Origin of the sequence: Dietzia massiliensis, from assembly GCF_018390595.1 — a bacterium.
GTDB lineage: Bacteria > Actinomycetota > Actinomycetes > Mycobacteriales > Mycobacteriaceae > Dietzia > Dietzia massiliensis.
Map to the genome: position 1 here is coordinate 1 of NZ_JAHBAV010000017.1, position 55850 is coordinate 55850.

At 72.0% G+C, this 55850-nt stretch carries 53 protein-coding genes, 2 pseudogenes and 1 riboswitch (1 of these 56 running past the window's edge); of the genes and pseudogenes, 30 read left to right on the top strand and 25 right to left on the bottom strand.

The annotated features are described in order from the left end of the window. From KHA85_RS06655 to KHA85_RS06675, 5 genes are all read right to left on the bottom strand, one after another. The coding region (locus KHA85_RS06655; protein ID WP_236885310.1) for an MMPL family transporter at window positions 1–2028 on the bottom strand (2028 nt) is incomplete at its 3' end. 100 nt (window positions 2029–2128) lie between these two features. Beyond that, the gene (locus tag KHA85_RS06660; protein WP_213185216.1) at window positions 2129–2938 is read right to left on the bottom strand and encodes an alpha/beta fold hydrolase; all 810 of its coding nucleotides are present in this window, start codon (window positions 2936–2938) and stop codon (window positions 2129–2131) included. A gap of 36 nt (window positions 2939–2974) precedes the next feature. Then, complete coding sequence (locus tag KHA85_RS06665) at window positions 2975–3685, bottom strand: histidine phosphatase family protein (protein WP_007628789.1); 711 nt, start codon at window positions 3683–3685, stop codon at window positions 2975–2977. Next, on the bottom strand, window positions 3685–5016 hold the full coding sequence (locus KHA85_RS06670) for a phosphotransferase family protein (protein ID WP_438802046.1): 1332 nt from the start codon (window positions 5014–5016) through the stop codon (window positions 3685–3687). Before KHA85_RS06670 ends, KHA85_RS06665 begins: the two co-directional genes overlap by 1 nt. Beyond that, entirely contained in the window at window positions 5013–6302 is a 1290-nt protein-coding gene (locus KHA85_RS06675; protein WP_213185217.1) for an acyl-CoA dehydrogenase family protein, read from the bottom strand. Before KHA85_RS06675 ends, KHA85_RS06670 begins: the two co-directional genes overlap by 4 nt. A gap of 81 nt (window positions 6303–6383) precedes the next feature. On the opposite strand from KHA85_RS06675, the gene KHA85_RS06680 reads away from it, so the two are divergent. Together KHA85_RS06680 and KHA85_RS06685 are read left to right on the top strand one after the other, a co-directional pair. Next, window positions 6384–7373: a glucosyl-3-phosphoglycerate synthase gene (locus tag KHA85_RS06680; protein WP_213185218.1), complete on the top strand. Its 990-nt coding sequence runs from the start codon at window positions 6384–6386 to the stop codon at window positions 7371–7373. A 95-nt stretch (window positions 7374–7468) separates the two neighbouring features. After that, window positions 7469–8077 (top strand): class I SAM-dependent methyltransferase, encoded by a 609-nt coding sequence (locus KHA85_RS06685; RefSeq protein WP_213185219.1) that lies wholly within the window; start codon window positions 7469–7471, stop codon window positions 8075–8077. A gap of 456 nt (window positions 8078–8533) precedes the next feature. Here KHA85_RS06685 and KHA85_RS06690 read toward each other — a convergent pair whose 3' ends face one another. Together KHA85_RS06690 and KHA85_RS06695 are read right to left on the bottom strand one after the other, a co-directional pair. Then, window positions 8534–9280 carry a nicotinamide mononucleotide transporter family protein gene (locus tag KHA85_RS06690; protein ID WP_213185220.1) on the bottom strand — a complete coding sequence of 249 codons (747 nt, stop codon included), beginning with the start codon at window positions 9278–9280 and terminating at the stop codon, window positions 8534–8536. A gap of 101 nt (window positions 9281–9381) precedes the next feature. Continuing rightward, a riboswitch (FMN riboswitch) is annotated at window positions 9382–9537 on the bottom strand. A gap of 54 nt (window positions 9538–9591) precedes the next feature. After that, window positions 9592–10089 carry a Rieske (2Fe-2S) protein gene (locus tag KHA85_RS06695; RefSeq protein ID WP_236885306.1) on the bottom strand — a complete coding sequence of 166 codons (498 nt, stop codon included), beginning with the start codon at window positions 10087–10089 and terminating at the stop codon, window positions 9592–9594. 61 nt (window positions 10090–10150) lie between these two features. On the opposite strand from KHA85_RS06695, the gene KHA85_RS06700 reads away from it, so the two are divergent. Beyond that, the gene (locus tag KHA85_RS06700; RefSeq protein ID WP_213185222.1) at window positions 10151–11311 is read left to right on the top strand and encodes a pyridoxal phosphate-dependent aminotransferase; all 1161 of its coding nucleotides are present in this window, start codon (window positions 10151–10153) and stop codon (window positions 11309–11311) included. A 63-nt stretch (window positions 11312–11374) separates the two neighbouring features. Here KHA85_RS06700 and KHA85_RS06705 read toward each other — a convergent pair whose 3' ends face one another. From KHA85_RS06705 to KHA85_RS06715, 3 genes are all read right to left on the bottom strand, one after another. After that, complete coding sequence (locus KHA85_RS06705; RefSeq protein ID WP_213185223.1) at window positions 11375–12340, bottom strand: NADPH:quinone oxidoreductase family protein; 966 nt, start codon at window positions 12338–12340, stop codon at window positions 11375–11377. Window positions 12341–12407: 67 nt separating this feature from the next. After that, a complete protein-coding gene (locus tag KHA85_RS06710) occupies window positions 12408–12845 on the bottom strand; it encodes a hypothetical protein (RefSeq protein WP_213185224.1) in 438 nt (145 codons plus the stop codon). A 20-nt stretch (window positions 12846–12865) separates the two neighbouring features. Beyond that, on the bottom strand, window positions 12866–13528 hold the full coding sequence (locus KHA85_RS06715) for an SDR family oxidoreductase (RefSeq protein WP_213185225.1): 663 nt from the start codon (window positions 13526–13528) through the stop codon (window positions 12866–12868). Between the two features lie 199 nt (window positions 13529–13727). Here KHA85_RS06715 and KHA85_RS06720 point away from each other — a divergent pair, with 199 nt between their 5' ends. Further along, window positions 13728–14990, top strand: coding sequence for a L,D-transpeptidase (locus tag KHA85_RS06720; RefSeq protein ID WP_213185226.1), 1263 nt, complete (start codon window positions 13728–13730; stop codon window positions 14988–14990). A 37-nt stretch (window positions 14991–15027) separates the two neighbouring features. Here the strand turns inward: KHA85_RS06720 and KHA85_RS06725 are convergent. Continuing rightward, window positions 15028–16502, bottom strand: a pseudogene (locus tag KHA85_RS06725) (peptide MFS transporter). 225 nt (window positions 16503–16727) lie between these two features. Between KHA85_RS06725 and KHA85_RS06730 the strand changes: the two are divergent. Together KHA85_RS06730 and KHA85_RS06735 are read left to right on the top strand one after the other, a co-directional pair. Further along, on the top strand, window positions 16728–18086 hold the full coding sequence (locus tag KHA85_RS06730; protein ID WP_213185227.1) for a hemolysin family protein: 1359 nt from the start codon (window positions 16728–16730) through the stop codon (window positions 18084–18086). Next, window positions 18083–19186: a hemolysin family protein gene (locus KHA85_RS06735; protein WP_236885307.1), complete on the top strand. Its 1104-nt coding sequence runs from the start codon at window positions 18083–18085 to the stop codon at window positions 19184–19186. The genes KHA85_RS06730 and KHA85_RS06735 overlap by 4 nt, the downstream gene beginning before the upstream one ends. Before the next feature lie 72 nt (window positions 19187–19258). Here the strand turns inward: KHA85_RS06735 and KHA85_RS06740 are convergent, their stop codons facing one another. Continuing rightward, on the bottom strand, window positions 19259–19795 hold the full coding sequence (locus tag KHA85_RS06740; RefSeq protein WP_236885308.1) for a DUF4112 domain-containing protein: 537 nt from the start codon (window positions 19793–19795) through the stop codon (window positions 19259–19261). An 89-nt stretch (window positions 19796–19884) separates the two neighbouring features. On the opposite strand from KHA85_RS06740, the gene KHA85_RS06745 reads away from it, so the two are divergent. Genes KHA85_RS06745 through KHA85_RS06755 form a run of 3 tightly spaced genes read left to right on the top strand, consistent with a single transcriptional unit; the run spans window position 19885 to window position 24612 of the window. Then, window positions 19885–21852 carry a penicillin-binding transpeptidase domain-containing protein gene (locus KHA85_RS06745; RefSeq protein ID WP_236885309.1) on the top strand — a complete coding sequence of 656 codons (1968 nt, stop codon included), beginning with the start codon at window positions 19885–19887 and terminating at the stop codon, window positions 21850–21852. A gap of 17 nt (window positions 21853–21869) precedes the next feature. Then, window positions 21870–22784 (top strand): SDR family NAD(P)-dependent oxidoreductase, encoded by a 915-nt coding sequence (locus KHA85_RS06750; protein ID WP_213185228.1) that lies wholly within the window; start codon window positions 21870–21872, stop codon window positions 22782–22784. 10 nt (window positions 22785–22794) lie between these two features. Further along, entirely contained in the window at window positions 22795–24612 is a 1818-nt protein-coding gene (locus KHA85_RS06755) for an acyl-CoA dehydrogenase (RefSeq protein ID WP_213185229.1), read from the top strand. A 149-nt stretch (window positions 24613–24761) separates the two neighbouring features. Here KHA85_RS06755 and KHA85_RS06760 read toward each other — a convergent pair whose 3' ends face one another. Next, window positions 24762–25439 (bottom strand): fasciclin domain-containing protein, encoded by a 678-nt coding sequence (locus KHA85_RS06760; RefSeq protein WP_131885121.1) that lies wholly within the window; start codon window positions 25437–25439, stop codon window positions 24762–24764. Between the two features lie 150 nt (window positions 25440–25589). Between KHA85_RS06760 and KHA85_RS06765 the strand changes: the two genes are divergently transcribed. The 3 genes from KHA85_RS06765 (at window position 25590) to KHA85_RS06775 (ending at window position 28773) form a co-directional block, all read left to right on the top strand. Continuing rightward, window positions 25590–27230: a molybdopterin-dependent oxidoreductase gene (locus KHA85_RS06765; RefSeq protein WP_213185230.1), complete on the top strand. Its 1641-nt coding sequence runs from the start codon at window positions 25590–25592 to the stop codon at window positions 27228–27230. Between the two features lie 98 nt (window positions 27231–27328). After that, on the top strand, window positions 27329–27910 hold the full coding sequence (gene sigK / locus KHA85_RS06770; protein WP_213185231.1) for an ECF RNA polymerase sigma factor SigK: 582 nt from the start codon (window positions 27329–27331) through the stop codon (window positions 27908–27910). After that, window positions 27907–28773, top strand: a complete 867-nt coding sequence (locus tag KHA85_RS06775; RefSeq protein WP_213185232.1) for an anti-sigma factor — start codon at window positions 27907–27909, stop codon at window positions 28771–28773. Before sigK ends, KHA85_RS06775 begins: the two co-directional genes overlap by 4 nt. Before the next feature lie 276 nt (window positions 28774–29049). Here KHA85_RS06775 and KHA85_RS06780 read toward each other — a convergent pair whose 3' ends face one another. The 3 genes from KHA85_RS06780 to KHA85_RS06790 form a co-directional block, all read right to left on the bottom strand. Further along, complete coding sequence (locus KHA85_RS06780) at window positions 29050–30324, bottom strand: class I SAM-dependent methyltransferase (RefSeq protein WP_213185262.1); 1275 nt, start codon at window positions 30322–30324, stop codon at window positions 29050–29052. A 65-nt stretch (window positions 30325–30389) separates the two neighbouring features. After that, window positions 30390–31862: an FAD-binding oxidoreductase gene (locus tag KHA85_RS06785; RefSeq protein WP_213185233.1), complete on the bottom strand. Its 1473-nt coding sequence runs from the start codon at window positions 31860–31862 to the stop codon at window positions 30390–30392. A gap of 10 nt (window positions 31863–31872) precedes the next feature. Then, window positions 31873–32802 carry a sterol desaturase family protein gene (locus KHA85_RS06790; RefSeq protein WP_213185263.1) on the bottom strand — a complete coding sequence of 310 codons (930 nt, stop codon included), beginning with the start codon at window positions 32800–32802 and terminating at the stop codon, window positions 31873–31875. 142 nt (window positions 32803–32944) lie between these two features. Between KHA85_RS06790 and KHA85_RS06795 the strand changes: the two genes are divergently transcribed. Continuing rightward, window positions 32945–33490 carry a DUF732 domain-containing protein gene (locus tag KHA85_RS06795; protein ID WP_213185234.1) on the top strand — a complete coding sequence of 182 codons (546 nt, stop codon included), beginning with the start codon at window positions 32945–32947 and terminating at the stop codon, window positions 33488–33490. An 11-nt stretch (window positions 33491–33501) separates the two neighbouring features. Here the strand turns inward: KHA85_RS06795 and KHA85_RS06800 are convergent, their stop codons facing one another. Continuing rightward, a complete protein-coding gene (locus KHA85_RS06800) occupies window positions 33502–34641 on the bottom strand; it encodes a patatin-like phospholipase family protein (protein ID WP_120285334.1) in 1140 nt (379 codons plus the stop codon). Window positions 34642–34831: 190 nt separating this feature from the next. On the opposite strand from KHA85_RS06800, the gene KHA85_RS06805 reads away from it, so the two are divergent. Both KHA85_RS06805 and aroD read left to right on the top strand, forming a co-directional pair. Then, on the top strand, window positions 34832–35314 hold the full coding sequence (locus tag KHA85_RS06805) for a DUF4262 domain-containing protein (RefSeq protein WP_213185235.1): 483 nt from the start codon (window positions 34832–34834) through the stop codon (window positions 35312–35314). 38 nt (window positions 35315–35352) lie between these two features. After that, window positions 35353–36132 (top strand): type I 3-dehydroquinate dehydratase, encoded by a 780-nt coding sequence (gene aroD / locus KHA85_RS06810; RefSeq protein WP_120285338.1) that lies wholly within the window; start codon window positions 35353–35355, stop codon window positions 36130–36132. On the opposite strand, the gene KHA85_RS06815 is transcribed toward aroD, so the two are convergent. Next, entirely contained in the window at window positions 36129–36620 is a 492-nt protein-coding gene (locus tag KHA85_RS06815; protein WP_306666425.1) for an SRPBCC family protein, read from the bottom strand. The genes aroD and KHA85_RS06815 overlap by 4 nt on opposite strands. Between KHA85_RS06815 and KHA85_RS06820 the strand changes: the two genes are divergently transcribed. The 3 genes from KHA85_RS06820 to KHA85_RS06830 all read left to right on the top strand — a co-directional run bounded on the left by KHA85_RS06820 (window position 36619) and on the right by KHA85_RS06830 (window position 38511). After that, window positions 36619–37188, top strand: coding sequence for a DUF1697 domain-containing protein (locus KHA85_RS06820; protein ID WP_213185236.1), 570 nt, complete (start codon window positions 36619–36621; stop codon window positions 37186–37188). The two genes, KHA85_RS06815 and KHA85_RS06820, sit on opposite strands and share 2 nt — an antisense overlap. Window positions 37189–37438: 250 nt before the next feature. After that, complete coding sequence (locus KHA85_RS06825; protein ID WP_213185237.1) at window positions 37439–37999, top strand: DUF2599 domain-containing protein; 561 nt, start codon at window positions 37439–37441, stop codon at window positions 37997–37999. Next, entirely contained in the window at window positions 37996–38511 is a 516-nt protein-coding gene (locus tag KHA85_RS06830) for a GNAT family N-acetyltransferase (RefSeq protein WP_163376180.1), read from the top strand. The genes KHA85_RS06825 and KHA85_RS06830 overlap by 4 nt, the downstream gene beginning before the upstream one ends. Here the strand turns inward: KHA85_RS06830 and KHA85_RS06835 are convergent. Then, window positions 38435–39934, bottom strand: coding sequence for a condensation domain-containing protein (locus KHA85_RS06835; protein WP_213185238.1), 1500 nt, complete (start codon window positions 39932–39934; stop codon window positions 38435–38437). The genes KHA85_RS06830 and KHA85_RS06835 overlap by 77 nt on opposite strands. 45 nt (window positions 39935–39979) lie before the next feature. Here KHA85_RS06835 and KHA85_RS06840 point away from each other — a divergent pair, with 45 nt between their 5' ends. Continuing rightward, window positions 39980–40807 (top strand): alpha/beta fold hydrolase, encoded by an 828-nt coding sequence (locus KHA85_RS06840; RefSeq protein ID WP_213185239.1) that lies wholly within the window; start codon window positions 39980–39982, stop codon window positions 40805–40807. On the opposite strand, the gene KHA85_RS06845 is transcribed toward KHA85_RS06840, so the two are convergent. Further along, on the bottom strand, window positions 40773–41525 hold the full coding sequence (locus tag KHA85_RS06845; RefSeq protein ID WP_007631480.1) for a helix-turn-helix transcriptional regulator: 753 nt from the start codon (window positions 41523–41525) through the stop codon (window positions 40773–40775). The genes KHA85_RS06840 and KHA85_RS06845 overlap by 35 nt on opposite strands. A 164-nt stretch (window positions 41526–41689) precedes the next feature. On the opposite strand from KHA85_RS06845, the gene KHA85_RS06850 reads away from it, so the two are divergent. The 3 genes and pseudogenes from KHA85_RS06850 to KHA85_RS18390 all read left to right on the top strand — a co-directional run bounded on the left by KHA85_RS06850 (window position 41690) and on the right by KHA85_RS18390 (window position 44808). Continuing rightward, window positions 41690–43348: an AMP-dependent synthetase/ligase gene (locus tag KHA85_RS06850; protein ID WP_213185240.1), complete on the top strand. Its 1659-nt coding sequence runs from the start codon at window positions 41690–41692 to the stop codon at window positions 43346–43348. Between the two features lie 53 nt (window positions 43349–43401). Next, window positions 43402–44220 (top strand): annotated as a pseudogene (nadE, locus tag KHA85_RS18385) (NAD(+) synthase); the annotation flags it as partial. Window positions 44221–44244: 24 nt separating this feature from the next. Continuing rightward, window positions 44245–44808, top strand: coding sequence for a cysteine hydrolase family protein (locus KHA85_RS18390; RefSeq protein ID WP_308936885.1), 564 nt, complete (start codon window positions 44245–44247; stop codon window positions 44806–44808). A gap of 11 nt (window positions 44809–44819) precedes the next feature. Here the strand turns inward: KHA85_RS18390 and KHA85_RS06860 are convergent, their stop codons facing one another. Beyond that, window positions 44820–45452, bottom strand: coding sequence for a YdcF family protein (locus KHA85_RS06860; protein ID WP_131885132.1), 633 nt, complete (start codon window positions 45450–45452; stop codon window positions 44820–44822). 112 nt (window positions 45453–45564) lie between these two features. Here KHA85_RS06860 and KHA85_RS06865 point away from each other — a divergent pair, with 112 nt between their 5' ends. Genes KHA85_RS06865 through tpx form a run of 3 tightly spaced genes read left to right on the top strand, consistent with a single transcriptional unit; the run spans window position 45565 to window position 47571 of the window. Continuing rightward, window positions 45565–46233 (top strand): DNA-3-methyladenine glycosylase family protein, encoded by a 669-nt coding sequence (locus tag KHA85_RS06865; protein WP_213185242.1) that lies wholly within the window; start codon window positions 45565–45567, stop codon window positions 46231–46233. 10 nt (window positions 46234–46243) lie between these two features. Then, window positions 46244–47032, top strand: a complete 789-nt coding sequence (locus tag KHA85_RS06870) for an adenylate/guanylate cyclase domain-containing protein (protein ID WP_213185243.1) — start codon at window positions 46244–46246, stop codon at window positions 47030–47032. Window positions 47033–47073: 41 nt separating this feature from the next. Next, window positions 47074–47571, top strand: a complete 498-nt coding sequence (gene tpx, locus KHA85_RS06875) for a thiol peroxidase (protein ID WP_007631493.1) — start codon at window positions 47074–47076, stop codon at window positions 47569–47571. Window positions 47572–47650: 79 nt separating this feature from the next. Here the strand turns inward: tpx and KHA85_RS06880 are convergent, their stop codons facing one another. Further along, window positions 47651–48214: an NADPH-dependent FMN reductase gene (locus tag KHA85_RS06880; protein ID WP_213185244.1), complete on the bottom strand. Its 564-nt coding sequence runs from the start codon at window positions 48212–48214 to the stop codon at window positions 47651–47653. Between the two features lie 66 nt (window positions 48215–48280). After that, entirely contained in the window at window positions 48281–49093 is an 813-nt protein-coding gene (locus tag KHA85_RS06885) for a PaaI family thioesterase (protein ID WP_213185245.1), read from the bottom strand. A gap of 86 nt (window positions 49094–49179) precedes the next feature. On the opposite strand from KHA85_RS06885, the gene KHA85_RS06890 reads away from it, so the two are divergent. The 5 genes from KHA85_RS06890 to KHA85_RS06910 all read left to right on the top strand — a co-directional run bounded on the left by KHA85_RS06890 (window position 49180) and on the right by KHA85_RS06910 (window position 55143). Beyond that, window positions 49180–50646, top strand: coding sequence for a sensor histidine kinase (locus KHA85_RS06890; RefSeq protein ID WP_213185246.1), 1467 nt, complete (start codon window positions 49180–49182; stop codon window positions 50644–50646). Between the two features lie 11 nt (window positions 50647–50657). Beyond that, complete coding sequence (locus KHA85_RS06895) at window positions 50658–52070, top strand: sensor histidine kinase (RefSeq protein ID WP_213185247.1); 1413 nt, start codon at window positions 50658–50660, stop codon at window positions 52068–52070. A 107-nt stretch (window positions 52071–52177) separates the two neighbouring features. Next, window positions 52178–52819: a response regulator gene (locus KHA85_RS06900; RefSeq protein WP_236885323.1), complete on the top strand. Its 642-nt coding sequence runs from the start codon at window positions 52178–52180 to the stop codon at window positions 52817–52819. Window positions 52820–52987: 168 nt separating this feature from the next. Further along, window positions 52988–53869, top strand: a complete 882-nt coding sequence (locus KHA85_RS06905) for an ABC transporter ATP-binding protein (protein ID WP_213185249.1) — start codon at window positions 52988–52990, stop codon at window positions 53867–53869. Beyond that, entirely contained in the window at window positions 53866–55143 is a 1278-nt protein-coding gene (locus KHA85_RS06910) for an ABC transporter permease (RefSeq protein ID WP_213185250.1), read from the top strand. Before KHA85_RS06905 ends, KHA85_RS06910 begins: the two co-directional genes overlap by 4 nt. Here KHA85_RS06910 and KHA85_RS06915 read toward each other — a convergent pair. Continuing rightward, window positions 55109–55816: a response regulator transcription factor gene (locus tag KHA85_RS06915; RefSeq protein WP_061914455.1), complete on the bottom strand. Its 708-nt coding sequence runs from the start codon at window positions 55814–55816 to the stop codon at window positions 55109–55111. The genes KHA85_RS06910 and KHA85_RS06915 overlap by 35 nt on opposite strands. A gap of 12 nt (window positions 55817–55828) precedes the next feature. Next, window positions 55829–55850, bottom strand: partial view of a serine O-acetyltransferase EpsC gene (epsC, locus tag KHA85_RS06920; RefSeq protein ID WP_061914453.1) — the 3' end only. The gene runs 818 nt beyond the window's last position; 22 of the gene's 840 nt are visible here — the last part of the coding sequence; its start codon lies beyond the right edge, outside the window — the gene reads right to left on this strand; it ends in the stop codon at window positions 55829–55831.

Consider the following 55850-nt stretch of genomic DNA (forward strand, 5'->3'; position numbering starts at 1 on the left):
CGGCCACCAGACCTTGTCCCCGACGAGGGTGAACAGCGCCGGGACGACCAGGGTGCGGACGATGAAGGTGTCGAGCAGCACGCCGAGGGCGACGATCACGCCGACCTGGGTGAGCACGATGAGCGGCAGGACGCCGAGCACCACGAACACCGAGGCGAGCACGATGCCGGCCGAGGTGATGACCCCGCCGGTGAGGGCGACGGCGCGGACCATCGCCTCCCGGGTCGCGTGGGTGGCGGCCTCCTCGCGGGCCCGGATGGTGAGGAAGATCGAGTAGTCCACACCGAGGGCCACGAGGAACAGGAAGCTGTACAGCGGCACCGCGACGTCGAGGCCCGGGAAGCCCAGGATCTGGGTGGTGACGAACGTGCCGAGCCCGAGCGCGGCGACGGACGACAGCGCCGTCGCGGTGAGGACGAGCAGCGGCGCGACGAGCGACCGCAGCACCAGGATGAGGACGACGAACACCACGAGCAGGATGAGCGGCGCGATGAGCGTCAGGTCCCGGATGTTGCCCTCGGAGGTGTCGACGGCCTCCGCCACGGACCCGCCGACGAGCGCCTCGGAGCCGGGCACGGTGTCGACCGCCTCGCGCAGCGCGACCACGCTGTCCTCGGACCGGTCGGTGGCGGGGGCGGCGTCGAGCACGACGGTGACGCGGCTCCACCCGGTTCCCGATTCCCCTGCGGGGCGGGCGGACACGACGCCCTCGACGCCCTGCGCGGCCTCCGCGACCCCGGCCTCGGTCCCGGTGCGGGTGAGGACGGTGACCGGGTCGGTGACGCCGGCCGGGAAGTGCTCGGCCGCGGTCTCCAGACCGGCGGCGGACTCGGACGCGGTGCGGAACTGCTCGGTCTGGCTCAGGCCGACGCGGGTGCCGATGAGTCCCAGCGCGAGGACCGCCAGCAGCAAGACGCAGGAGACCAGCACCGTCACCGGGCGCTTCACGACGCGCGCGGCGATGCGGCCCCAGACCCCGGGAGGCACCTCCTCGTCGAAACCCTCTGGCGTGGCGGGCCCCGACCCCGCCTCGTGGCGACCGTGGTGCTGGCCCGGCCGCGGGATGAACGGCCAGAACAGGCCGCGGCCGCACACGGCGAGCGCGGCGGGCAGGGCGATGAGCGCGTAGACCAGCGCGACGAGAAGGCCGACCGCAGCGGACAGGCCGAGCGAGCGGTAGTTGGGCAGGGTCGCCAGCAGCAGGGTGAGCAGCGCGAGGACGACCGTGATGTTGCTGGCGAGGACGGCCGGGACCGCGCCGCGGTAGGCGTCGCGGAGCGCGGTGCGGCGGTCCTCGGTCCTGCGCAGCTCCTCGCGGTAGCGGGAGACCAGCAGCAGGGCGTAGTTGGTGCCCGCGCCGAAGACGAGTACGGAGACGATGCCGGAGGTCGAGGCGTCGACGGTGACGCCCGCGGCCTCGCCGACCAGCGAGACGAGCAGAGCCGCGACCCGGTCGGCGACGCCGATGATGAGCAGCGGCACCAGCCACAGGACCGGCGAGCGGTAGGTGATGATGAGCAGTACCGCGACGACCAGCGCGGTGGCGGCGAGGAGCCGGAAGTCGGCGCCCTCGAACGCGGCGGCCGTGTCCGCGGCGAACGCGGGGCCGCCGGTGAGCTGCGCGCTCAGCCCGTCGTCGAGCCCCTCGGCGACGGCGCCCCGCATGTCCTCGACGAGTTCGCGGCCCTCGCCGCCGGAGATGAGCGACGAGTCGACGGGCACGAGCACCAGAGCGGCGGCGCCGTTGTCGGACGGGATCGGCCCCTGCGGCGGGGTCCCCACGATCTCGGCCATGCGTTCACCGGCGCCGACCGCGGCCGCGATGCCCTCGGGCCCGAGCTCACCGCCGTCCTCCCGGGTCACCACGAGGACCGCGGGCACCGAGCCGGAGTCGGGGAACTCCCGCTGGATCTCGGAGACGAGCGCGGCCTCGGAGTCGTCGGGCAGGGTCTGCGGCGCCTCGGACGAGCTCTCCGACGAGGCGAACGCGAACACCGCCCCGCTCACCAGCAGGACCGCCACCAGCATCACCCAGGCGGAGATCCGGCCGGTGACGACGCCGACCCACCCTCCCGCTGACCCTGACTTCTCCACGGCAGAGCGCTCCGCTCTCATCGATTCCCTGTCTTCACATGTCGTATTCGGAGAGGAACGCCTCGAGGATGGTGGTGACCTCCTCGGCGCGTTCCAGGGTGGGCGAGTGCCCGGCCCCGGGTATCTCGCGGTACCGCGAGTCCGCGATCAGTTCGACCAGCCGGCGGGACTTCTCCGGCGGCGTGGCCGCGTCCTCGGCGCCCACCATGACCAGCGTGGGGGCGATGATCCGGATCGCCTCGTCCTCGCACGGGTCCCGGTCGGCGACCGACTCGATCGCCTTGACGAGTCCGGCCCGGTCGGTGCGCTCGAGCATCGCCATCCACTCGTCGATCCAGGGGGCGTCGAGGTTGCCCTCGGCGAGCATGATCGGCGCGACCCGCGACCGGACGGGACGGATGCCGGCGACGCGGTACACCGCCGACAGGGTCCGGTATTTGCGGCGGTTGGCCGGTTCCTCGGCGGTGGCGGCGGTGTCCATGAGCGTGAGGGTGTGCACGGTCTCGGGATTGCGGGCGGCCAGCCGGATGCCCACGAACCCGCCCATGGACAGCCCCACGAAGTTGACCACCGGGATCTGCAGGTGCCGCAGCAGTTCGGCGACATCCACCGTGAGGGTGTCCATGTCGTACCCGCCGAGGGCACGCGGCGAGTTGCCCTGGCCGCGGAAGTCGATCGTCACGCAGCGGTAGCGGTCCCGCAGGCGGGCGATCTGGGGGTGGAACATCCAGCCGGAGAACAGCAGACCGTGGGCGAACAGCACCACGGGGGCGTCCTCACGACCGGCGGGCGCGCCGGTGTCGGTGTAGGCGATCGTCGTGTGACCGCGTCGGAACGTGGGCATCGGGCGTCTCTCCTGAGGTCGTGTCCCGCCGCCCGCTCACCGGAGGGTGATCAGGCGCCGCGGGTCATCCGGTCCGGCCGCCCGTTCGAGGTGCTGGTGCTCGTTGACCGCGATGCAGGTCATCCCGCCCCGACCCACCACGACACGGGCCGTGCCGGTGTTCACCGTCACACGCTGCAGGCGGGTCCACAACCCGACGACACCCTCCGGGTCCGCCAGCAGCGTCGCCACCGCCAGCGAGATGGTGCCGGCCGAGGACACGACGAGGGTCGTCCTGCCGCTGCCGGACCGGGCGGCGGCGTCGGCGAGGGCGGCCTCGGCGTCGGCGCGGTACCGGGCGAACGCCTCGAGCCCCGACCAGTGGCCCAGCGCCGCGTCGAGCTCGCGCTGGAAGGCCTGCTTGGCCTCGTCGGAGGAGCCCGCCGAGTCGAGGGTGCCGTGCTCGGCGGACAGGCCGGCCACGCGCGCGGCCTCGAGGACGGCGTCGGCGTCGTACTCCGCCCACCGCTCGTCTATCTCGACGGGGCAGTCAACGTCGCCGTGCGCGCGCAGGCCCTCGAGCAGGCCCTCGGCGGTCTCGCGCTGGCGCCGCATGCCGCCGTGGATGATGACGTCGGGCCGCAGGCCGCGGGCGGCCATGTCCTCACCGGCCAGGCGCGCCTGCAGGTGTCCGGTCTCGGACAGCCGGTCGTAGTCACCGCTGCCGAACGAGGCCTGACCGTGGCGGACGAGGTGGATGGCGCCCATCAGCGCTCACCCCCCGCGCCGCGGACCAGACCGCCGATGACGGGGAGCCCGCCGAGGACGCCGGTGACCTTGCCGCGGGCGTCGTGGACGCCGCCGGCGAGCAGCGGTAGCGCCACGCGGGGCACGCCGAGCAGTTCCGGGATCACGTCCTTCGGGGAGATCCGCGTGGGTGACAGGCGCCCGTCGCCGGTGCGGATGAGGCGCAGGCAGCGCTGCTCGAGGAACGCCACCCCGGGGCGGAACGCGCGGAAGGCCGGGTTTGTGGTCTGCCCGTGGTAGTAGCGGTGGTTGATCTGCTGGGCGATCACCGCGAGCCGGAACAGGCCGAACACCTCGTAGAAGCGCCACTGCTCGTCGGTGATGTCCAGGCCTGCGCGGCGCGCGTACCGCTCGACGACCTGCCGTCGGGTGAGCATCCCCGGCGCGTTCGTGGGCTGGCGACGGAAGGCCTTGAACAGCGGGCCGTCGTCGTCCTGGACCCAGTAGGCCAGCGCGCCGCCCAGGTCCATGAGCGGGTCGCCGACGGTGGCCATCTCCCAGTCCAGGACGCCGATCACCCGGGTGACGTCGTCGGGGTCCAGGACGAGGTTGTCGAACCGGAAGTCGTTGTGGACCAGGCAGTGGCCGACGTCCTCGGGCTGGTTCGCGTGCAGCCACTTCATCACCGGCGCGAAGTCCGGGACGTCCGGCGTGCGGGCGCGGCGGTAGCGGGCGGACCAGCCCTCGACCTGGCGGCGCACGTAGCCCTCGCCCCGGTCGAGGTCCTCCAGTCCGGCGGCGGCGACGTCCACCGCGTGCAGGTCCACCAGCGCGTCCACGGCCGACTCGCTCAGGCGCCGGGTCGTGACCCGGTCGAGGCGCAGGTCGCGGGGCAGGTTCTTGCGCAGGATGGTGCCCGCCATGCGTTCCATGACGTAGAAGTCCGAGCCGATGACCGAGTGGTCGTCGCAGAACCCGACCATGCGCGTCACCAGCGGGTAGACCGGCCGCAGCGCCGACTGGACGCGGTACTCGCGCCTCATGTCGTGCGCGCCGCGGGCCTTGGTCCCCGACGGCGGGCGCCGCAGGACCAGGTCCGCGCCAGGGTAGCGCAGCAGGTAGGTGAGGTTCGACGCGCCGCCGGTGTACTGGCGAACCTCCGGGAGGACCGGCTCGTCGTCGTCGCTCAGGTCCACGCCGGCGAGCACGTCCGGGTCGTCGGGGGTGATCGACCGCAACCACGCGGCGACGGCCTCCACGTCGAACGCGTCCTCGGCGCGCACCGCGCCGGTGCCGGGGACCCGGCGGCGCAGCGCGGCGTCGTCGTCGGCCATACCGTCGCGCGGGCTCACCGGTCGGCCCCGGCGTCGGCGGTGGTCCGGGCCGCGGCGGCGTCGCGGTAGGGGGCGAGCATGGCGCGGGCGACGACGGCGAGGTGGACCTCGTCCGGGCCGTCGGCCAGTCGCAGCGACCGCGCGGTGGCGTACGCCCCGGCCAGCGGGAAATCGTCGCTCATCCCGCCACCGCCGTGCAACTGCAGGGACATGTCGATGACCTCCTGCGCCATCTTCGGGACCGCGGCCTTGATCGCGCTGACCTCGACCGCCGCCTGTCCCTCGGTGTCGAGCCTCCACGCGGCGTGCTGGACGAGCAGGCGGGCCTGGTCGATCGCGATGCGGGCCCCGGCCAGGCGCTCGCGGTTGCCGCCGAGGTTGACGATCGGCTTGCCGAACGCCACCCGCTCGGAGGCACGACGGCACGCCAGGTCCAGCGCCATCTCGGCCAGGCCGATGAGCCGCATGCAGTGGTGGATGCGGCCCGGGCCCAGGCGGCCCTGCGCGATCTCCGCGGCCCGGCCGGGGCCGGCGATGATGTTCGACACCGGCAGCCGCACGCCGGTGAGCGTGACCTCGCCGTGGCCGAGCGGTTCGTCGTGGACGCCCTGCGCGATGAGCATCCGTTCCACCGTCACGCCGGGGGCGTCCATGGGGACCAGCACCATCGAGTGACGCAGGTAGCGGTGCGCGTCCGGGTCGGACACGCCCATGAAGATGCCCACCTTGCAGTCGGGGTGCCCGACGCCCGTGGACCACCACTTGCGGCCGTCGAGCACCACCTCGTCGCCGGAGATCCGCGCCGTGGCCGCCATGTTCGAGGCGTCCGAGGAGGCCACGGCCGGCTCGGTCATGAGGAACGCGCTGCGGATCTCCCCGGCCAGCAGCGGGTCCAGCCAGCGGTCTTTCTGCTCCTGCGAGCCGTACTTGAGCAGGACCTCCATGTTCCCCGTGTCCGGGGCGTTGCAGTTGAACACCAGCGGCGCGAGAAACGAACGGCCCATCTCCTCCGCGACCGGGGCGTAGTCGGTGTTGCTCAGGCCCGTGCCGCCCCGCGTGCCGTAGCGCTCCGCGTAGGGGCCCTCGTGGCCGGCCGGCAGGAAGAGGTTCCACAGTCCCTGCTCGCGCGCGAGCGCCTGGAGTTCCCCGACCCGCGGGTCCACCGCCCACGGGTCCTGCCCGGACAGGCGGCGGCGGGCGATGTCCGCGTGGATGTCCGATTCGACCGGGGCGATGTGGGCGTCGATGAACTCGCGGACCGCGGCGGTGAGCTCGGCGGCGCGCGGCGACGGGGAGAAGTCCATACGTGCATCGTGGCACACCGCTCCCACCCGGGCCCGGGCGCGCGAGACCCCCACGGCCCCGGCTCTGGCAGGATCGCGGGCGTGACCGAGCATTCGCGGACGACCCTCGCCGACCGGGCGGACCCGGTTCGTGCCTGGTCGGCGCGACGAACCTACCGCGCGGCCGACTTCCGCCCCGGCGACCTCGTCGCGGCCAAGGCGGGCCGCCGCATCTCGGTCGTGCTGCCCGCCCGCGACGAGCAGTCGACCGTCGGCGCGATTGTCGCCGCCCTGCACTCCGAGCTCGTGCAGGGCGTGCCGTTGATCGACGAGCTCGTCGTCGTCGACTCCCACTCCACCGACGCCACCGCACAGGTGGCGCGCTCCGCCGGCGCCCGAGTCGTGGCCCAGGGCGAGGTCCTCCCCGGCCTGGGCGACGTGCCCGGCAAGGGCGAGGCGCTGTGGAAGTCGCTCGCCGCCACCGACGGTGACATCATCGCGTTCCTCGACTCCGACCTGCGCGACTTCGACCCCGCGTTCGCGACCGGACTGCTCGGGCCGTTGCTCACCGAACCCGGCGTCGTGTTCAGCAAGGGCGCCTACGACCGGCCCCTCGACGACGGCCGTACCGTCCTGCCCGCCGGCGGCGGCCGCGTCACCGAACTCGTCGCCCGGCCCCTGATCGCCACCCACTGGCCCGACCTCGGCGGATTCGTCCAGCCGCTCGCCGGCGAGTACGCGGGGACGCGCGAGGCGCTCGAGTCCATCCCCTTCGCCGGCGCGTACGGCGTCGACCTCGGCATCCTCGTGGACCTCTACGAGGCGTACGGTCTCGACGCGCTCGCCCAGGTGGACCGGGGGCGACGCGTGCACCGCCACTCCCCCGACTCCGCCCTGGCCGTGATGGCCATGCACCAGCACCTGGCGATGCTGAGCCGGCTGCGGCGCCACGGACGCGTGACCGGCGCCGACGCCCCCGGCGACACCCTCACCCTGCACCGGCGCGACCCCGACGACGGCGGCTTTCGCGCCGAGACCGTCCGGGTCGCCCCCGGCGAGCGTCCGCCCATGCGCGAGGTGCGCGGGTCGTAGTCGCCCTCCCTCCTGTCCGCCCCACCCGACCTCTCCCATACTCGACCTCTCCCACACCCGACCTCTCCCACACTCGACCGAAAGGACCACCGCCCGTGGACGCCTCCGCATGGAACGCCCGTTACCTCGCGCAGCCCGACGCCTGGGGGACGACCCCGGCCGCCCGGATCGTCGCGGAGGTCACGGCCGCGGAGGATGCCGGCCTCGGGGTGGGCACCGCCGTCGACCTCGCGTGCGGTGACGGCCGGCACGCCCGCTGGCTCGCCGCGCACGGCTGGCGGGTGCAGGCCGTGGACTTCTCCGAGGTCGCGATCGAGCAGGCCCGGGCCAAGGACTCCGACGAGGGCCGCAGCGGCAGCGTCGACTGGGTGGTCGGCGACGCTCGGACCTGGACGCCCGCCGAGCCGGTCGACCTCGTCGTGGTGGGCTTCCTCCACCTCGACCTGCCCGAACTCAGCGCCGTGCTCCGCGATGCCGGCACCTGGCTGCGGCCCGGCGGGCACCTCGTCTACCTGGGCCACGCCGCCGAGAACCTTCGTCGCGGGGTCGGCGGGCCCCAGGACCCGACGCTCCTGCCCGGTGTCGCCGACCTCGCCCGCGGTGCAGAGGGCCTCGAGGTGATCTCTCTGCGCCACGATCTGCGGCCGGCCGGCAGGGCCACCGCGATCGACGTCCTGCTGCACGCGCGGCGCTGGGCCGACTGACAGCGCGCGCGAGCTCGACGTCCGCGGGGGTCGTTCGCGGCGGGGCCGTCCACGAGGGCCGTCCGCGGGGCCGTTCGCGCTGACAGCGGCGGTGAGCGGCGGTTTGTGACTGCCCCTGCGAACGCCACCTATCTGATCACGCGACACCTATCGGACCCCTTAGGGGGCGTGAAATCGGATAGGTGGCGCGACGTGAAAGGGCGGGCACTCCCGAACCCACGGCCGGAGCGCTGGTGTCGGGCTCGGTGTTCGCGGGGCTTGCGATCCGCCCCTCGGGCCACGATCCGCCCCCTCCGGATCACGATCGGCCCCTCGGATTACGATCGGCCCCTCGAATTACGATCCGCCCGCGGAGTTCCTAGCGCGGAGCGTACTCCGGAGGGCGAATCGTGAATCGGAGGGCAAGTCGCGAATCGGAGGGCGGATCGACGCAGCGGTGCGTACCCGGCAGCGGAACTACGCCCGCTGCGGCTCCGCCAGCGACTCCGTCCTCCCGACGGCCGTGGCCGCCGCCGCTCGCTCCGCCAGGTCGACGCGCCACCACACCACGAACCCCCAGATGACGAACGCCGCGTACACGAGGTACAACGCCGCCGACGGGTAGTAGCCGGCCTTGAGCAGCAGCGGAACGCCCACGACGTCGACCGCGATCCACAACAGCCAGAACTCCGTCCAGCCGCGGGCCATGCCGTAGGTCGCGAGGATCGAGCCGGTGAAGATCCACGCGTCCGCCCACGGGCCCCACGAGCCGAGCTGCGCGAAGATCCAGCCGAACAGCAGCGTGCCGACGAGAATCCCCACCACGAGCCCGGCCCTCTGACGGCCCGTCGCCCAGTGCGGTCGTACCGCGGGCGCGTCAGCGACGGGCCCACCGTGGGCGGCCGCCGCGGCAGCAGCGGTCGCGTTGGCCCGCCGCGTCCGCGACCACTGCCACCAGCCGTACACGCCCACCGCGAGGAACATCACCTGCCGGCCGGCCTGGCCGTAGAGGTCGACGTCCTGCGGGGTGTGGAAGACGCCGCCGAGGAAGACGGTGAGCAGGGTGAGGTTGCCGACGATCCCCACCGGCCATGCCCAAACCACGCGGCGCATGCCACCGATCGCGGCGGCCAGGCCGAAGACGTTGCCGATGATCTCGCGCCACAGGATCGGGACTCCGCCGATCACCAGTTGCGCGTCGAGGAATTCCACGAGGAGGCTCATCGTGTGCCCCTTTCACGGGCTCTACACTCCACGGCCCAGGGCTTGTGCCACGACGCCCGCCCGGCCACGACCGTCGCCGGCCGGGTCCGCATCGGGTGACGCGAGGTTCTCTTCCATCCGGACTATGACCGTCGGCCCCGGGATCACACCGGGTCTGCTGACCCCCGCGCGTGCGGGGCGCTCGCGGGCTCGCCGCCGACCATGGGGTCGATGACATCACCGCCGGTGGGGAGTTTCACCCCGCCCTGAGAACGTGTTCCCGTTGTACCCCTGTCCGGGGTCGCGCCGCAACCCGCGCGTCCGGCCGGGCGTCAGCCGAGGGTGAGCTGCCCGCCGGACTCGCTGACCGGCACGACGTCGAGCGGGCGCGGCGCGGGGGCGAGCGTGTTGCGGCCGTCGGTGGCGTCGTACTCGGCGCCGTGGAGCGGGCAGCGCAGCGTCATACCCTCGATCACCTGGACGACACCGCCCTGGTGGGTGCAGCGCGCGGAGTAGGCGACGAACTCACCCTCGGTGGGCTGGGCGACGATCACCGTCGAGTCGCCGGCCTTGAACTGCTTGGCCGTGCCGACGGGGATCTCGGCGGCCGGGACGGTGGTCGCGGGCACCGTGGTGGTCTGCTGCACGGTCGACGGCGGCTGCGCCGGCTCCGTCATCCCGCACGCGGAGGCGATGCCCGGCAGCAGGATGATCCCGGGCAGGGCGGCCAGCACGGCCCGGCGCTGGGTGCACGGGCCGACCCTGGTGGCCTGGCCGCTGGCGGCGGCACCGATCGGGGCGGGCGTGGCGGCGGAGAAGGGCTCGGACATGCCGCCCATGGTAGGCCCGGCCCGGGACCACCGCCCCCGCCGGGACACCTAGGCTTCCCCCATGACGGTCCGCAGACTCGCGCCCCACGCCACGACGATCTTCACCGAGGTCTCACGCCTGGCCACGCAGTTCGACGCGATCAACCTGGGACAGGGGTTCCCGGACACGGACGGGCCGGAGTCGATGATCGAGGCGGCGGTGCGCGCCCTGCGCGACGGCCACAACCAGTACCCGCCCGGCATGGGGATCCCCGAGCTGCGTCATGCGATCGTCGCCGACGAGACCGCGCGCACCGGTCTGGTGCACGATCCGGACACCGAGACGTTGGTGACGGTCGGCGCGACGGAGGCCATCGCCGCCGCGGTGGTGGGCCTGGTGGAGAACGACGACGAGGTGGTCGTCATCGAGCCGTATTACGACTCCTACGTAGCCGCGGTGGCGATGGCCGGCGCCACCCGTCGCGCCGCGCGGTTGGTCCGCTCGGGCGGCCATATCCGACTCGACGTGGACTCGCTGCGGGACGCGTTCTCACCGCGGACGCGGGCCGTGCTGGTCAACACGCCGCACAATCCCACGGGCGCCGTGCTGCCGCGGGAGGACCTCGAGGAGATCGCGGCCCTGTGCCACGAGTTCGACGCGATCGCGATCTCCGACGAGGTGTACTCCCACCTCACCTACGACGGGGTCGAACACGTCTCGATCGCCACGCTGCCCGGGATGGCGGAGCGGACGCTGCGGATCTCCAGCGCGGGGAAGCTGCTCAACTGCACGGGCTGGAAGATCGGGTGGCTCACCGGGCCGGCGGACCTCGTCGAAGGGGCGCGGACCGCGCGGCAGTACATGAGCTTCACCGTCGCCTCGCCGCTGCAGCCGGCCGTCGCGCACGCCCTGCGCCACGAGCAGGAGTGGATCGCGACGCTGCGGGAGGACATGCAGACCCGGCGGGACGAGCTGGCGGGGATCCTCACGGGGGTCGGGTTCGACCTCGTCGTCGCACAGGGCACGTACTTTCTGACCGCCGATCCCGGCCCGCTCGGGGTGACCGACGCGGCGGCGTGGTGCCTCGAGCTCCCGGAGAAGGTCGGGGTGGCGGCGGTGCCGTTCGCGCCGTTCACCGACGCGTTCACCGACGACTGGTCGCACCTGGTGCGGTTCGCGTTCTGCAAGCGGCCCGAGGTGCTCGCCGAGGCCGGGCGGCGGTTGCAGGCCCTGGTGCGCTGACGCCGCCCGACCCCACCCGGCCTGCCCCGGACAGCCCCCTGGCCCGCCCCGATGCGGGTCGGGTCAGCGGCCGGTGGTGAGGACGATCTTGCCGACGGCGCCGCGGCCGTCCATGAGCTCGAGCGCCTCGGAGGCCTTCTCGAGCGGGAACTCTGCGCCGACGAGCGGGTCGAGTCTGCCGGCGGCCAGCAGCGGCTCGACCTCGGCCCACTGCTTCTGCAGGTAACCGGGGTTCGACATCCAGTACTCGCCCCAGCCGACGCCGACCGCGCTCTTGTCGCCCAGCAGCAGGCGGTTGACCTTGACCGTGGGGATCTCCCCGGCCGTGAAGCCGATGACGAGGATCCGTCCCTCCTGGCCCAGCGCGCGGATGGAGTCGGTGAACCGGTCGCCGCCCACGGGGTCGACGACGATGTCGACGCCCTTGCCGCCCGTGCGCTCCTTCGCGGCGTCCTTGAATCCCTCGGGTGCGATGACGTCGGTCGCGCCGGCCTTCCGCGCGAGCTCCCGCTTCTCCTCGGTGGAGGCCACGGCGATGACGCGGGCCCCCAGGGCGGTGGCGAACTGGGTGGCGGCGATGCCGATCCCGCCGCCCGCGCCGTGCACGAGCACCGTCTCACCCGGCTGCAGTCGACCGCGGTGGGCCAGCGCGAAGTGGACGGTGAGCACGTTCATCGGGATCGACGCGCCCTGGACGAAGCTGAGGTTCTCCGGCAGGTGGAACACCTGGGACGGCTCGGTCGCCACGACCTCGGCGAAGCCACCCAGGCCGGGGAAGGCAAACACGCGGTCCCCCGCGGCGAATCCCGATCCCTCGGGCGCGGACCGCACCACGCCCGCGACCTCCGATCCCGGGATGAAGGGCAGAGGCGGAGAGATCTGGTACCTGCCACGGGTCTGGAGAACCTCGGGGAACGTCACGCCGGCGGCGTGGACGTCGATCAGGACCGCGCCGGGCTCCGGCTCGGGGAGATCGACCACCTCGAGGGCGGCAGGACCGTCATGGCTGGAGATGTGGATGGCACGCATGCGGTCCATGGTGTCAGCCCGCCCCCGCGCGCGTGCCCCGCTCGGCTCAGCCGACGCGCGTGGCGGTTCAGCCGACGCGCGCGCTCTCCGCCGCACGGCGATGGCGGCGCCGGCGGAGCAGGTGCAGGACCAGCCCGACCGCGACCAGCACCTGGCCCACCTGGAACGCCAGCGCCATGATGATGAACTCCCGACCGAACGCGGTGGGCGAGATCAGCAGCGCCGCGCAGATGCCCAGTAGCACGACCGTGACGAGCTGACCGCCCGCGAGGAACCGCCTCGGCAACGTGGTGAGCTGACGACGGAGTCCCATCAGCAGCGAGTTGAGCGCCACCAACAGGCACACCGGTACGCCGATCTGCGCCGGGAACAGGAACAGCACCACGAACAACGGGTGCGAGTTGAGCGTGACGGTGTCGGTGATGATGTACTGCGGGACGCTCCACGACGCGGTGAGCAGTGCGCAGATCACGGTGATCCACGAACCGCCCACGAGGATCCTCACCCGGTGAGGATAACCCGGCGTCAGTCCCTCGTCAGGGCCTCGCCGATCGGGGTGTCCCCGTCGGAGAACTCGATGGTGCGGCGGACGGTGTCGGGCCGACGCAGGACGGCCGCGATGACCTCGGCGACCGCGTCCCGACTGGTCGCCCGGTCCTCGCGCTTGTCCGCGCCCAGCGCGATCGTCTCGCCGCCGGGCTCGTCGGTCAGCGCCCCGGGTCCCAGAATGGTCCACTGCAGATCGGACTCGCGCAGGTGGGCGTCTGCCGCCGCCTTGGCCTCGGCGTACGGGAAGAACGCGTTGTCCTCCGGCACGCCGTGATCGGGCCCGGCGCCGTCGTAGGACACCATGACGTAGCGCTCCACGCCCTCGGCGACGCTCGCGTCCATCGAGCGGATCGCCGCGTCGCGGTCGACCGCGTAGGTGCGGTCGGGATTGCCGCCGCCGGCGCCGGCGGACCAGACGACGGAGCCGCTGCCCCGGACGACCTCGCGGAGGCCCTCGACGTCGAGCTTCTCGACGTCCGCCACGACGGGGGTGGCGCCCGCCGCCCGGATGTCGTCGGCGTGGTCCGGGTTGCGGATCACCGAGCGCACCTCCGCGCCCGCGTCCGACAGGATCCGGGCGGCGCGGAGGGCGACCTTGCCGTGGCCGCCGATGATGGTCACTGGTCGATCGATACTCATGGCCTCCGTTGTACTCCTCCGTCCGCGTCCCCGCCGACCGTCTCTGGAGCGAGCGCGCGGACCCGGCGGCGGTCACAACTCCACAACAGTTGGGTCGCCGGCCCGTCTGGGATTGGCTCCGTGTCGGACCCGGAGTGCATCATGTCGACATAAGCCGTGATTCACCGGCTCCCCCACGCTTTCGCTTCGGAGTTGCTGCATGTCCGTGTCCAGGTCTGGAACCCCCTCTCTTCCGGCGGTTGCGGGCCCCCTCGCCCTGCTCGCCGGACTGCTCGCGCTGATCCTCATCGTCGCCGGGTGCACCATCCCGGTATCGACCGGCTCCGCCGGGGAGACGACCCCCACCGAGCCCACCGCGCAGGCGCCCGCCCCGGCGACTCTGGAGGTCGTCCCGGCCAACGGCGCCACGGACGTCGCCGTGGTCGACGGCGTCCGGGCCACCGTCGAGAACGGCACCATCACGAACGCCGTGCTCACCAACGACGCCGGCAAGCAGATCGAGGGCGAGCTCTCCCGCGACGGATCGGAGTGGAAGCCGGCCGTCACGCTCGGGTTCGGGCGCACCTACACCCTGGAGATCACCTACGAGGGCACGGTCGGCGGGCCGCGGACCGACACCCGGACCTTCAGCATGGCCGACCCAGCGGCCGTCGTGACGCCCACCCTGAGGACGACCGGCGGCGGCCCGCTGGAGTCGGACCGTGAATACGGAGTCGGGATCGTCATCGTGGCCGATTTCGATCAGCCCATCGCGGACCGCGATGAAGCTGAGAAGTACATGAAGGTCACCACCTCGCCCGCGGTGCAGGGCAACTGGTTCTGGGTCGACGACTCCTCGGCACACTGGCGTCCGAAGGACTACTACGAGACCGGCACCCGGGTGCGGGTCGAACTCGACACCGAGGGTCGCGACCTCGGCGGCGACCAGTGGGGTGGCGCCGGAGCGGAGGCCGACTTCACCATCGGCGACCGCCGCATCGCGATCGCCGACGACGCGACCAAAACGGTCTCCGTGTACCGCAACGGCGAACTGCTCAAGACCATGCCCACCTCCATGGGCAAGGGCGGCTGGGCCACGTACGGCGGCGTGACCATGCACTTCTGGACCCAGCCGGGGACCTACACCGTCCTGGACAAGTCCAGCTCGGTGTTGATGGACTCCACGACCTACGGCCTGCCCCTGTCCGCCGGCTACCGGGTCACCGTCGACCACGGCGTGCGCATCTCCAACGACGGGATCTACTTCCACGCCCTGGAGTCGTCGATGTGGGCACAGGGCAACACCAACACCTCACACGGCTGCCTCAACCTCTCGCCCGCGGACGCGAAGTGGTACTTCGACCAGGCGGTCACCGGGGACGTCGTCGAGGTCCGCGGCACCGGCGGGCCCGAGCTGGAGATCTGGCAGAACGGTGACTGGTCCGTGCCGTGGGAGGTCTGGCAGACCGGCTCGGCCGACTGAACACCGCCGTCCCGGCCGCCTCCTGATACGAGGTGCGTCAGCGCACGCCCATCATGTTCTTGCGGATCCACGGCGACAGCGCGGCGATGATCCCGGCCAGGACGATCGACGCGACGCCGAGCACCAGGAAGTAGTTGCGCTCGGCCCCGGCGTCGTTCGGGTCGTAGTACCCCGCGAGCACGCCGGACAGCGCACTGCCGATGGAGACGCTGAGGAAGAACAGCGCGACCATCTGCGTCTTGAACGCCTCCGGCGCGAGCTTGGTCGACAGCGACTGCCCGACCGGGGAGAGCAGCAGCTCGGCCATGGTGAACAGGAACAGGATCCCGACGATGCCGAGCAGCGGGGTCGCGACGCTGCCGACGAAGAACAGGAACACCAGGTAGGCGATGCCCATGATGAGGTTCGCGAGCGCGAACTTGATCGGGCTGGAGGGCTGACGGCTACCGAGCTTCACCCACAGGGTCGCGAAGACCGCGGCAAAGATGATGATGAAGAGCGGGTTGATGGACTGGACCCAGCTCGCCGGCATCTCCCAGCCGCCCAGGTTGCGGTCTAGACGCTGGTCCGAGTAGATCGCGATCACCGTGAACTGCTGCTGGAACAGCGCCCAGAACGCCACGGACGCGACGAACATCGGGATGAAAGAGACGACCCGGCTCCGCTCGTCGGGCTGCGTCTTGGGGCTGGTGATCAGCAGCGCGAACAGTGCGACGGCGCCGACCACGGCGATCGCGGTGACGATGTCCGCCAGGGACTCCAGCGGAATGAGGCCCAAGGCCAGCGCTGCCGCGACGAGCACCACCACGACCACGCCGATGACCAGTGCGCGGACCCGCTGCGGCCGCGGGAGCGGGTCGGGCACGACCGCCCCGACGCCCTTGAGCGTGGCACCACGCATCGCGACGTACTGGATGAGGCCGATCGCCATGCCCGCCGCCGCGGCACCGAAGCCCCAGTGGAAGCCGTGGACGTCCCACAGTGCCCCGGTGATCAGCGGGCCGGTGAGGCCGCCGATGTTCACCGCCATGTAGTAGATCGAGAACGCCGCGTCGCGCCGGTCGTCCGTCCGCCGGTACATGTCGCCGACCACCGTCGACGTGGTGGCCTTGAGGGTGCCGGCGCCGACGCCCACGAACACGAGGCCGATCCCCAGCCCGATGGGGCCCGGCACGACGGCCAGGGACAGGTGGCCGAGCATGATGAGTACGGCCGCCCCGAACAGGGTCCGTTCCGCACCGAAGATGCGGTCCGAGATCCAGCCGCCGAGGATCGCGGAGGCGTAGACCAGACCGCCGTAGGCACCGACGATCGACGCCGCGATCTGCTCGGAGTACCCGAGTCCGCCGTCCCCGACCGCGTAGTAGATGTAGTACGCCAGCAGGCCCTGCATGCCGTAGAAGCTGAACCGCTCCACAGTTCGATGCCCGACAGGTTCGCCAATCCGAGTGGATGGCCGAAGAACCTGCGGTCCGTATCGGCGAGAGCCACCTCGGCATTCCGAGTTGTCATGACGGACAGTGTTACTCCTGCTTTTCCTGCGGGACAAACACTGCCGTCGATCTCGCCCCACAGGTGGGAGTCGACATTTCCCACCCGGGACAGGACAATCGGAGGAATCAACCCTCGGGCGACCGGCCCGGGGTGCAACCCGATGAGCGCAGGAGCACCTCCAGTGAGCCGAGCCGACACCCCGGCCCGATCTACCAGCCCCCTTCACGGAAGGGGGCACACCGGATGAGCATCGCGCTCTCACTACTAGTGGGCGTCGTGGTCGTACTCGCGATCACCGCGCTGACGGGCTACTTCGTGGCCCAGGAATTCGCCTTCATGGCCGTCGACCGCTCCCGCATGGGGGCGGCGGCCGAGAAGGGCGACCCCGTCGCCGAACGGGTCCTCGGCGTCACCAGACGCACGTCGTTCATGCTCTCGGGCGCACAGCTCGGGATCACCGTCACCACCCTCGTCGTGGGGTACGTCGCCGAACCGCTCATCGGCCGGGCGATCGGTGACCTCCTCGGCCTCGCCTCGGTGCCGCAGGCCGTCGGCGTGGGCGTGGGCACGGTCCTGGCACTGCTGTTCTCGACCGTCGTCCAGATGCTCTTCGGCGAGCTCGTGCCGAAGAACCTCGCGATCGCCAAGCCCGAGCCCGTGGCCCGGTGGCTGGCCCGGTCCACCGCCATCTACCTCGCCGTGTTCGGCTGGATCATCGGCCTGTTCGACAAGGCCTCCGAGGCGCTGCTCAAGGCGGTCGGCATCGAGCCCGTGCACGACAAGGAGCACTCGGCCACCGCTCGCGACCTCGAGCACATCGTCGCCGAGTCGGGCGAGGCCGGCGAACTCTCCCCCGAGCTCAGTCGGCTCCTCGACCGGATGCTCGACTTCCCCGGGCAGCCGGCCGAGCACGCGATGATCCCGCGTTCGCGCACCGACGTGGTCCGCGCCGAGGACTCCGTCGACGAGGTGCTGTCCAAGATGGCGACGGGACACACCCGCTACCCCGTGGTGGGCGAGGACTCCGACGACGTGATCGGCATCGTCGACCTGCACGACCTCCTCGTGCTCTGTGGCGACGACACCGACGGCTCGCTGACCCAGGTGTCGACGGTGATGCGCGCCCCGATCCGGGTGCCCACGTCGCTGCCGCTGCCCGAGGTGGCGGCCCGACTGAGCGCCCAGAACTCCGAGATGGCCGTGGTCGTGGACGAGTACGGCGGGTTCGCCGGCGTCGTGACCATGGAGGACATGGCCGAGGAGATCGTCGGCGAGATCGCGGACGAGCACGACCCGCAGGCCGCGGACGCCCCGGTCAGCGAGGGGCTGGGCTGGGTCGTCACCGGCGACACCCACCTCGACGAGGTGGAGCGTCTCCTCGACATCACCCTCCCCGAGGTCGACGCCGAGACACTCGGCGGCCTGGTCATCGAGACGATCGGCGACCTGCCGGACGTCGGCGCCCGCGTCGACATCCCGCTGCCGGACACGGACGTCCTCGAGGAGATCTCCGCCGATCGCGTCCTGCGGACCGAGGTCCGCCGCATCGAACGCCGCGTCCCCGCGGAACTGCACGTCGTGGTCGAGGAGGCCGCACGATGACCCCCACCACCACCCTTCTCGCCGCCGACGCCGACGGTGGGATCATGAGCAACCCCTGGGTCGTCCTGGTGGCGACCGTCCTGCTCATCGCGGCGTCCGCGTTCTTCGTGGCCGTCGAGTTCTCGCTCATCTCCGCCCGCCGGCACCGGCTCGAGGACGACGCCGCGCACAGTGCCGCGGCCCGCGCGGCCCTCAAGAACGCGTCCGAGCTGACGCTCCTGCTCGCCGGCGCCCAGCTCGGCATCACGCTGTGCGCGCTGGCGCTGGGCTCCATCACCAAGCCTGCCGTGCACCACTGGCTCACCCCGGTGTTCGCCGGGTGGGGGCTGCCGCTGTGGACCGCCGACGTCATCGCGTTCATCCTGGCGCTGATCATCGTCACGTTCCTGCACCTCGTGGTGGGCGAGATGGCCCCCAAGTCGTGGTCCATCACCCACCCCGAGTACTCGGCCACCCTGTTGTCGCTGCCGATGCGCGGCTTCCTGTGGCTGACCCGCCCGCTGCTGCTCGTGCTCAACAACACCGCCAACGCGATTCTGCACCGCCTGGGCGTCGAGGCCGTGGACGAGGTCGCCGCGGGCCAGGACGCCGACTCGCTGCGTGAGCTCGTCCGGCACTCCGGCGAGGCCGGGACGCTCGACGACACCCATCAGCGGCAGCTGCTCAGCGCCCTCGAGCTGCAGGAGCTCACCGTGGGCGACCTGCTCGGCGAGCGCGACCTCGATCAGCCCGCCGTGCCCGAGGAGATGTCCTCGGTCGGCGTCGACGCGGGCCCGGACGAGATCCGCGACACCGCCCGCCGCACCGGCCATCTGCGCCTGCTGGTCCTCGAGGACGACACCGCGGTCGGCGTGGTCCACGCGCGGGACGCGATCAACGTCGACGGCGACGCCACGGCCCGGGAACTCATGCGGCCGAGCCTGTCCCTCGAGCACGATCTGACGGTCGCCGAGGCGTTCCGCAGGATGCGTGAGGCGCGCGCCCACCTCGTCGTCGTCGAACAGTCCGGCGGGCACCCGGGCACCCACGTCTCCGAGGTGCGGGGCGTCCTCACGCTCGACGACGTGGTCCGGCGCCTCCTGCCGGTCACCTCGGCCTGACCCACGCACCGCGACGACACGCCCCCGGGAGGACTGGCCTCCCGGGGGCGTTCCCCGTCGGCGCGGCGCGGGTCAGAACACCAGGCCGATGAGCCTGAGCAGTCCCCACAGCGCCAGGCCCACCAGGCCGAGGAGCACCAGCAGGATGAGCCCCACGGCGCCGACCGCGCGCAGGAGGTAGCCGCGGGCGTCGGTGTCCACGCGGCGCCCCTCGGCGATGGCGCGGTCCACCAGCCGAAGGTTCTTGGAGGTGGCCTTGTGCGCGACGTCGGCGACGTCGCCGACGAGGGGCACCACGCCGAGCGCGGCGTCGACCAGGTAGTTCCACCCCATGCGGAACAGCAGGTGGACGGGGATGCGATTGCGCACGGCCTCGGCGAACACGGCCGCGGCGACCACCGTGCCCACCGCGTCACCCACCACCGGCACGAGGCCGATCACCGGGTCCAGCCCCACGCGGTAGTTGGTGCCCGGCACCCGGACGAGGTCGTCGAGGACTCGCGCGAGGCCGGCGGTCACCGGCGAGGCGCCCGGACGGTCGGCGGGTGCCCGCGCGGAGCGAGACGTCGGGGCGGAGCGGGGAGTCGGCGCGGGGCGGGGGTCGGTCATGGCGCCCGAGGGTAGCGGGTCGGCGCCGGGCCCGAGCTCAGCGCGCCGACGCTGCTGCGGTCGGCGCCGGAGTCTGGTTTCGTGGAGGAATGCCGCTCACGCCCCTCCGCCAGCCGCTCTCCTCCTCGCCGCGATCCGGCCGCAACCCCCGCGCGTCCGGGCCCCGGACTCGCCGGCCCGCCGGCCTGGTTGCGGCGGCCCTCGCCGTCGTCATGGTCGGGTCCGGCTGCGCGGCGCTGACCGGGGACACCGGCTCCGACGAGCTCCAGCAGTTCCTCTCCGCGCTCGAGGCCGGCGACGTCGCCGGGGCGGCCGCGATGACCACCGACCCGGCCGCCGCGGAGGAGACGCTCGCGGCGAACATCGAGTCGATGGGGTTCACGCCGACCCTGTCGATCGACACGCCCGAGGGGGACCGGCGCCCCGACAAGGACCCCGTGCCCGTGGAGATCACGTGGGACATGGGCGTCGCCGGAGGCGGCGGGGGTGAGGGTGACGACGACGAGGGCGGCGCCGACCCGGCCGGCGGGGGCGGTGAGCCGTCGCCCGCGCCGCGCGTGGTCACGACCACGGGTGAGGCGGCCACGACCAAGGTGGACGACCAGTGGAAGGTGCAGTGGGCGCCGACTATCCTCGACACCCGTCTCGAACCGGGTGGCTACCTGGCGTTCTCCGAGATCCTCGACTACGACACGTCCGTCCTCGACCGGACGGGCGCGCCGCTGCTGCAGTGGACTCCGGTCACGGCGGTGACGCTCGCCCCGGACGCCGCCGGGAGCGCCGACGCGGTCGCGGCCCTGGTGAGCGCGGCCGCCCCGACCATCACCGGGCAGTCGATCCGCGACGGCATGGCGCAGGCCGGCGACCAGCCGTACCAGGTGGTCGCGCTGCGGCCCAGCGACATCGACCCGATCCGCGAGCGACTCGCCGCGGTCCCCGGCGTGAGCCTGCCCGAACAGGGCCAGCTGATCCGCACCGACCGCGAGCTCCGCTCCCCGGTGCTGGACGGACTGCCCGACGCGTGGCTCGCGGCGCTGCAGGCCGAGGGCGGGTGGCGTGCAGAGATCGTCAACCCGGGCGTCGAACCGATCGAGCTCGGCAGCGCGCCGGTCGGGGAGGTCGAGGACCTCGTCTCCACCGTCCAGATATCCGTGCAGCAGGCCGCGGCGGACGCGGTGGCCGGCACCGGACTGGCGGCGTCGATCGTCGCCATCCAGCCGTCGACCGGCGGGATCCTGGCCGTGGCGCAGAACTCCGCCGCCGACCAGCAGGGGCCAGTGTCGCTCGAGGGCCGCTTCCCGCCCGGCTCCACATTCAAGGTGGTCACCACGGCCGCCGCTCTGCAGTCGGGCGTCGTGGGCCCCGACGAGATCGTGCCGTGCCCGGCGTCGATCACCGTCTCCGGCCGGACGATCCCCAACGACGACGACTTCAACCTGGGCCCGGTGCCCCTGGAGACCGCCTTCGCCCGCTCCTGCAACACGAGCCAGGCCGTCATCAGCGACCGCCTCGAACCGACCGCCATGAAGGACACGGCCGCGCAGCTGGGCCTGGGGGTCGGCTTCTCCGGGCCGGGGATGAGCCCGTCGTGGTTCACCGGCTCGGTGCCCGTCACCGACCGCGGCCCGGCGCGCGTGGAGGCCGCGATCGGCCAGGGCGAGGTACTGGCCAGCCCGTTCGGCCTGGCCGTCATGCAGGCCTCGGTCGCGAACGGTGGGCGGATGATCCTGCCGCAGGTCGTCACGGGGATGCCCGCGGTGGCCAATGACTCCCCCGAGCCGCTGCCGCCGGGCGTCGTGGACACCCTGCGCCGCTACATGGAGGAGGTCGTGCGCAGCGGCACCGCGACCGCCGCGAACTCGGTCCCGGGGCTGATCGGCAAGACCGGCACCGCCGAGGTCGGCAGCGGCCCGTCGCACGGTTGGTTCGTGGGATCGACCGGCGACATCGCCGTGGCGGTGCTCATCGAGGGCGCCGACTCCTCGGTCCCGGCGGTGGAGATGGCCGCCGACTTCCTCGGCGCCGCGGGGCAACCCGCCCCGCTCCCCGCGGGCTGAACCGGTAGTTTCGGCTCATGCGCCTGCCCAAGGTCCCCCTCCCCACACTCTCCCTGCCCGCGGTCTCCCTGTCCGCCCTGCCGCTGCCCGGGTGGGATCGACTGCCCTTCTCGTCGTCGTCCCCCTCCCCCGCCGACACCCACCGCCGCGTCCTCGTCACCGGCGGCGCCTCCGGACTCGGGTTGGCACTGGCCACCGCGTTCCTCGAGCGCGGCGACCGCGTGATCGTCACCGACCTGGCCCCCACCGACGCCCGGCCCGACACGATCCCCGCCGACGCCCGCTACCTGCGCCTCGACGTGCGCTCGGAGGACGAGTGGCAGGCCGCGCGCGACGAGGTCGAGTCGATCTGGGGCGGCCTCGACGTGCTGGTCAACAACGCCGGCATCGCCCAGGGCGGGCGCATCGAGATGCTCACCGAGGACGACTGGCGGCAGATCGTCGACATCAACCTGCTCGGCGTGGCCCGCGGCTGCCGCACGTTCGTGCCGATGCTCAAGGCGCAGGGCAGCGGTCGGATCGTCAACACCGCCTCCCTCGCCGGGCTCGTGCACCCGCCCACCATGTCCTCCTACACCGCCGTCAAGGCCGCCGTCGTGGCGATCTCCGAGAGCCTGCGCTGGGAACTCGAGCCGTTCGGCGTGGACGTGTCCGTGATCTGCCCGTCGTTCTTCCGCACCAACCTCGCCTCGAGCCTCAACTCCTCCGACCCCGCCGCCAGCGGGTTCGCGAGCAAGCTCATCGACCGCTCCGAGCGTGGCGCCGCCGAGATCGCCGCCGAGGTCATGACCGGGCTCGACGCCGGGCGGTTCCTCATCCTCCCCGACCCCGAGGCGCGGAAGTCCTACCGAGGCAAGCGGCTCCTGCCCGCCGCCTACGAGAAGACGATGACCGAGATGGGTCGGAAGTTCGCGCGCGCCACCCGCGAGTAACCTGTGGGGCATGACCCCCTCCCACCTCCTGTCCCGCGCCGACCTCGACTTCCTCCTGCACGACTGGCTGCGGGTGTCCGAGCTGACCGGGCGCGAGCGCTACGCCGACCACTCCCGCGAGACGATCGACGCCGTGCTGGACCTGTCGGCCGAGCTCGCCGAGACCTACTTCGCGCCCCACTTCCGCAAGGCCGACCTCACCGAGCCCCGGCTCGTGGGCGAGGAGGTCGAGCTCATCCCCGAGATCGGCGAGGCGCTGGCGAAGTTCGCCGAGGCCGACCTCGTGGGCGCGGCGATGGACGAGCGGGTCGGCGGCATGCAACTGCCCTACACCGCGTACCTGGCGTGCATGGCCTGGTTCTACGCGGCCAACATCTCCACGGCCGCCTATCCGCTGCTCACCACCGGCAACGCCAACCTGCTGCTCGCACACGGCTCCGACGAGCAGATCCGGACGTACGTCGAGCCGATGATCCAGGGCCGGTACACGGGGACGATGTGCCTGTCCGAGCCGCACGCCGGCTCCAACCTCGCCGACATCACCACCCGCGCCGAGCCGCAGCCCGACGGTACCTACCGCCTGTTCGGCCAGAAGATGTGGATCTCCGGCGGCGAGCACCAGATGGCCGAGAACATCGTCCACCTCGTCCTGGCCAAGGTGCCCGGCTCCCCCGCCGGCACCCGCGGCATCAGCCTGTTCATCGTGCCCAAGTACCTCGTCGACGACGACGGCTCGCTCGGTGAGCGCAACGACATCGTCATCACCGGCCTCAACCACAAGATGGGCTTCCGCGGCACGGTCAACACGATGCCCACCCTCGGGCAGGGCATACACACCCCCGGCGGGCGGCCGGGCGCGGTCGGGTACCTCGTGGGCGAGGAGAACACCGGCCTCAAGAAGATGTTCACCATGATGAACGAGGCCCGGCTCGGCGTGGGCCTGGGCGCCACCGCGACCGGCTACACCGGCTACCTCAAGTCGCTGGACTACGCACGAAACCGGCCCCAGGGCCGGCCCGCCGGCGCCGATCCGTCGACTCCGCAGGTGATGCTCACCCGTCACACGGACGTGCGGCGGATGCTGCTCGCCCAGAAATCGTACGTGGAGGGCGCGCTGGCGCTGGGCCTGTACTGCGCGAGACTGGTCGACGACGAGAAGGCGGGCTCGCCGGAGGAGTCGATGGCCGCGAAGACGCTTCTGGACGTCCTCACCCCGATCGCCAAATCGTGGCCGTCGCAGTGGTGCCTCAAGGCCAACGAGCTGGCGGTGCAGGTGCTCGGCGGGGCCGGGTACACGATCGACTACGACGTCGAACAGCACTACCGCGACAACCGCCTCAACCCGATCCACGAGGGCACCCACGGCATCCAGGGGCAGGACCTGCTCGGCCGGAAGGTCCTCGCCGGCGGCGGCGCCGGACTGACAGCGCTCACCGGGCGGATCACCCAGAGCTGCGATCGGGCGGCCGCGGCCGGCGGGGTCGTCGCCGAGTTGGCCTCGCTGCTGCGCCCGCGCGTCACCCGGCTCATCGAGGTCACCACTTCGCTCGCTGAGGTCGGCGCGACCGACCCGGAGGCGTTCCTCGCCGACGCCACCGAGTACCTCGAGGCGACCGGCCACGTGGTGATCGCGTGGATCTGGATCGAGCAGCTGCTCGCGCTGGGTGACCGGGTGGCGGGCGGTGCCGGCGCCGACGCCTTCGCCGCCGGGAAGCTCAAGGCGGCCGAGTACTTCCTGCGCCGCGAGCTGCCGATCGTCGACGCCAAGTTCGACCTGCTGGCCGCCGGCGACCGCACGACGCTGGACATGCGCGACGACTGGTTCTGACGCGACTGGGCCCGGACCGACGTGGTGTCGGCCCGGGCCCGGGTCGCGTTGCGTGGGAGTTCAGGGCTCCCACTGATGCCCTCGGCGGGGTGTTCAGGGCACCTGCCGCAGGTGGCGTCAGGTGTTCAGGGCACCGGACGCCGGTCTGCTCACTCCTCGGGCATGAGCACCTGGTCGATGAGGTAGACGGTGGCGTTCTCGGTCTGGACGCCGCCGCAGACGACGCCGGCGCCGTTGACCATGAGCTCGTCACCCGAGCCGGTGACCTCGAGCTGCGCACCGTTGAGAGTGGTGTGCTCGCCGACGACCTGATCGGGCGCGGCCTGACCTTCCACCACGTGGTAGGTCAGGATGCCGGTGAGCAGGTCGGCGTCGGTCTGCAGCGACTGCATCGTGGCCTCGTCGATCTGCGCGAAGGCGTCATCGATCGGGGCGAACACGGTGTACTCGCCGCTGTTCAGGGTGTCGACGAGATCGACCTCCGGATTGACGCCGCCCGAGACGGCCGAGGTGAGCGTGGTGAGCATGGGGTTGTTAGAGGCGGCGGTGGCGACGGGCTCCATTGCCATACCCTCGACCGAGCCCGGGCCCTCCGGGTTGGCCTCGGCGTAGTCCGCGCAGCCCGCGCCGACGAGCATGCCGGCAGGCTCCGACTCCATGGTGGAGGTCTCGCTCGCCGACGTGGTGGTCATGACCGAGGTGGCGGTGCCCTCGGCGGTGTTCTCCGTATCGCTTCCCTCGTCGCTCGAGCAGCCGGCGAGGACGAGACCGGAGACCGCGGCGGCCGCGGCGATCGACGCGACGCGCCGGGAGATCGTGATGCCCATGGTGCGTTTCCTTTCGGTAGGGCCCCGCCGAGTTGGCGGGACTCTGTGCAGTGGGTCACCAGTGCTTCGGCGGGCCATCCGGTCCGGATGGGTGCCGTAGGGAATTTGTTTCGTACCGGTCCACCGGGACCCCGGCTCCGAACTCCTGGCATGGACAGCACAGAGCAACGACCCAGGGCGGTCGCTCGGGCCGCCTCGGGCCTCCTCGCCACCGGCCTCGCCGTCGCGGTGGGGCACGCCATGGCGGGATTCGTCGCCCCGGGCTCGTCCCCATTCCTCGCGGTCGCCGACTCCGTGGTCGACCGCGCACCGGCGGCCGTGCGTGAGGTGACGATCGACGCGCTCGGCACCGCGGACAAGCCCGCGCTGATGCTCGGCCTGGCGGCCATCCTCCTCATCACGGGCGTGGTGGCGGGCCTCGTCGAGCGTCCGCGTCGTCCCGCCGGGAGCGCCGTCCTGGTCGTCTTCGGCCTCGTCGGCATGGTGGCGGCGCTGGCCCGCCCGTCTGCCGGGCCGCTGTGGGCCGTACCGACCCTGCTCGGCGTGGTCGTCGCCGTCGTGGCGCTCCGAGCCCTCATCGGGACCCTGTTCACGGCAGAGGCCGGGTCCCGACCGTCCGCAGCCACCTCCTCGGAGGCGGGGCCGCCCGCGTCGACGCCACCGTCGGCGCCGACGCCGCAGCCCGGAGCGCGGCTGGGCGACCGGCCCGCACCCGACCGCCGACGCTTCCTCGTCCTGGCCGGGTCCGCTGTCGCCGTGATCGCCGCCGCCGGCACCACGGGCATCGCGCTGACCCGCCGGGCCGCCGACGCGGTCGCCGAACGCACCGGTCTGCGGCTGCCGCGGGTGCTCGCCCGCAACGCGGCCGCCCCGGTTCCGCCGGGCGTCATCCCCGACGCGCCGGGCGTGACGCCGTTCCTCACCGACAACGCCGAGTTCTACCGCATCGACACCGCCCTGCGCGTGCCGTCCCTGAGCACCACCGAGTGGCGGCTGCGGGTTCACGGGATGGTCGAGCGGGAGATCGAGCTCGACTGGCAGACGCTCGTGGACCGCGAGGCCCGCGACCGAATCGTGACCCTGACCTGCGTGTCGAACGAGGTCGGCGGGGACCTGGTGGGTACCGCGACCTGGACCGGGTTCCCCATCGCCGACCTGCTCGCCGAGGCGGGTCCGTTGCCCGAGGCCGACATGCTGCTGTCGACGTCGGTCGACGGCTGGACGGCCGGGACGCCACTCGAGGCTCTGACGGACGGCCGCGACGCCCTGCTGGCAGTGGGGATGAACGGCGAGCCGCTGCCGTTCGAGCACGGCTACCCCGTCCGCCAGGTGGTCCCCGGCCTGTACGGGTACGTCTCGGCCACCAAGTGGGTCGTGGACTGGGAGGTCACCCGCTTCGACCAGGCCAGCGCGTACTGGACCGACCGCGGGTGGGCGGAGCGCGGCCCGATCCGCACCGCCAGCCGCATCGACCGGCCCGCCCCGCTCGCGGAGTTGCCGCCCGGACCGACGGTCGTCGCCGGAACCGCGTGGGCGCAGCGCCGCGGCATCGACCGCGTGGAGGTGAGGGTCGACGACGGGCCGTGGCAGGACGCCCGGCTGGCGGACGAGTACACGGTGGACACCTGGCGCATGTGGTCATGGGTGTGGGACGCCGAACCGGGCCTGCACACCCTGCACGTCCGGGCCACCGACTCGACCGGTGAGGTCCAGCCTGAGGAGCGCAGGGATCCCGTACCCAGCGGCGCCACCGGCTGGCACAACCGCACGTTCCGGGTGGTGGCGGCATGACCCTCCAGGTCACCGGCAGACCGTCGGCGCGGCCACCGGGTCGACCACCCGCGCCGGCGTCGCGCGGTCACGAGCCGGCTGGCACTAGACTGGTCTCCGTGTCCGAGCCAGCCGCCCCGCCGCTGACCGACCCGGGGAGCCTGCTCGAGTTGGCCGCGTCCGGTGATCTCCAGGCCTTCGGTCGTTTCTACGACCTCATGGCCCCACGCGTCTACGGGCTCGCCCTGCGAGTCCTACGCGACCCGGGGTACGCCGAGGAGACGGCGCAGGAGGTGTTCCTTCAGGTCTGGAAGCAGGCTGCCGACTACCGGCCCTCGCTGGGGTCCGTCCAGTCCTGGGTGCTGACCATCACACACCGCCGGGCCGTCGACCGCGTCCGTTCCGAGAGTTCGGCTGCACGACGTGACGAGGTCGACGCCGCCACCGGCACCATCCACGGAGGCGATGTCGCCGAACAGGTCACGGAGCAGATCTCCCGCGGCGAGGAGTCCGCCGAGGTGCGCAGGTGCCTGGAGACGCTGACCGACAACCAGCGCGAGTCCATCGAGATGGCGTACTTCTCCGGCCACACCTACCGTGAGGTCGCCGAGAGACTGGGCACCGCGTTACCCACCGTCAAATCGAGAATCCGCGACGGACTCCGTCGCCTGAAGAACTGCCTGGGAGGTGAGCTGTCATGAGCGTTCGTCACCACGATCACCCGTCGACCCCTGACAGCGTCCGCCCCGAGGACCTCGACCTCTACGCGCTGGACGCACTGCCCGAACACGAGGCCGATGCCGTCGAGGCCGCACTGGTCAGCGCCGCCCCCGAGGACCGGTCATCGATGCTGGCGCACATCGCGTCGACGCGTGAGGTCGTCGCGGCCCTCGTCGCGGACGCCGGACTCGACACCGCGCCGCCGCCGCAGCTGCGGGAGCGGATCCTCGAGCTGGCGGCGGTCTCCTCGCCGTCCGGCCCCACCGGTCCCGTCGGTCCGGGCGACCGCCGCGGCTCCGGGCGGGACGCCGACGGGGGTGCGGACGTCATCGACCTGAGTCGCGAACGCGAGCGCCGACGGCCCGGTTTACTGACGTTCCTCGCGGTCGCCGCGGCCGCCGTGGTGCTGCTGGTCGGTGGTGTGATGATCGGCCGCCTCACCGACGGGACCGGGTCTGAGAACCTACCCACCGCCGCGCCCCCCTCGGGGACGATGCCGCGACAGGTCACCTCACTGTTGGCGGCCGAGGATCTCGCGGTGGTCCGCGGCCAGGTCGGCGGGACCGGAACCGCCACCGTGCTGGCGTCGAAGTCGGCGGACATGGCCGTCATCTCGATGACGGACCTCCCCGCCCCGCCGGAGGGCCGCGCCTACCAGCTGTGGCTCATGGGCGATCACGAGCCCATCTCCGCGGGAACCATGGAGTCCGGTGAGGTCGGCCCGTCGCCCTCGGCCCGGATCGACGGCATCCGTGACTCAGAGCAGATCGGCATCACCGAGGAGCCCGCGGGTGGTTCGCCGGCGCCGACCGGTCAGGTCCTGCTCGCGCTCGACCTCCAGTGACCCGGCGTAGTCGCCGGGCCGCATAGTCGGCCCGCCGACTACCCGCCCCGCCGCCCGGCCGGGTCGAACGTGGAAACCGGGGCCGTACGGCAAGTACCGGTCATCGAGAAGACGGTTTCGCACACCGCCACTCGGCAGATGCGTGCGGAACCGTCTTCTCGACGGGGCGGGCCGGGGCGCGACGTGCGCGCTCGCGAGAGACGGGGCGCCCGTCGGGGCGACGAGCCGGGGTCCGCGTGCGTCAGGCCGCGGGCGCTCGCGATCGGTCGCTCAGGCTCAGGCCTGCCACCACTGCCGCAGCGGGACGTCCCAGGTCTGGCGCTCGTCCGGGCGCACGGCGAGGATCTGGTGCAGCTGGATCTTGTTGTGCTCGAACCCGTACTGGCAGGCCCCCATGTACAGGCCCCACAGCTTGGCCATGGGCTCGCCGACCTCTTCGACCGCCTCATCCCAGTGCTCGACGAGGTTGGCGCACCAGTCGCGCAGGGTGAACGCGTAGTGCTGGCGCAGGTTCTCCTCGTGCACCACCTCGAACCCGGCGTTCTCCGCCTCGAGGTGCACGGTGCCGGCCCCGGCGAGCTCGCCGTCGGGGAAGATGTAGCGGTCGATGAACTGACCGGCCTTCACCTTGCCGACGTTGTCCGGCCGGGTGATGCAGTGGTTGAGCAGCCGCCCGCCCGGCTTGAGGTACCCGTGCAGCTTGGCGAAGTAGTCGGGGTAGTTCTTCCGGCCGATGTGCTCGGTGATGCCGATCGAGCTCACGGCGTCGAAGTCCCGTTCGGGCACGTCGCGGTAGTCCTGCAGCCGGACGTCGGCCAGGTCGCCCAGCCCCTCGGCCTCGATGGCGGCGCGGCCCCACTCGACCTGCTCCTTGGACAGGGTCACGCCGATCACCTTCACGCCGCGGCGGGCGGCGTAGCGGACCATGCCGCCCCAGCCGCAGCCCACGTCGAGCAGCCGGTCCCCCGCCTTGAGGCCGAGCTTGTCGAACACCAGTCGGTACTTGTTCTCCTGTGCCACCTCGAGCGATGCGTCGGCGTCCGGGTAACACGCGCAGGTGTACGTCATGGACGGCCCGAGGATCCACTCGTAGAAGCGGTTCGACACGTCGTAGTGGTAGCTGACGACCTCGGAGTCCCGCTCCTTGGAGTGCCGCCGCATCCCGGACAGGACGCGTTTCCACGCGGGCTTGACCTCCATCGGCGGGATGGGCAGGAACCGGACGTTCTCCGTGCCCACGGACCGGGCGATCCGCGCGAGTGTTCTGGCGTCGGGCGTGCGGGTCATGTGCTTGCGGAACACCTCGAGCGCGCCGAACACGTCATGGGGCGCGCCCGGGTGCACGCCGTCGATCTCCAGCTCACCCATGAGGTAGGCGCGGGCCAGGCCGAGGTCGCCGGGGGCGGTGACGAAGTACTGCAGCGCCTTCTCGCTCTTCAGGCGGAGCACCAGTCGGCTGTCCGCCGGGCCGATGGCCGACCCGTCGTACGCCTCGATCCGCAGCGGCGGCTCGCCGGTCGCGAACGCGCCGATGATCTCGCCGATCGTCATCCTGCCCGCTGCACCCGCTGCGCTCGCCGCGCCCGCGGGCTCCGCGGTCCCCGCGCTCGTCGTGGTCACCGTGCACCCACCGCCTTCTCGTAGAGGGTCGCGAACCGGCCCTCGGGATCGAATTCCGTCTTGAGCCGGCCCGCGTGGTCGCCGCCGTAGAGCTGGGCGAACTCCTCGCGGGAGTAGAAGACCTCCGAGTACAGCGACTTGTGGCCGCCGAGCCGGGACACCTCCTCCTCGATGCGCCGGTTCCACGCGCCCTCGGCCATCCCGGGTTCGATCGGCGCCGAGGACCAGAAGCCGATGTTGACGTAGGTGGTCTCCGGCGCGAGCGGGTACAGCGGCCAGGGGCGATCGGACGCCGGCTCGCCGTCCGGGCCCGGCGCCGGGGTGGACTCCCGCAGCCGCAGCGGGCAGATCCACAGGGGTTCGATGGGCACCTCGCGCAGGAACCAGTCGAGGAACTCGGCGGTGTGGTCGATGGTCACCTCGACGTCCTGCACCACCCGCTCGCGCGGCCCCTCGCCCTTGAGGGCGCCGATCTTGTTGCCGAGGTCGTACTTGTGGTCCAGGCCGATGATCTTCCAGTACGCCGAGGAGCGCAGCAGCTGCTGCGGCCAGAAGCGGCGGATCCGCGGGTTCTGCACGCCGAACGCCCGGGAGCACCAGAACCAGTCCGTGTCCCAACGCCAGAGGTAGTCGCGGATGGTCAGGCGGTCGCGCTCCACCGAGCCGGCGGGACCGCCGTGTTGGATCGAGCGGTAGAAGATCGCTTGCTTGTCGGCCACCCCGGTGTAGTCCGAGACGGGCCCCGGCTCGTCGGTCCGCCGACCCAGGCACAGGTACGACTCGTCGGCCGAGAACACGACCCCGTCCAGGAAGTCGACCTCCTCGTCGTCGTATCGCTCGTCCTCGCTGATCCGCGCCAACGCCGACTCGAGCGCGGTGAGGGAGTCGAATCGCACGTGTCGCAGTTCCACGAAGCGCCCCACCGGTTCGAGCGCGATCCGCAGCCGCACCGCGTACCCGAGCGAGCCGTAGGAGTTGGGGAAACCACGGAAGAGCGCGCGTTCGCGCTCGGTGCCGTCGGGGCGGGCGGTGACGATCTCGCCGGTACCGGTGAGCACGTCCATCTCGAGCACGGACTCGTGCGGTAGGCCCAGGCGGAACGAGGAGGACTCGATGCCCAGCCCGGTGACCGCGCCACCGAGGGTGATGGTCTTGAGCTGCGGCACCACGTACGGCATCAGCCCGTGCGGCAGCGTCGCGTCGACCAGGTCCTCGTAGGTGCACATGCCCTGGACGTCGGCGGTGCGCGCCCCGGGGTCGACGGAGATGACGCGCGTGAGACCGGAGGTGTCGAGACCGGGCGACGACGACGAGGCGCGCGGCCGGAACAGGTTGGACGTCCGCTTGGCCAGCCGAACCGGTTCACCTGCGGGCACGGCCCGGAAGCTCTCGACCAGTCGCCGCACGCCTTCGTCATGTCGGGCGGTACCCACGACGAGTGGGTCGGCGAGCCTGGTGGCAGTTCCCATGCGCCCCACCCTAGTGCGGCTCGGGGACCCCGGCGCATGATCGGGGGATGGGTGCCGGCACCAGGGCGGGCCTCCACCCCGGTGGGCCGAACGCGTAGCCGAGCCGCTCGCGCCAGCTCGCGGCACCGCGGAGGTCCCGCCAGATGGCGACGTACTCGTGCGTCTGGAGCCAGAACGGATTGTGGGAGTTCACCGGCGTGGTCAGACCGTAAGTGGGCCGGTGGGTCTCGGGCCGGAACGTGCCGAACAGGCGGTCCCAGATGATGAGGATGCCACCGTAGTTGCGGTCCAGGTACTCGGTGTCACTGCCGTGGTGCACGCGGTGGTGCGACGGGGTGTTGAACACGAACTCGATCGGCGCGGGCAGTCGGCCGATGCGCTCGGTGTGGACGAAGAACTGGTAGACGAGCGAGACGGAGAATCCGGTGAACACCATCCACGGCGGCACCCCCAAAAGTGGTAGCGGCAGCCACGCGATGATCTCGCCGGAGTTGTTCCACTTCTGCCGCAGCGCGGTGGCGAAGTTGTAGTACTCACTCGAGTGGTGGGCCTGATGCGTCGCCCAGACCAGACGGATGCGGTGGGCGCCGCGGTGGTACCAGTAGTAGAGGAAATCGGTGCCGAGGATCGCGAGGACCCACGTGTACCAGGCGTCGGGCGGCAGGTGCCACGGCGCGAGGTACACCCACACCGCCGCGTAGAGGACCAGGCCGACCAGCTTGCCGAGCAGCCAGAACGCCTGCGAACCGACGCCCATCAGGAGCGAGGTGACGGCGTCCCGAGGCTGGTAGCCACCCGGCTCCCGGGCCTCGAGCACCCGCGCCGAGATCCACTCGATGGCGACGAACGCGATGAACACCGGAAGTGCCAGCAGAACCGGCTCGTGCAACGGATCCGCGAGGGCCCCGAGCGCGCGACCCAGCGATTCGGAGTACCCCATCTCGTTCACATCTCGATTGTGACACCACTCACAGACAATCGGGACATCAGGCCCGACCCGGCCGCTCGGGTGCAATACCCTCGCGACAGCACCGGCCCCGAGTGCCGGTGTCGCGCAACCGACTCGAAGAGGAGGACCCACCGTGGCCGTCACACCCCGGTCCGCACGCACCCGTTCCCGCCCCCTCGCCGCCGCATCCGGCCTCGCAGCTCTGGCCCTCGTACTGGGGGCCTGCGGAGAGGAGGGCGAGGCCGAGCAGGCCGTCGGCGAGGCCACCAGCGCGGTGGGCTCCGTCGCCGCCGAGGCGACGTCGGCGGTCGGTGACGCGATGAACGACGGCGGGGAAGGCGGCGAGGGCGGCGCCACGACCGGCAACGGCCCGCAGCCCGAGGGCTCCGAGGAGGGTGGGGGCGAGAGCCCGAACCCGGACGAGGAGTTCCTGAACGACATCCAACGCGTCGGCGTGGACACGCCGGACGAGCAGGACTACATCACCCGCGGCCGTGACGCCTGCGCGTCGTTCGACGAGGGCACCGGCTACATCGACGTGCTCCAGATGTACAACGACGCACATCCCGATGCTCCCGTGACCGAGGCACCGGCAGTGGTGACGGCCGCGGTCAAGGCGTACTGCTCGCAGCACCTGCCGCTCGTCGGCGACGGAGGCGAGAACGGCGGAGGCACCTAGGACCGACCCCGTCAGATCCCGGCGCGGTCGAGCGCCTCGGCGGTGAGGCGGCGGCCGAGGGCGATCAGCTCGTCCGCCCGGTGGAAGTCGAACGTCGAGCACGCGTCCGAGGGGACCTCGACCAGGACATCGGGGCGGTTGCCGGCCATGCGGTAGGCGGTCACGATGCTCTCCATCGCCTCGACGGTGTGGGTGACCACGTCGAAGATCCGTAGGGACCCGGGAAGAGATTCCTCGCCGTCGTCGGCGGCGACCTCCTGCTCGCCCTCGTCTACCACCTCTTCCACCACGTCAGACGGCTGACCGGGCACCCGGTCCCCGGCCGTCCCGTCGTCGACACCGTCGACCAGGTCGTCCACCGCGTCACCGCTGCCGCCCGATGAGTCCTCGTCCTCCGGGACGGCCGCGTCCTGACCGAATCGCGCGGCGATCAATCGCACCAGGTCGCCGTCGCGGACGTCCGCCGCCGCGGTCCGGATCCGACCGGTCAGCTTGCCCGCCGGCCCCGGCCCGGCCGGGACGCCTCTCCGGGAGATTTTGGGCTCGGCCTCGGGGGACACCTCGTCCGGGTCCGAGCTCTCCTGGAACGTCGACCCGCGGATCCCGGACCGACGACCCGTCAGCGAGACCGCGAGCAGCAGGTCGCTGTTCAAGGGCGCCAGCGGTTCCAGCGGGACGGGGTTGGTCACGCCGCCGTCGACGATCAACCGACCTCCGACCAACGCCGGGGTGATGACGCTGGGGATGGCGAACGACGCCCGCACCGCCACGTCCGCGGGGCCGCGGGTGAACCAGACCTCCCGGCGGGCCCGCAGATCGGTGGCGACGGCGGTGAACGGGATCTCGAGATCCTCGATGCGGACGTCGTCCAACATCGCCCCGATCACCGCCATGATCCTGTTCGCCCGGATGGCGCCGCCGCCCGCGAAGGAGACGTCGAGGAGCCGCAGGACGGCGGGCTGGGTCAGGCCCCGCACCCACTTCTCGAAGTCGTCGAGCTTGCCGGCCGCGTAGAGGGCACCCACGACGGCACCCATCGACGCCCCGGAGACACCGACCACCTCGTGTCCACGTGCCTGCAGCTCACGGATCACGCCGATGTGCGTGTATCCACGCGCCCCGCCCGAGCCCAGTGCCAACGCGACCCTCACAGGCGCCCCTTTCGGTCGAGTCCGACCACGCGTCCCCCGCGTGTCCGCCCCCAGTGTGCACCCGTCCCGTCCGGGTACAGGACGTCAACTCCACGGTCCGTGTCGTAGGTGGGATCTACCGTCAGCATCGCATCGAGCACCTGTTCGACGCCGGGCACCGGGCCCGATACACCCGTACAGAGGAGATCCCATGTCCCACACCGCCATCCCGCCCCGTACCGGCTCCGCCTACGCCCCCACCATCGACCGCGACATGCTGCGGGTCGCCGCTAACGTCGAGCGCTCCGGGATGCACGTCGTCCACGTCGGCGAGGGCTGCGACTGCGGCGACTGCGCCGCCACACCACTTCCTCCGGACGACAGGTTCGGCTACACCATCGGACTGACGGATCTGGGGCACCCCGAGTTGCTCGTGCGGGGCCTGTCGGCGCGGGAGACCGCCGATCTGCTGGGCCGGTGGGGCGAGACCGTCCTGACCGGCCAGGTCTTCGATGCCGGGCACCTGCTGTGCGAGGGCTCCGGCGGCCCGACCTGGGAACTGGTCCCCGTACGCCGGCCGTCCCGCACACTACGCTGGGCGGTCAGGTACTACCGCACCTCCGGAACCGGGGGCCTGGCCGCGCTGGAGTTGATCCCGGCCCGCCGGCCGTGCCCCTGCAAGGGATGTAGCTGACGGTCCGGGCCCGGCGGGGGTCGTCGTAAGGTCTAACCATGCCCCGTCACCAGCTGCACCTGGATGCGCGTTCGCCGTCGATCATCGTCCCGATCACCGCCGGCGACCTCACGCAACTGGAGCAGCAGGCCGCGGCGTTGGCCGACGATCCCGTGGTCGATCTCGTCGAGTGGCGGGTCGACCTCTACAAGCCCGCCCCCGCCCGGTCCGGGGCGGCCGCCGCCGAGGCCGGGACGTCGACCGATCCCGGCCCGGCGGTGGCAGCGCTCGAGGCCCTGGCCGGGCTGCTTCCGGACACTCCGATCCTGGCCACGTTCCGCACCACGGCCGAGGGCGGTAGTGCCGGGATCACCGACGACGCTTACATCGCGCTGGTCGCATCTCTCGCGGCGACCGGCCTGGTGGCGGCGGTGGACGTCGAGCACAGGCACCCGCGGGCGGCACGGGCGATCGAGGCGGCCCACGCGCACGGCACCTCGGTGGTGGCGTCGAACCACGACTTCGATGCCACCCCGCCGGCCGCGGAGATCGTCGCTCGACTGGAGGCCATGGAGGCCGCCGGGGCGGACGTGGCCAAGATCGCCGTGATGCCCCGCTCGGCGGCCGACGTGGTGACGCTGATCGCGGCCACCGAGAGTCGCCACCGCGTCGCCGGTATCCCGCTGATCACCATGTCTATGGGCGCGCTCGGGGCGGTGACGCGTATCGGCGGCGGCACGTTCGGATCGGCGGCCACCTTCGCCACCGTGGGCGCGGCTTCGGCGCCGGGGCAGTTGCCGGCGGCCGGGGTGCGGGCCGCGCTCGATCTGCTGGGTTAGCCGTAGCGCCGCAGGACCTCCTTGCGGAGGCCGGAGGTGGCCACGTCCGCGATGTGCTTCTGGGCCTTCTTGAGCATCACTCCGGGAAATTTGATCTTGAGGTCCACCTCGAGGTCGAAGACCACCTCGGTGGTGCCGTCGCCCTTGTCCGTCAGCACATAACGCGCGTTCTGCACATTCTGGGTGCTGCTCTCGACGAGCGACCAGCTCACCTCGCCGTCGTACCACTCATACCGCACGACCATCTCGTCGGTCACGCCGTACTGCGCGATCTTCTCCCACACCACGATCGGCCACCCCTCGTCGTCGGCCTCGCGGATCTCGACCTCGCGGTGGGCCTCCGACCAGTCGACGAGGGATTCGACGTCGGCGAGGACCTCCATGATCTCCGGGATGCCGGCCTCGATCGTGGTCACTGACTGCACTGACACTGCCATGGTCGCCAAAGTTACCCTCGCGGCCCGCCCGTGGTGCGAGGATCGGTCCATGAACGCCACAGCCGGTCCCGGCGGGTCGAGCTCAGACCGCAAGATCGCGTTGCTGCGGGGGATCAACGTGGGCAGGTCGGCCAGGATCGCGATGGCGGACCTGCGGGCCTGCACCGAGGAGTCGGGCTGCACGGAGGTGAGAACCGTCCTCGCCACCGGGAACGTCGTGCTCACCGACCCACGCACCGAGGACGAACTCCGGGCGGTGCTCGAAGCCGCCTACGCCGACAGGTTCGGCTACGACGCGGTGGTGCAGGTCCTCACCCGCGATGCGGTCGAGGAGGCGGTGGCGGCGTACCCGTTCGAGTCGCTCGACGAGCACCACGACTACGTCGTGTTCTCCGATGACCCGGCGGTCACCCGGGCGGTCGCCGAGGCGATGGGCGCGGCGATCGAGCCCGGCGGCACCGAGGTCGTGACAGCGGGATCAGGGTGCGTGTACTGGCGGGTTCCCAAGGGGGCGACGCTGAACTCGGCCGCCGGCAAGGCCTCCGGCAACCGAGCGCATGACCGTCACCTGACGAGCAGGAACCTCCGGACGCTACACAAGATCCTCGCGGTGGGCTGAGACGCGTCAGGGCCCTTGGACGGACGCGCCGATCGTGTCGACGAAGGCAGCGAGGGGCCCGAAGATCGCGGGGAAGATCCCGTCCCACATGGCCTGCAGCTGGGAGAGGTCGAACGGGGGCATCGGTCACGCTCCTTCTGTGGGAGGGGTGGCGTGCGGGCTCTCCGCCTGCGCCGGGTTCCCTTCCGCAGACAGGATCCTCTGCACACGTGCTCGGACGCAACCCTTTGCCCGTGGCAGACTGCGAGCGATGTCCCACCGCCCGCCCACCGGATCCACTGCCGCCGCACTCGGCGCCGTGCTGTTGGCGACCATCGCGCTGGGTGGGTGCTCGTCGGACCCGCGGGAGCCCGCGCCCGGGGATGCGGGGGCGACGACGTCCGTGTCCACCTCCGCGGCGCGGGTGCCGACGGCCGCGCCGCGGGAGTCCCCGCCCCCGGCGCGGTCGTCGTCCCCCGCCACCGACAGTCCCGTCCCCTCGGAGTGGGGCTCGCCCTCGCCCGTCCCGCCGTTCATCGAGGCCGCGACCTGGGGCGACTCCGACTACGGGGTGACGCTCGAGGTCGCCCCGTCCACCGCCGGCCGCCAGGCGTGGGGGGACGACGATTCGCGAACGGCCTGGCGGGAGGTCGTCCGGCTCGTCCCCGAGGCCGACAGCCCGGGGATGTGGGAGCAGTTCGACTGCCACTGGACCTGGGCGCGACTGCTCGAGCCGGACAAGCCCACCTGGAATCTCGAGCCGTGGCGGCCGGTGGTCTCGCCCGAGCGCATGCTGGCCGAGGGGTGCAACCCGGGAGGGCCGGAGGTGTGAGGGCGATCCGCCGCGCCACCGTGGCCGACGCCGCCGGTTGTCTGGACGTGTACGCGCCGTACGTCCGCGAGACCACGGCGACGTTCGAGACCGAGGTGCCGCCGGTCGACGAGTTCGCGGCGCGGATCGACCGGGCACTGGCGGGGTACGACTGGCTGGTGGCCGAGCTCGACGGCCGGATCGTCGGGTACGCCTACGCCGGGCCGGTCAAGGACCGCGCGGCGTACCGCTGGTCATGCGAGGTGAGCGTCTACGTCGATCCGGGCGCGCACGGCCTCGGGTTGGGGCGGTCGCTGTACCGGGAGCTGTTCGCCCGGCTCGAGGCGGCCGGGTTCCGCCGACTGCTGGCGATCGTGACCCTTCCCAACGAGCCGAGTGTGGCTCTACACCTGGCCATGGGGTTCCGCGAGGCGGGCCGGCTGGAACGGATCGGGTTCAAGCACGGGCGGTGGCTCGACGTGGGGTGGCTGCAGGCCGACCTGGGACCGGAGTCCGGCGCGCCGCCCCACTGACCTGCTCGTGGTCTGCCTCGACCTGCCCGCCCGGCCCGGTGCGACCGGCGGCCGGGGTGGCGCGGCGGACCAGCCCGGCGCACAGCTCGTCGAGCCAACCCCCCACCGACCCGCGGGCGGCATCGGTGCCCGGATAGCGGCAGCGCACGTGCAGCCCCGAACCGCTGACCACGAACCACACCATCACCCCGTCGGTCCGGATCGCGGCCGACACGTGCTGCGGGTTCAGGCTCAGGTCCACGTCCACCGGCAGGCGGCGGTGGTCGAGCCACGAGATCGCGAACATCCCCGGGGTGTGCGGCATCCCGCCGTACGGGGCGAGTATCGGCCCCAGTGCGTGCGAACCGAGGTCGACGGCTTCGCGCACGGCCACCGCGCACGCGGCCGGGTCGGGGTCGTCGCACTCGATCACGGAGTTGGTGATGAACCACCCCACCGAGTCGTTCCAGCGAGCGGTGCGCACGTCGTGGCGGGAGTGCACCGGCAGGACCGCGCGCAGGCCCACCCCGGCGCGGCGGTGGAGTACGGCCGTCATCTCGGAGATCGCCAGCGAGATCATGCGTACTCCGCCGGCGGCGGCCGTCTCCTCCAGGGCGGCGACCCCGGCCGGGTCGAGCACGTCGCGCACCTCGACCACCTCCTCGCGCGGGGCGGAGATGTCGCCCAGGTCGAGCGGGAACACCGGCATCTCCCCGCCGCCGCGGGCCAGGATCGCGGCCCAGCGTCGGTGCACCTCGTCCGGCGCGGGCGGGCGGGCTGCGAGCTCGGCGGTGTGGGTGGCGAACGCCGTCGCCGGCGGCAGGCAGGTGCCCGGTTCGAGGCCGCAGGCCAGGTCGTCGAGGCACGAGCAGAAGTCGCGCATCAGCACCAGCAGCGACCAGGCGTCGACGTGGCAGTGGTCGAGCCCGATCACCACGACCGGCCGCTCCCGCTCGTCCCGCGGCTCCACCAGGCACAGCGCGTGCGCCGGCCGGGAGAACGGGCAGCACGCCTTGTCGAACACCCGGCGCAGGACGGCCCTCGGGTCCTCCCCCGGCTCCGCGGGCGGGGTCCGCCACCCGAGTGGCCGCACGGTCACGGGCCGAAGGCGCAGCTCGTCGTCGTTGTCGTCGTCACGGTCGTCGCGGTCGGTCCTCCCCTCGTGCTCGTCGCGGTCGTGCCCGCCTCCGGTGAGCACCGTGCGCAGCGTCTCGTGGCGCGCGACCACCGCGAGCCACGCCCGCGCGACCTCGTCCCGGTCGGCCGGGAACGGCAGCGCGAACGCCACGGCCATCCACGAGCCCGGGCGGGGGCCGAGCGAGGCGTGGCGAGCCTGGTCGAACGAGGGGGATCGATCCTCGCCGTGAGCTGGGGTGACATCGGTCGCAAACCGGTGGACGACGCCGTCCGGCAGCTCCATCCGGGTTACCGTGGTGAGCCTCATGGCCCGCACGGTAGGGCCGCCGTGTTACGGGGAAAGGCGCGAAGTGTGACGACGACGAGACGGGCGGACACCCCGCCCGGCGGGGACGGACACGCGCTGGCCCGGGACCGCAGGGGTACCGGCCTCCCGGTGGTGCAGCTGCACGGTCTCAGCTCGAGCCGGCGCCGCGACGAGATGTTCGGGCTCGATCTCACGGCGGGCCGCGACGGCCTGCAGGTGGTCCGCTACGACGCCCGCGGACACGGCGAGTCGCCCGGCACCACAGATCCCGACGACTACACGTGGCCCGCGCTGGCCCGCGACCTGCTGGCGTTGCTCGACGAGGAGTTCCCGGGCGAGCGCGTGCACGGGGTGGGCCAGTCGATGGGCTCGGCCACGCTCCTCACCGCCGCGGCCGCCGAGCCGGACCGGTTCGCCTCCCTCACGCTCGGCATCCCGCCGACGGTGTGGCGGTGGCGCCGCGAGCAGTCCCGCCTGTACGACCTCGCCGCGCGGCAGGTCGCCAGGGGGGGCGGCGCGCGGTGGTCGGAGCTGACGCGGACGCCGCCGACGTCCCCCGCGATCGATCCCGACCGGCCGCCCACCGCCCCCGACGTGCGCGACGAGTGGCTGCCCGCTGCGTTCCGGGGCGCGGCCGCGACCGACCTCCCGCCGGAGGAGCGGATCGCGCGGCTGGGGATGCCGGTGCTGCTGCTGGCGTGGCCGCAGGACGCCTCCCACCCGCTCGAGGTGGCCGAGCACCTGCTGGAGCTGCTGCCGAACGCCCGGCTCGAGGTCGCCCGCTCCCCGGCGGAGGTCGAAAGGTGGCCGCGGGCGGTGTCGGACTTCATCGGGGCCCTCACCGGCGAGAGCGGAGCAGCCCCGACTCGGTAGCGCGGGTGGCCACCGCGGCGCGGCTGCGGGCGCCGAGCCTGGTGATGATGCGGCTGACGCGGTCCTTGACCGTGTGCACGCTCAGGTGGACACGGTCGGAGATCTCCTGGTTGGAGTAGCCGTCGGCGATCAGGGCGATGATCTCGAGGTCGTCCTGCAACCCCATCACGCGCGCCGTCTCGAGCTGGAGCGAGCTCTCCACGGCGTCGAGCGCCTGTTCCGTCCGGCCCGGGTCACCGCCGGCGCGGCCGACCATGAGGTTGAGGCGCCGGTAGACCTCGAGCGCGGCGCGCTGCTGCTCCTCGAGAAGTTCCAGGCGCCTGGTCTTGGTGGCCAGGTTGGCCTGGAGCCGGCGCAGCTCGGTCATGTCCCGGCCGACGCCCTGCCGGCCGACCAGCCGGCCGCCGCGGTAGATGTTCCCGGCGTGGATCTCCAGGTCGCGGACCTGGCCGTCCGGCTGCAGGATCCGCGTCTCGAAGTAGCGCCCAGGGTCGGCGCTGGCCATCCCCAGTCGGAAGTGCTCGACGGTCTCCGCGAGGGCGTCGGGGTCGATGACCTTGGAGAAGTGTTCGCCGATCAGATCCGCGAGGTCCCAGCCGAAGATCCGCTCGCCGGCGGGGTTGATGTAGGTGAACCTGCCGTCGGTGTCGACGGCGTAGACGACATCCGCGAGCCGGGCCAGGAGGTCCCGATAGTCGAGGGACGGATCGTCGTGCATCAGCCCAGGCTACGGCAGCGTGTGTGCCCGGCCCGGCCCGCCGGGTCCGGCACCCGTTCGGGTGATCTTCCACGACCTCCGGGGGTGTCACCGCGATCACGAACCCGGCGAGAATGTGAGTCAGACGACACTGTGAACACCCCGACGACCTCCAGGAAACCACCGTGACCTCCACCGCCACCCCGTCCGCGTCCGCGATCGCCACCCGCCTGGCGGAATCGGGCACCCTCGCCGACCTGTTCCTCGCCACGGCTGCCGCCCACCCGGGCGAGGTCGCGCTCCGCTCCCACGAGACGGGAGCCGAGGTCACGTACGCACAGGCCCGGGCACGGGTCGGGGCGATCGCCGGCACGCTCCGCGAGCTGGGTGTGGCCCCGGGCGAGCCGGTCGCCCTGATGCTGCGCAACCGACCGGAGTTCCACCTCGTGGACACCGCCGTGATGATGCTCGGCGCCGTGCCGTTCAGTCTCTACAACACGTCGGCGCCGGATCAGCTCGCCTACGTCCTGGCGGACGCCGGTGTGAAGACCATCGTGACCGAGTCGGCGTTCATCGAGGTCCTCGAGGCCGCGCGGGGCTCCGCCCCGGCGGTGGAGCGGCTCGTCCTGGTGGACGAGAGCCCGGACGGCCACGACGACCTGCTGGCCGAGTTGGCAGCCGAGGAGACCGCTTTCGACTTCTCCTGCGCCGAGGCGATCCGCCCCGACGACCTGCTGACGCTCATCTACACCTCCGGCACCACGGGGCCGCAGAAGGGCGTCGAGCTCACCCACGAGGGCATGCTCACGCAGCTTCGCGGAGTCCATCACGCGGTCCCGCTGCCGGGACACGGGCGCCAGATCTCGTTCCTGCCCGCGGCCCACGTGGCCGATCGCTGGACCTCGCACTACTCCGGCTTCATGGCCTACGCCAACACGGTGACGTGCGTGGCCGACATGGCGGAGCTGCCGGCCGCGCTCGTGGCCACGCGCCCGACCCTGTTCGGCGCCGTCCCGCGGGTGTGGGAGAAGCTCAAGGCCGCACTCGAGGCGGGTTACCCGGGTGACGCGGTAGCCGACTCCGTCGCGAACCCGCAGGTAGCCGAGGCGTTGCGGGCCAAGATCGGACTCGACGAGGCCCGGTGGGTCGTGACCGGGGCGGCCCCGACCCCTCGTGGTGTCCTGGAGTTCTTCACCGCCCTCGGCCTCCCGCTCTGCGAGATGCTGGGGATGTCCGAGGTCTCGTGCTGCGTGGCCACCAACACCCCGGACGCCATCAAGCTCGGGAGCGTCGGAAAGCCGCTCGACACCGTCGAGGTCCGGATCGCCGAGGACGGCGAGGTGGCGGTGCGCGGCCCGCAGGTCATGCGGGGGTACCGCGGTGCGCCGGAGAAGACCGCCGAGGCGATCGACGGCGACGGGTGGCTTCACACGGGCGATATCGGCCGGCTCGACGAGGACGGCTACCTGTGGATCGTCGACCGCAAGAAGGAGCTGATCATCAACGCGGCCGGCAAGAACATGTCCCCGGCCAACATCGAGATGGCCATCCGCTCGGCGGGCAACGCGATCTCCCACGTGGCCGTGATCGGCGATCAGCGCCCCTACAATGTCGCCCTGATCGTGGCGGACCCGCAGCGGGCGGGCGACCCGCAACTCGAGGAGGCGATCCGGGTGCAGATCGATCGCGCCAACGCCACGCTGTCGCGGGTCGAACAGATCAAGAAGTACACGGTGCTGCGGCAGGACTGGCGTCCCGGGCACGAGCTCACACCCACGATGAAGCTGCGACGCCGGGTGGTCGACGATCTCTACGCGGCGGAGATCGAGCAACTCTTCGCCTGAACGCGGCTCCGCCCTCCGGTGGCACCCTCGCGTCGTGCTCGCACAATGGGGACATGCGTGAACTTCAGAGGACGATCATCGACCACCTCGGGGTGAAGCCCGAGATCGACCCGGCCGCAGAGGTCGACCGTCGGGTGCGGTTCCTCGTGGACTACCTACGGGCGAGCGGCGCCAAAGGGTACGTCCTGGGCCTGTCCGGCGGGGTCGACTCGACGCTGGCCGGTCGCCTGGCCCAGCTCGCGGTGGAGCGGATCCGCGCCGAGGGCGGGGACGCGGTGTTCGTCGGGATGCGCCTGCCCTACCGCGTGCAGCACGACGAGGCCGACGCCGTGGCGGCCGTGGAGTTCGTCGACGCCGACGAGGCCGTCACCGTCAACGTGGCGCCCGGCGTCGACGCGCTCAACGGCGAGATCGCCCGGGCCACCGGCGCAGAGCTGACGGACTTCACCAAGGGCAACGCCAAGGCCCGCCACCGGATGGTCGCCCAGTACGCCCTCGCCGGGGACCGCGGACTGCTCGTGATCGGCGCCGACCACGCCGCCGAGAACGTCACCGGCTTCTTCACCAAGTTCGGCGACGGCGCCGCCGACGTCCTCCCGCTGTCGGGCCTGAACAAGCGGCAGGGGCGCGCCCTGCTGCGCCACCTCGGCGCGCCCGAGCAGCTGTGGAACAAGGTGCCCACCGCCGACCTGCTCGACGAGAACGAGGGGCAGACCGACGAGGACGAGCTGGGCCTGCGCTACGACGACATCGACGACTACCTCGAGGGCCGCGACGTGCCCGAGCAGATCGCCGAGACCATCGAGTCGGTGTGGCACCGCAACCGCCACAAGCGCACCACCCCGGTGGAGGTGTCCGACACCTGGTGGCGTCCGGGCGAGCAGACCGCGCTCGTGGTGATCGACATGCAGAACTCGTACTTCGAGTTCCCCGACCTCGCCTCCGTGCGCGACGAGCTGGTCGCGTCGATCAACGAACTCATCGAGGCCGCCCACGAGGCCGGCCGGCCCGTGGTGCTGGTGCGCACCGAGCACGCCCGGGACGGGTCCACGTGGACCCTCAACATGTGCGAGGACGGCCAGGGCTTCGCCTACCCCGGCACCGAGCAGGCGCAGTTCCTCGACGAGCTGGTCACCGGGAACCACATCGAGGTGGTGAAGACCCGCGACAGCGCCTTCTTCCGCACCGACCTCAAGGCGCGGCTCGCGCACCTGGGCGTGGACCACCTGCTGGTGTGCGGGGTGTCGACGCACAGCTGCGTGGCGCAGACCGCGATCGACGGGTTCGCCGAGAACCTGCACGTCGCGATCGCCAGTGGCGCGATCTCGTCGGACAACTCGGAGCTGTCCGAGGCGCTGCTCGACTTCTGCGCAAGACAGATGCGCCAGCCGATCGTCGACCAGCAGGCGAGCCTGGAGCTGCTGCGGACCGGCGCGTGGCCGGAGCCCGACGCCGACTAGCGCCGGGCCGGTCAGCCCCGCGCGACGACGCCGGTGACGGGGATGCGCCCGCCCACGGCCTGCCGGAAGTTGAGCACCGCGCGCTTGACGTGGTCGCCGGTCGTCACCACGACCGCGCCGGTGGTGCCGCGGTCACGGAAGATCCGGTCGGTGAACTGGGCGTTCTGCACCGTGGAGTTGGAGTTGCCCTCCTCGGTGATCCGCAGCGGCGAGATGCCGGCGCCGCGGAGCCAGTCGCCCATCGCGCGCGCCTCGGTGCGTCCGTTCTGCGGCACGCCACCGGTGACGATGATGCGGGCCGTCGGGTACTCCTGAGCCAGCCGGTAGCCGGTGCGCAGCCGCTCCTCGAGCACGGGGCGGATGCCGCCGTCGGGGAAGAGGCCGGCGCCCAGGATCACGATGTCGGTCGTGAAGGGGTTGATGGTGAGCATCGCCGGGTCATCGGAGGTGAGCACCTCGAAGTCGCCACACAGCGGCAGCAGCGAGGCGTCGACCTGCTGGCAGCCGAGCGACGTCAGCCCGCTGTACAGCGCGACCGGTGTGGGCATCTCCGCCGATCCGGCGGATGCGGTGCCGGCCCCGGCGCCCAGCGCCAGCGCGCCGGCGGCCGCGATCGCGGCGAGACGCGTGTGTGTTCTACGCACGAGAACGTTCCTCTCCCAAGCAGTGTCGTGACCGAATGGTTATAGCGGATCACGGGGCCGCCGTTACCCATAGCACGGGGCGGTCACGACGTCGCCGCGTACCCTGCACGGCATGCCGGAAGGATACGACAGAGTAACGGCCGCGCGGTACCTCCACGATGCTGATCCGGAGCTCGATGCGCACATCGCCGTGGTGGGACCGTGCACGCTCACCCCCACCCCGGATGCGGGGCCGCACACGCTGTTCGACCGCCTGGCCTCGTCGATCCTCTCCCAGCAGCTGTCGGTCAGGGCCGCCGCGACGATCGCCGGGCGGCTTCGTGAGCGCGCCACGAGCGCCGGTCAGCTCGACCCCGTCCGGGTGGCCGCCCTGTCGGACGAGGAGCTGCGGGCGTGCGGCATCTCGCGGCCCAAGGTGGCCGCCCTGCGGGATCTCGCCGATGCGGTGGGCACCGGTCGGGTCCCGTCCCTCGCCGCGTTGAGGGAGTACGACGACGACGAGGTCATCGCCTCCCTGACGACCGTCCGCGGGATCGGCCGGTGGACCGCGGAGATGCAGTTGATCTTCCTGTTGGACAGACCCGACGTCTTCCCCGTGGCGGATGTCGGGGTCCGGCGCGGCTTCGAGCGGGTGCTGGGCCTCGACGAGAAGGCCTCCCCCGACCTCATGCTCGAACGGGCGCGGCTGTGGGCCCCGTACCGGTCGGTGGCGTCCTGGTACCTGTGGCGCGCGGTCGACCAGACGGGCGAGTCGGTGCCCGCCACGTCCGCGGCGTCCTAGGCTCGGGCGCATGGCGAACCTCTACTGGGAGCGGACGCGGGCGGCGGCGGCCCGCGCCGCGGCGAGGGCGCGGGAGGTCAACAGGAATCCCACCTCGGTCGAGCTGCTGCGCCGCGCCCGGCGGGCCCTGCCCGGCGACGCGGGTTTCGGTGACCCGCTCTCGGCCGCGGGCCGCGACAGCGCGGGCACGATCGCGCGGCTGGCCGGGCGACTGTTCGAGGAGCAGCCCACCGCGAGTCGCGAGGTGACGCTCGGCGGACTACAGGTGTGGCACTCCCTGCGCGAACGCACCGGTCGCGCCGGTGTCGGCGCCGAGGTGACGATCGTGTTCACCGACATCGTCGGGTTCTCCGACTGGGCGATGCGCGTCGGGGACGAGGAGTCGCTACTCCTGCTGCGCCGGGTCGCCGCGGCCACCGAACCCGAGGTGCTGGAGCACCGCGGGACCGTCGTCAAGCGGCTCGGCGACGGACTCATGGCGGCCTTCCCGTCGCCGCAGCTCGCGCTCGACGCGGTGGCGGCGTGCCTCGACGGGGTGGCCGGGTGGCGTTCGAGGCTGCGGGTCGGCGTGCACACCGGGCGGCCCCGCAGGATCGGAGGCGACTACCTGGGCATGGACGTGAACATCGCCGCGCGGCTCGCGGAGAAGGCGGGCGCCGGGGAGATCCTCGTCAGCGAGGTCACGGGCGCCGGACTGGATCCGGCCCGGGTCGCGATGCGCCCCAAGCGCGGTTTCCGGTGGGGCGGGGTCAAAGGTGTGCCCGAGGAGATCGCCGTCCACGTCGCGACGCCGCGCTGACCGGCCACCCGTCGGCCGGGGGCGTCCGGTAGAACGGACACATGGCAACCACCGCATTCAAGGGCAATCCCGTCACGACCTCCGGCGAGCTCCCGGCCGTCGGCTCCACCGCTCCGGCGTTCGAGCTGGTCGGCACCGACCTCGGCCCGGTCACCTCCGAGTCGCTGGCCGGCAAGAAGCTCATCCTCAACATCTTCCCGAGCGTGGACACCGGCGTGTGCGCGCAGTCGGTGCGCACCTTCCACGAGAAGGCCAGCGGCCTGGACGACACCGTGGTCGTCAACATCTCGGCCGACCTGCCGTTCGCGCACAAGCGCTTCTGCGCCGCCGAGGACATCGAGAACGCCACCGCGGGGTCGACGTTCCGTAGCGACTTCGCCTCCGACTACGGCGTCAAGATGACCGACGGCCCGATGGCCGGACTGTGCGCCCGCTCGGTCGTCGTGGTCGACGCCGAGGGCAAGGTCGTCCACACCCAGCTCGTCGACGAGATCACCACCGAGCCGGACTACGACTCCGCTCTCGCCGCCGTGAACTGACGGCTCCCCGACGAAGCGACGCGGCCCGCCCCCGTGTCCCCGGGGGCGGGCCGCGTGTCTGTCATCAGCGCGGGATCGCTCAGGCGCCCGTGTCCACCAGGGAGAAGCGCCGCGTGGCCTCCTCGAGCTGGTCGAACAGGGTCGCGAGCTCCTCGGTGCGCCGCTCCGCGGGCCGCACGCCCTCGGGGCCGAACTCGGTGAACAGGCTCAGCGAGATCTGCTGACGCACGCCGAACATGCGGAAGTTGGCCACTATCTGCCGCCAGTGCTCGACCGCGCGCACACCACCCTCGGCACCGTAGGAGACGAACGCGACGGGCTTGTCGGCCCACTCGTTCCCGAGCGAGTCGAAGGCGTTCTTCAGACCGCCGGGGACACTGTGGTTGTACTCGGGGGTCACAAAGACGAAGGCGTCGTAGGAGTCGATGGCCGAGCTCCAGCGCTGTACCCGCTCGTCCTCGTACTGCTTGTTGGCCGCGCCCGGCACGGTGGCCGAGGTCAGCAGGGGGATGTCGAAGGACTTGAGATCGACGAGCTCATAGGTCGCGTCCTGCCGTTCGCGGGCCTGCTGCGCGACCCACTCGGCCACGGACTTGCCGGTCCGCTCCTCGCGGATGCTGCCCAGGATGATGCCGATCTTCATGCGTCCCCTCTCGTCGTACGGACTGGTTCTGACCCGTCCATACTACGTGAGTGACGTGACAACGATCTATCGGCGGCCGTAGACGGTGACCGTCGCCACCGCGCACACCCGGCCCCGCTCGTCCCGCGTCGTGACCTGCGAGATCCCCCAGCTCCGCCCGTCGTGCAGCACCTCGGCCAGGAGCGTCACCGGTCGCACCAGCGGGATCTGCCGGACGTACCGCACGTCCAGCGAGGAGGAGCTGACGTCGCGCTCGTGCGGGAAGACCGCGGCGCCGACGACCTCCGCGGCCGCCGCGAACACGCCCCCGTGCAGATTGCCCAGGGGGTTGGCCAGCGTCGGCTCCGGCGCGACGACGCCCTCCACCACGCGGCCGCCGCCCGGGCCGTCGCCCCGCTCGCTCAGCGTCAGACACAGCACCTCGGCCAGCGTTCCCGGCTCGAGCGCGGACGGCCACGGCGGCTCGTCGTCATAGCCCTCCGCGTCCACGCCCGCCGCGAACTCCATGGTCTTGACCAGTCCCGAGGCGATCACCTCGCCGTCGTCGTCGACGACCTCACCGCGCGTGGTGAGGCAGTGACCGTCGTGTCCCAGGTGGTCCGCGCGGATCCCCAGGCCGGTCGACCCCTCGCGCGGCGCGCCGATCAGATCCAGGCGCAGTTCGGTGGTGACGGTCCACTTCCCGCTGGGGCGGCGGCGGTGGTTCTCCGCGCCGAGCCCCGAGTCCACCAGCACGGCCAGGCCGCCGGTGGCGAAGCGGCCGGACGGGTCGACGAACTGATCCGAGACCGGCTGGTGCCAGCTCACCGTGCCGTCCGGGTTCTCACTGAACGTCAGGCCCAGGCGGGGCTCGGGGCCGTTGTGCTGCGATTCTCTCACCCGGCGACGCTAACACGTGTTCTAGTCAGGCCCCCGGTCCGCGTTCCCGCCCTTCCCGGGTCCCCGGCGCACCGCACAATGGAGACGTGCCCCTGACCCCCGAGGCCCTGACGACCCCCCGCCGCTGGCCCATCCGGGTCGCCACGACGGTGATCGCCACCGCGATCGTCATGCTGGTGCTGGCCCTCGCGGCGGGCGGTGCCTGGCTGCTGCTGCGCTCGGCGGTGCACGGCGCGATCGACTCGGCGGCGCGCGACCGCGCGGTCGACGTGGCGTCCAGGCTCGCCGCCCGCGGCCCGCAGGCCTCCCTCGAACTGGTCTCCGAACCGCTGTCCGGCGTGGACCTGGTCCGTGTCGTCGCCCCCGACGGCCGCGTGCTGGCCGGCCAGGTCACTCGCGGGCTCGAGACCGTCCCCGCCCTGCCCGTCCCGGCTCCCGGCGAGCTCCTCCGTCGACAGGTCGACGCCCCCGACGGCACCGACCTGCGGGTCACGTCCGTCGGCGTGGACATGCGCGGGGTGACGCTGGCCGTGGACGTGGGCACCGACAGCGACCGGTACGACACCGTCCTGGCCGCCGGCGCGGTGCTGTTCCTGTCGTTCGTGCCCGTCGCCGGACTCGCGACCGCCGGGTTCGTCTACTACGCCATGGGCCGGGTGCTGCGGCCGGTCGAGTCGATCCGCTCCCGCGTCGCCGAGATCTCCGTGTCCGGCCGCGGCGAGCGGGTGCCCGTGCCCGAGGCCGAGGACGAGATCGCGCGTCTGGCCCGCACGATGAACGAGATGCTCGCCCGCCTCGACGCGGCCCGCACGGCCCAGGTGGCCTTCGTCGGCGACGCCTCCCACGAGCTGCGCAGCCCACTGTCCACGCTGTCCACCATGCTCGAGCTGGCGTCCACCTCCGGCACCCCGGTGGACGTCGAGACCGTCGACGAGCTGCTCCTGCCGGAGGTGGAGCGGATGCGCGCGATGGTCGAGGACCTACTCCTGCTCGCCAAGAGCGACGAGCGCGGGATGCCGCTGCGGCGCGACGACGTGGACCTCGACGACGTGGTCCTGTCGGAGGCCGCGCGCCTGCGCGGCCTCGCCGGGCCCGGTGACGCGGCCGGGCTCGAGGTGGCGGTCTCGGTCGAGCCCGCGCGACTGGTGGGCGATCCCGACGCCCTCCAGCGCGTCGTGCGCAACCTCGTCGACAACGCGCGGCGGCACGCGCGCGAGCGCGTGGCGCTGCGCCTCACCGTCGACCGGTCCGGCGTCGGAGCCCCGCGCGCCGTGATCATCGTCGACGACGACGGCGAGGGTGTTCCCCCCGACCAGCGGGAGTCGGTGTTCGATCGCTTCGCCCGCCTGGACGCCGACCGCGCGCGGGGCACCGGCGGATCCGGACTGGGCCTGGCGATCGTCTCCGAAATCACGCGGACCCACGGCGGATCGGTACGGGTGGAGGACGCGCCCGGCGGCGGCGCGAGGTTCGTCGTCGAGCTCCCGGTCGAGCCGCTGGACGAGCCGGGAGACGAACCGGACGGCGAGCCGGGCCGTCCGGCCACCGGATAGGCTCACCTCTCGTGTGGGACCGTCTGAACCGCCTGTTCGACGCCGACGACGCGTGGATCCGCCCCCTGCCGGAGCACTACCTCCGCGCCGACGCGGTGCTCGCCCTGGTCGTGTTCGCGTGCTCGGCGGTCGGTGTGGAGATCCTGCGGAGCATGGGCGTCCTGGCCGACGAGAGCGCGCCGGTCTGGGCCCAGTACCTGGCCATGGCCAGCGTGGCGGCCCTGCTGGCGGTCCGCCGCCGCTTCCCGCTCACGACCGGTATGGGCGCGACCGCGCACCTGCTGGTGGTCGGCAGCGTCATGCCGCTGGTGATGGGGCAGGTCTCGCAGCAGGTGCTGTACTTCGTCGGGGTCTACTCCGCGGTCGCCTGGGCCCGCGACCGGCGGGCCCTCATCGGCGTCGCCGCGGGAATCACCGCCGCCCTGGCGGTGTGGATGGTCTGGTACACCGCCCTGGGCTCGGGGATGCAGCAGATCCTCGACGCCGTGGACGACGTCGACCGCTCGAGCGGCCTCCTCCCGCCGGTCCCCGCCTATCTCCTGTACACCGTGCTCATCAACATCGTCTACTTCGGCGGGGCGGCCGCACTCGGCATCGCCTCGTGGCGCGGCGCCCGCCGCCGACACGACCTCGCGGAGCAGGCCCGGACGATCGAGCAGCAGGCCGATGCCCTGCGGGATCAGGCCGTGGTGGAGGAGCGGCTGCGTATCGCCCGCGAGTTGCACGACGTGATCGCCCACCACGTCGCGGCGATCGGGGTCCAGGCCGCCGCCGCTCGCCGGGTCATGGACCGCGACCCCGACGCCGCCGCGGGCGCCCTGCGCACGATCGAGGACTCCTCGCGCTCGGCCGTCGCGGAGATGCGGGCCCTGCTCGGCGCCCTCCGGTCCGACGAGCCGGGAACCCGCTCCGAGGGCGACGCGCGCCGATCGACGGGCGACTCGTACCGGTCGACGGGCGAGGCGTCCCGGTCCGCCGGTCACGGGCTCGCGGACGTCGCGCGGCTGGCCGCCTCCCACGACACGGCCGGCTTCTCCACCACCGTCACCGTGGCCGCCGACCCCGGGCACCCGATCGATGAGGTCCCGCCGGTCATCGGCCTGTCCCTGTACCGGACGGCCCAGGAGGCCCTGGCCAACGTCCGGCGCCACTCCACCTCGCACCGCGCCGGTGTCGTGCTGCGTACCGGGGAGGGCCCTGATCGCACCCCGTACGCGGAAGTCGAGGTCCTCGACGACGGGCGGCCGCGCACCGGGACCTCGGGCAGCGGCCTCGGCCTGCTCGGGATGCGGGAACGGGTCCGCTCGCACGGCGGGGAGTGCGAGATCGGCCCGCGGGTGACCGGCGGCTACCGCGTCCGCGTGCGGCTGCCGTACCGGCCGGACACCGACGGCAACGGGACCTGCAACGGCGACGGGGAATGACCATGCCCGGGACGAACGACCGACCGCGCGCCGACGGCGACCACACCGACGAGGAAGGCCGCGGCGGCGGCGTGCTCCGGGTCCTCGTCGTGGACGATCAGGCGCTCATGCGCTCGGGGTTCTCGATGATGCTCGGCGTCGAGCCGGACATCGACGTCGTCGGCGACGCGGCGGACGGTGCGACGGCGATCGAGATGTGCCGCCGCCTCCGTCCGGACGTCGTGCTGATGGACGTGCAGATGCCGGGGACCGACGGCATCGCCGCGACGGAGATCATCACGGGCGAGCACCTGGCCAAGGTCCTCATCCTCACCACCTTCGACCGGGACGACTACCTGTTCGAAGCCCTGCGGGCCGGCGCGAGCGGCTTCCTGCTCAAGAACTCCGACCCCGACGACCTGGTCGACGGCATCCGGGCGGTGGGCCACGGCCACGCCCTGCTCGCGCCCGAGGTCACGCGCCGGGTCATCGAGCGACTGGCGGCCCCGCCCCCGACCGACGACGCCCCGGATGCCGGGCGGCCGGGGCCGCGCGCATCCGAGCTCGCCGGACTCACCGCCCGCGAGACCGAGGTGCTGCGCCTGGTCGCGCGGGGGCTGTCCAACGCCGAGATCGCCGACGAACTGGTCGTGGGCGAGGCGACGGTCAAGACCCACGTGTCCTCCTGCCTGGCCAAGCTCCACCTGCGCGACCGCGTCCAGGCGGTGGTCCTGGCCTACGAGGTCGGCCTGATCCACCCCGGCGACTGAGCCCGCCCGGTCCCTTCCCCTCGAGGCCACCCTCTTCCTGACGCCGCCCTCCCCCTCGAGGAGGAGATCTCTCCGCCGCCGTCCGCGTCAGATCATCCCGTGGGCTGATCCGCCGACCCCGGACCCGGGCCTAGCGTGAGCAGTACACCGGCACCAGGGAGGGCACGAATGCTCGGAGTCAACGGACTGACCAGACGATTCGGCGACAACCTCGCCGTCGACGGCGTGACCTTCGAGGTCCCCGCCGGGGCGATGACCGGCTTCGTCGGCGGCAACGGCGCCGGCAAGACCACCACGATGCGCATGATCATGGGCGTCCTCCAGCCCACCGCCGGAACGGTGACGTGGGCGGGTCGCGAGGTCACGGTCGCGGACCGGCGCACGTTCGGCTACATGCCGGAGGAGCGGGGGTTGTACCCGAAGCAGCCGATCCTCGACCAGCTCGTCTACCTCGGCCGGCTACAGGGCCGCAGCGCGGCGGGCGCCAGGCAGACCGCGCTCGAACTCCTCGACAGGTTCGGCCTGGGAGAGCGCACGAGCGACAAGCTCGAGTCGCTCTCACTCGGCAATCAGCAGCGCGTCCAGATCGCGGCCGCCGTCATCGGGGAGCCCGGGTTCCTCGTCCTCGACGAGCCGTTCTCCGGACTGGACCCGGCCGCTGTGGACTCCATGGTCGATCTCCTCCGCGAGCACACCACCCGGGGCGTGCCCGTCCTGTTCTCCTCCCACCAGCTCGATCTCGTCGAGCGGCTCTGCGACCAGCTCGTCGTCCTGGCCCGCGGGCGGGTCGTGTCGACCGGGACCGTGTCCGAGCTCCGCAGCCGCGGCCGGGTGCTGCACCGCCTCGTCGTGGGCGGGGACGCCGGCTGGGTGCGTTCACTGCCCGGCGTCCACGTCGTGGACGTCGACGGCCCCACCGCACTGCTCGAACTCGAAGGACCCGGGAGCACGGACCTCGTCCTGCGTGAGGCGATGGCCCGCGGCAGCGTCAGCGAACTCGCCCGGGTCGTGCCCAGCCTGTCCGACATCTACCGCGAGGTGACCTCATGACCACCACCCCCCTCACACGACGCCCGTCGTCGGCCGACCACGAGGACGCCTCCACCGGGCCCCGCTCCACGGACGCCGCATGGCGGATCGTCGCCGGGCGCGAGATCATGGTCAAACTGCGCGACCGGAACTTCATCATCTCCACCCTCACGACCATCGCGATCTTCATCGTCGCGTTCGGGGTGTCGTTCCTGCTGGGCGGAGACGACGGGGAGAAGCGGATCGCCGTCGTCTCGGGCGACGCGGTGACGATCGTCGAGCAGACGAACGCGCGGGCCGACGCCGCCGACGACGAGTACACCGACTCCTCGGCGACCGCGGGCGCGCCCACCGTGCGACTCGAGACCGAGCAGGTGGCGGATCCCGCGGCGGCCGAACAGGCGGTCCGCGACGGCGACGTCGATGCGGCCCTCCTCGGCGAGCAGGGGGCATGGACGCTCGTCGGCTCGGACGGCGTCGACTCCGACATCGCCGCCGCGGTCAGCGCGACGGTGGCGACCGATGCACTCGAGCGCAACGCCGCGGCCGCCGGGACCACCGTCGCCGATCTCACGGCGGGCTCGATCGTCGAGGAGCGTCTCCTCGAGGCCGACGGGGCGGACGACGAAGGGATTCAGGTGATCGCCGGGTTCGTGTTCGTCTTCCTCTTCTACATGGCGGCGATCCTCTTCGGTTACGCCATCGCCAATAGCGTCGTGGAGGAGAAGCAGTCGCGGATCGTCGAGATCCTCGCCGCCGCCATCCCGCTGCGGCAGCTGCTCGTCGGCAAGGTCGTCGGCGCCACGGCCCTCGCCCTGGGGCAAATGGTGATCTTCGTGGCCATCGGCCTGATCGGCCTCAGCTTCACCGACTACGCCACCCTGCTGCCATCGGTCGCCGGCGCGGCGGTCTGGTACCTGGTGCTCTTCGTCATCGGATTCGTCGCGCTGGCGTGCCTGTTCGCCGTCGCCGGCGCGATGGCCACCCGCGCCGAGGACGTCCAGACCACGACCTCGCCCCTGCTCACGGTCATCATGATCGTGTTCTTCGGAGGCCTCTTCCTGCAGGACACGTGGCAGGTCATCGGCTCCTACGTGCCCATCATGTCGACGGTGACGATGCCGATCCGCCTGGTCGCCGGCACGGCGTCGTGGTGGGAGCCGGCCGTCGCCACCGTGATCACGCTCGTCACCGCCGCGGTGATCATCCGGATCGCCGAGCGGGTCTACCGCCGGTCGATCATGCAGACCGGCCGCAAGCTCACGTACCGCGAGGCGCTGTCCCTGACGGAGTGACCTGGCTGTCGACCAGTCGGTAACCCTGGCCGCGGACGGTCTCGATGGCGTGGGCCCCGAACGGGGCGTCGATCTTGCGGCGCAGGTAGCCGACGTAGACCTCGACGATGTTGTCGTCCCCGTCGTAGGCGGAGTCCCACACGGCCCGCATGATCTGCGCCTTGGACACCACCTGGTTGCGGTTGCGGATGAGGTACTCAAGCACCGCGTACTCCCTGGCGGTCACGCTGATCCGGGTGTCGCCCCGGCGGACCTCGCGGGCGGCGGGGTCCACGACGAGGTCACCGGCCTCGAAGGTGGCGGGGCGTTCGGGTGCGCCGCGGCGCACGAGGGCCCGGAGCCTGGCCTCGAGGACGACGAACGAGAACGGCTTGACCAGGTAGTCGTCGGCTCCGAGGTCGAACGCGTCGGCCTCGTCGTACTCGCCGTCCTTGGCGGTGAGCATGAGCACCGGGGTCCAGATGCCGCGCTGCCGCATCTCGCGGACCACCTCGTATCCGCTGCGGCGCGGCATCATGATGTCCAGCACGACGACGTCGAAGTCGTCGCCGCAGGCCATCTCGAGACCGGCTTCGCCGTCGGGGGCGGTCTCCACGGACCACCCGCCCGCGGCCAGGCCGCGGCGCAGGCTCTCGCGCAGCGCCGGCTCGTCGTCGACCACAAGGACCCGCATCGGCTCGCTGCCCTATCCCCGCGGGTCGATCTCC

Excerpts from the sequence above, each read along its gene's own strand:
- KHA85_RS06660 (WP_213185216.1), bottom strand. The coding sequence starts at position 2,938 with ATGCCCACGTTCCGACGCGGTCACACGACGATCGCCTACACCGACACC.
- KHA85_RS06665 (WP_007628789.1), bottom strand. The coding sequence starts at position 3,685 with ATGGGCGCCATCCACCTCGTCCGCCACGGTCAGGCCTCGTTCGGCAGC.
- KHA85_RS06675 (WP_213185217.1), bottom strand. The coding sequence starts at position 6,302 with ATGGACTTCTCCCCGTCGCCGCGCGCCGCCGAGCTCACCGCCGCGGTC.
- KHA85_RS06690 (WP_213185220.1), bottom strand. The coding sequence starts at position 9,280 with ATGAGCCTCCTCGTGGAATTCCTCGACGCGCAACTGGTGATCGGCGGA.
- KHA85_RS06695 (WP_236885306.1), bottom strand. The coding sequence starts at position 10,089 with ATGTCCGAGCCCTTCTCCGCCGCCACGCCCGCCCCGATCGGTGCCGCC.
- KHA85_RS06700 (WP_213185222.1), top strand. The coding sequence starts at position 10,151 with ATGACGGTCCGCAGACTCGCGCCCCACGCCACGACGATCTTCACCGAG.
- KHA85_RS06705 (WP_213185223.1), bottom strand. The coding sequence starts at position 12,340 with ATGCGTGCCATCCACATCTCCAGCCATGACGGTCCTGCCGCCCTCGAG.
- KHA85_RS06715 (WP_213185225.1), bottom strand. The coding sequence starts at position 13,528 with ATGAGTATCGATCGACCAGTGACCATCATCGGCGGCCACGGCAAGGTC.
- KHA85_RS06720 (WP_213185226.1), top strand. The coding sequence starts at position 13,728 with ATGTCCGTGTCCAGGTCTGGAACCCCCTCTCTTCCGGCGGTTGCGGGC.
- KHA85_RS06730 (WP_213185227.1), top strand. The coding sequence starts at position 16,728 with ATGAGCATCGCGCTCTCACTACTAGTGGGCGTCGTGGTCGTACTCGCG.
- KHA85_RS06735 (WP_236885307.1), top strand. The coding sequence starts at position 18,083 with ATGACCCCCACCACCACCCTTCTCGCCGCCGACGCCGACGGTGGGATC.
- KHA85_RS06740 (WP_236885308.1), bottom strand. The coding sequence starts at position 19,795 with ATGACCGACCCCCGCCCCGCGCCGACTCCCCGCTCCGCCCCGACGTCT.
- KHA85_RS06745 (WP_236885309.1), top strand. The coding sequence starts at position 19,885 with ATGCCGCTCACGCCCCTCCGCCAGCCGCTCTCCTCCTCGCCGCGATCC.
- KHA85_RS06750 (WP_213185228.1), top strand. The coding sequence starts at position 21,870 with ATGCGCCTGCCCAAGGTCCCCCTCCCCACACTCTCCCTGCCCGCGGTC.
- KHA85_RS06755 (WP_213185229.1), top strand. The coding sequence starts at position 22,795 with ATGACCCCCTCCCACCTCCTGTCCCGCGCCGACCTCGACTTCCTCCTG.
- KHA85_RS06760 (WP_131885121.1), bottom strand. The coding sequence starts at position 25,439 with ATGGGCATCACGATCTCCCGGCGCGTCGCGTCGATCGCCGCGGCCGCC.
- KHA85_RS06765 (WP_213185230.1), top strand. The coding sequence starts at position 25,590 with ATGGACAGCACAGAGCAACGACCCAGGGCGGTCGCTCGGGCCGCCTCG.
- KHA85_RS06775 (WP_213185232.1), top strand. The coding sequence starts at position 27,907 with ATGAGCGTTCGTCACCACGATCACCCGTCGACCCCTGACAGCGTCCGC.
- KHA85_RS06780 (WP_213185262.1), bottom strand. The coding sequence starts at position 30,324 with ATGACGATCGGCGAGATCATCGGCGCGTTCGCGACCGGCGAGCCGCCG.
- KHA85_RS06785 (WP_213185233.1), bottom strand. The coding sequence starts at position 31,862 with ATGGGAACTGCCACCAGGCTCGCCGACCCACTCGTCGTGGGTACCGCC.
- KHA85_RS06790 (WP_213185263.1), bottom strand. The coding sequence starts at position 32,802 with ATGGGGTACTCCGAATCGCTGGGTCGCGCGCTCGGGGCCCTCGCGGAT.
- KHA85_RS06805 (WP_213185235.1), top strand. The coding sequence starts at position 34,832 with ATGTCCCACACCGCCATCCCGCCCCGTACCGGCTCCGCCTACGCCCCC.
- aroD (WP_120285338.1), top strand. The coding sequence starts at position 35,353 with ATGCCCCGTCACCAGCTGCACCTGGATGCGCGTTCGCCGTCGATCATC.
- KHA85_RS06820 (WP_213185236.1), top strand. The coding sequence starts at position 36,619 with ATGAACGCCACAGCCGGTCCCGGCGGGTCGAGCTCAGACCGCAAGATC.
- KHA85_RS06815 (WP_306666425.1), bottom strand. The coding sequence starts at position 36,620 with ATGGACCGATCCTCGCACCACGGGCGGGCCGCGAGGGTAACTTTGGCG.
- KHA85_RS06825 (WP_213185237.1), top strand. The coding sequence starts at position 37,439 with ATGTCCCACCGCCCGCCCACCGGATCCACTGCCGCCGCACTCGGCGCC.
- KHA85_RS06835 (WP_213185238.1), bottom strand. The coding sequence starts at position 39,934 with ATGAGGCTCACCACGGTAACCCGGATGGAGCTGCCGGACGGCGTCGTC.
- KHA85_RS06845 (WP_007631480.1), bottom strand. The coding sequence starts at position 41,525 with ATGCACGACGATCCGTCCCTCGACTATCGGGACCTCCTGGCCCGGCTC.
- KHA85_RS06865 (WP_213185242.1), top strand. The coding sequence starts at position 45,565 with ATGCCGGAAGGATACGACAGAGTAACGGCCGCGCGGTACCTCCACGAT.
- KHA85_RS06870 (WP_213185243.1), top strand. The coding sequence starts at position 46,244 with ATGGCGAACCTCTACTGGGAGCGGACGCGGGCGGCGGCGGCCCGCGCC.
- tpx (WP_007631493.1), top strand. The coding sequence starts at position 47,074 with ATGGCAACCACCGCATTCAAGGGCAATCCCGTCACGACCTCCGGCGAG.
- KHA85_RS06880 (WP_213185244.1), bottom strand. The coding sequence starts at position 48,214 with ATGAAGATCGGCATCATCCTGGGCAGCATCCGCGAGGAGCGGACCGGC.
- KHA85_RS06900 (WP_236885323.1), top strand. The coding sequence starts at position 52,178 with ATGCGCTCGGGGTTCTCGATGATGCTCGGCGTCGAGCCGGACATCGAC.
- KHA85_RS06905 (WP_213185249.1), top strand. The coding sequence starts at position 52,988 with ATGCTCGGAGTCAACGGACTGACCAGACGATTCGGCGACAACCTCGCC.
- KHA85_RS06910 (WP_213185250.1), top strand. The coding sequence starts at position 53,866 with ATGACCACCACCCCCCTCACACGACGCCCGTCGTCGGCCGACCACGAG.
- KHA85_RS06915 (WP_061914455.1), bottom strand. The coding sequence starts at position 55,816 with ATGCGGGTCCTTGTGGTCGACGACGAGCCGGCGCTGCGCGAGAGCCTG.